The sequence below is a fragment of the Pseudomonas sp. genome (assembly GCF_050739935.1).
In the GTDB taxonomy this organism is placed as follows: Bacteria; Pseudomonadota; Gammaproteobacteria; order Pseudomonadales; family Pseudomonadaceae; genus Aquipseudomonas.
Map to the genome: position 1 here is coordinate 1 of NZ_JBOICF010000059.1, position 55,879 is coordinate 55,879.

Consider the following 55,879-nt stretch of genomic DNA (forward strand, 5'->3'; position numbering starts at 1 on the left):
CAGCTCACCTGTAACCGATACGAACCCGTTCGCCAGCAAGCCGGCTCCTGCAGCATCGTGTCGTACCTGACCTCTGCGACCGGCCTATATCGCAAACTTGATCCTGAACGCCGCGCCACCCAGGTCCGAATCGCCTAACGTCAGCTGCGCGCCGTAACTTTCGATGATGTCCTTGACCACCGCCAGCCCGATGCCCTGCCCCGGATTCTGCCGGTCCAGCCGCTCGCCGCGTTCGAGAATCCGCGCGCGCTGGCTGTGTGGCACTCCCGGCCCGTCGTCTTCTATAAGCAGTTCATCGCCCATCATCGACGGTCGCCAGCTCACACGGACCTCGCTCAGACACAGCCGATAGGCGTTCTCCAGCAAGTTGCCGAGCATTTCCAGCAATGCACCCTCTTCCATCTGCACCTGGCAATCGTCCGGCAAGTCCAATGTGACGCCCACCTGCTTGTCGCGGTACACCTTTTCCAGGGTATTGCACAGGCTCTCGACTACTGGTTTCAAGGCCACCTGATACCGCACCAGACCGCTCTTGCGCAGGCTGGCGCGCTGCAGTTGATAGCCGATCTGCTGACTCATGCGCTCGATCTGCGATTGCAGAATCCGCGCCTGTTCAAGATCCTCAGGGCGCTTGGCGATTTTCTCGCTGACGCCCTGCAACACCGCCAGCGGGGTTTTCAGGCTGTGGGCCAGATCGCCCAGCGAGTCGCGGTATCGAATGCGCTGCTCCCGTTCGCTGCTCAGCAGACGGTTGAGCGAGTCGGTCAGGCGCAGCAGTTCGCTGGGGTGTTTTTCGCTGAGGCTTTCCCGCGAGCCGGCTTCCACCTGATCCAGCTCCTGGCTCATGCCTCTGAGTGCGCGCAGGCCCCATGTCAGTCCGACCCAGAGCAGAATCAGCAACACCAGCAACGCGCCGCCGAAGCCCAGATAGAGCTTTTCCCGCAGCCCGGAAATGGTTTCCTGATACTCGCGCACCGGTTGCAGGGCGACGATGCTGTAGGCGGCGTTTCGCCCGCCGAGCAGTTTGATCTCGACGTCATAAACGAAAAATTCTTCGCCATTGGGCTGACGAATCTTGGCGAACTCGGCGCCGCGCCCGTCATAGCGCGGCTGATAGTCGATGGACTCGTCCTCCGTGGCCCGGGAACGCCACACCAGCTTGCCGGCGCGATTATAGATGTAACCGAGCAGGCGGCTGTCCGGCAGGCTGAACTGCTCACCAGGGAGCAGGGTCGGCATCAGCAGCCGATCCTCCTCGACCCGAGCTGCGGAAATCAGCGTCGTCACGTCCGACGCCAGGCGTTTTTCGATGGAGCTTTCCAGCGCCAGACTGAAGGCGCTTTGCAACGCCGGCAGCATCAACAGCATGAAGATGACCGCCAGAGTCGCGGCGGCCAACATCAGCCGAACCCGCAGCGATCGGATCATCGACAGCGCTCAGTGAACAGATAACCAAGGCCACGCACGGTATCGATCGGCTTGAAACCCACCGGGCCTTCGAGCTTGCGGCGCAGACGGCCGACCAGCACCTCGATCACGTTCGGATCGCGCTCGTCGTCATCCGGGTACAGCTGCTCCATCAAACGCTCTTTGGGCACCACTTGCTGATGGTGGCGCATGAGGTATTCCAGAATCCGGTATTCATAGGCGGTCAGCGCCAAAGGCTGCTCGTCCAGCGAGGCCTGTTTACGGTTGATGTCCAGCGTCAGGGGCCCGGCGACGATCATCGATTGGGTGAATCCGCTGGAGCGACGCAGCAGTGCGTTCATCCGGGCTTCCAGCTCTTCGAATTGAAACGGCTTGACCACGTAATCGTCGGCGCCGGCGGCCAGACCCTCAACCTTGTCCTGCCAGTTGCCGCGAGCGGTGAGGATCAGGATCGGAAATGCCTTGTTCTGCGCGCGTAGCTGACGAATCAGGTCAAGACCGCCAATGCCCGGCAGGCCCAGGTCGATCACCGCCAGATCATGGTTGAACTGCCCGGCCTGATACAGCGCCTCCTCGGCATTGCCCACCGCTTCCACGACGTGACCGCTTTCGGTCAGGCGGGTCTGCAAGTGATGACGCAACAAGGCTTCATCTTCGACAACCAGCAATTTCATGAAGCTCTCCCAGGCACAGACTTACCTCTTGTTGGTTGATCCTTGAACGCTGACGACTTACAACCGGTGGAGAACGGGCAAATAATTGTCAGAACCCTGGCTCAGACTCGATGACTGCACGGTATATGCGCGACTCATCGCGGGAGTCGCGTCGGACAGTCTAGTCGTGCTGGCCATCATTATCCCCGTGAGTTTTTTGCTGTTCCTGCTCAGGTCGATGCGTGACACGTCGGCATTGCCGTCAGCCGCTTGGGTCGCAGCACTGCCGCCAAGAAAAGCCAGGGCCAGAAAAAACTTGTTCAACGTCAGCATGTGCAGGTCCTCCGGCGCCAGTCGCCTTCGTAGTTGCTTCGTGGATACGACACCGAGAATACGCAGCAGGCGCTGAACCCCTCCTGAACGCGTTCTGAACCCCGGCTGAACATCTATGTACCGCACGGGGTCGGAACCTGTACGGCACAATCGTCTAGGCTCAAAGCCAGACGAGCCACCAGTCAGTCTCGGCCAGCCTCGGTCAGAAGGAGAAAAACATGCGTTTACTGATTGCTCTTACCCTCATGTGCCTGGCGGGCCTCGCTCAGGCGGAAGTGAAAACCCGAACCATCGATTACCAGAGCGCCGACGGCACCAAGCTGGTCGGTTATTACGCCTATGACGACGCGATCAAGGGTCCGCGTCCGGGTATCGTGGTGGTGCATGAGTGGTGGGGCCTTAACGACTACGCCAAGCGCCGCGCTCGCGATCTGGCGGTGCTGGGCTACAGCGCCATGGCCATCGACATGTATGGCGAAGGCAAGAACACCGAACACCCGAAAGACGCCATGGCTTTCATGCAGGCCGCGACAGCAGATGCAGCAGCCTCGGCCAAGCGCTTCGACGCCGGGATCGAGCAATTGAAGAAGCAACCTGAAACCAACCCGCAGAAAATCGCCGCCATCGGCTATTGCTTCGGCGGGGGTGTGGTGCTGGACGCCGCACGCCGGGGTGAACCGCTGGCCGCAGTGGTCAGCTTCCATGGCGCGCTGACCACCAAGACACCGGCTAAGGAAGGCGTGACCAAGGCGCCCATGCTGGTCGAACACGGTAATAACGACACCATGGTCACCCCGCAGAACGTCGCGGATTTCAAAAAGGAAATGGACGCAGCCAAGGTTGACTACAAATTCGTCGGTATCGACGGCGCCAAGCATGGCTTTACAAACCCCGACGCCGACAAGCTCAGCCACGGCGACCATGGCGGGCCGGACATCGGCTACAACGAAACGGCAGACATGAGTTCGTGGGCGGACATGAAGGCCTTCCTCAAGGAACAGTTTGCTAAGAATTCGACGTTGTAATCGAACCAGCGACAGATGCGGATTGCTGTAGAAGCCGGCTTGCTGCGGGCCGCGGTCGGACGAACGCGGTGTGTCAGTCACCACCCGTCATTGACCCACCGCGTTCGCTGCCGTCGTAACCTCCGACGTCTCCTACAAGTCTGCGGCGTGCCACGCATTTTGTGGCAAACGCGCAACTGTAGAAGCTGGCTTGCTGCGGGCCGCGGTCGGACGAACGCGGTGTGTCAGTCACCTCACCCGTCATTGACCCACCGCGTTCGCTGCCGTCGTAACCTCCGACGTCTCCTACAAGTCTGCGGCGTGCCACGCATTTGTGGCAGACGCACAATTGTAGGAGCCGGCTTGCTGGCGAACACGGTGTGTCAGGCAACTCAATCGTCATTGACCCACCGCCTTCGCTGCCGTCGTAACCTCCGACGTCCCCAAAAGTCTGCGGCGTGCCACGCACTTGTGGCAGACCCACAACTGTAGAAGCCAGCTTGCTGGCGAACGCGGTCTGTCAGGCAGCTCAATCGTTATTGACCCACCGCGTTCGCTGCCGTCGTAACCTCCGACGTCTCCTACAAGTCTGCGGCGTACCACGCATTTTGTGGCAAACGCGCAACTGTAGGAGTCGGCTTGCAGCAAGCTGGCTCCGACGATGGATCGGCGCTGTGACATGGGAACGCAGTTATGGCGCGCGGTCACCTCATTCCTGCAAAATGCCGCTCATGACCCAATCCCCAATTCTTCCACTCTGCTGCCCCAGCCTCAGCCCCCATTGGCCGTTGCCTCAGGCGCTGGCCAATACGGTATTGATCAGTGGCCAGTTCGATCCGCAAAAGCTTCTTGAGGGCGACTTTCAGCGCTGTCTCATCGAACCGCCCGCGAGCATCCAGCGTTCAGTCGCCAAGCGTCAGGCTGAATTCCTCGCCGGTCGGTTGTGTGCGCGGGAAGCGATGCGTCAACTCGATGGCCGTCAGCATGTGCCGCTGATCGGTGACGATCGTGCGCCGATCTGGCCGCTGGACCTGTGCGGCTCGATCACCCACAGCAGCGGCTGGGCCGCAGCCATCGTTGCCAGCAAGCAGCACTGGCAAGGGCTTGGAATGGACGTCGAACAGCTCATGAGCAGCGACCGGGCTTCAAAACTGGCCGGTGAAATCCTCACCCACGCTGAAATGCAACGCATGACGGCGGGGCCCGAGCATCAGGTGGCATCGTGTGTGACCTTGACGTTTTCGCTCAAGGAAGCCCTGTTCAAGGCGCTCTACCCCATCGTGCTCAAGCGCTTCTATTTCGATGATGCCGAATTGCTGGAGTGGTCGGAAAATGGCAGCGCACGACTGAAGCTGAAGACCGATCTGTCAGAGGAATGGCACAACGGCAAGGAGCTGGACGCGCAGTTCAGCATGGGGGAAGGGCAGTTGTTGAGTCTGGTGGCGATACCGACCTGACATCACAGTTGATACATTGGATTCTGCCTGGAGCGCTTAGAAGTTCTGCTTGCCGGGAGTCCAGCTTGCTGACGATCTGCTGCAAACCGTTGCACGCGGTCTGCCTGATGCAGCGAGGTGCCAGATGTGACTGCCGGTCTCCGGCAGAATCGCTGGCAAGCCAGATCCCGCGCCCGCGGGGCAGAATCAAGAGCAGTTCTGAACCAGTCCCAAAAACCGGATCAGGCTCTGTCCGTTAACGGACAATGCTCACACCGCCCTACCCACGCCACCTGATGACTCAAACAACAACTGCGCCGCTGCCTGACGGATTGCCCATCCGGCCCTTCTATATAAATGATGGCCTTGAACAGCGGATTGCGCCGCCCATCCGGCCGCAGGCGCTCGCGCAGCAGCCCGTAGCCAATCTGGGCTGACGCGCCATTGATTTGAGCCAGTTGCCGCAAACAGGTCTCCAGGTAATCCCCGGCACTGCTCCACAACACTCCCGGCGCGACGCTGCCATATGCGCTCAATTGCTCAATCACCTGCTGCAGGTTTTCCAGCAACGGCGCGAAGCGCTCGAACGGCTCGTCGGATGGCGACGCGACCAAACCCGCGCTCTCAAACTTCACGCCGTCGAGAAAACCGCGTTCATGCAGGGCAAACGCCAGCTGATCCAGTCGCAACGTCCAGCTCACGCCCTGCACCAGGCTCGCCACAATCACCGGGGGAATCAACTGCATCGCGTAGAACTTGAACCACTGCGAGACCAGCACCGGCAGCTTGTCGGGCATCAGTTCCGGGCCGTAGACCTGCAACAACAGCCGATCCAGTATTTTTTCACGCAGCAGCTCAGGCAAGGGGATGACGGGCCGAGCGTTATCCAGTACCAGCGTCCTGGCGAACCCGGCCAATGGGCCGTCAAACCATTCTCTATTCACACATCACCCTGCTGACGTGGCCAGGTCAGGCTGAAACACGCGCCGCCCAATGCCTCACTCCGCCCGATCGAAGCCCGCCCCGCATGCCAATGAACGATTCGTCGCACAATCGACAATCCCAGACCATGCCCGCCCGAGGCCCGCGTGCGGCTGTCGTCCAGGCGCATGAAGGGGGTAAAAATCCGCTCCCAGGCGCTTTCCGGCACGCCGGGGCCATCGTCCTCGACATCGATTCGGCAGCGCTCCTGACTCAGTTGAAAACCGACCCGCACCTCGGATTCGGCGTGGCGCATGGCGTTACTCACCAGATTCTGCAAGGCCCGATGCAGATAACGTGGCTCGGCCTCGACCCAAGCTTCGTCGTCATCCGAAGCGTCACTGCCGACGGTGCTGTTCTGCCCCCGGACAACACGCACGTTGGCCCGCAGTGGCGCCAGTTCGGCGATGACCTGATCGATCAGGGCGCCCAAATCGACGCGCTGAAAACTCAGCGTCGGCGCCCCCTGCTCCAGGCGCGCGTAGGTCAGCATTTCGTCCACCAGCTTGTCGAGGTCTTGAATGTCGTTATCCATGCCGACCATGTATTTGTGCCGCGCCTGCGGCGTGCTGGCGTCGCCGATCATCTCCAACCCGAAGCGCAGACGTGCGACGGGGGTGCGCAGTTCGTGGGACACCGCCCGCACCAGTTCGCGCTGAATGGTCAACGAACGCTGCAAATGCTCGGCCATCCCGTTGAACGCTGACGCCAGGCGCCCCACCGAATCCGCGCCGGTTTCGGGAACGCGGGTTTCCAGACTGCCTTGGGCGATCTGTGTGGCGGCCGCCTCCAGGCCACGCAGACGATGCTCCAGCCGACGCACCAGCAAGTAGACCACCAGACCGATCAGGCACAGCCCGACAAACGCGATCAGCACCAGCAACTCGGGTGGATAGGGATTCATCTGGTACAGCGGACCGATTTCCAGCACCCACGGGGTTTCACCGACGCCGGACAGCACGCGAATCGAATCGCCGCCCTTGCCCAGCGCCATCACCGTGTCGCCTTCGTCGATGCGCCGGCGCTGATCGTCATCGACATCGGCTTGTTCCAGCTTGATCAGGTGCATGTCGAAGCCGAAGCCCTTGCTCAAGCGCAGGCTTTCCAGGCGGATCGGCTGCTCATCCACCGGGAAACGCACCAGCTCATCGAGCAGCAAAAAAATCGTCGCCCGGGCCAGTTGTTCGCTGATCTGCTGCACTTCGCCCGTCAGCAACACTGCGCTGCCGGGCTTGCCGGAAACACTCGGTTCGACCTCACGAAATACCCGCGCGGCATGCGGCCCGGTCTGTTCGACCACCACCTGTCCGCGGCTCAGGCGATTACGTGCACCGCCATCCAGATGCGCTTGCTCAGCGGTTTCAAGCGCCAGCGGAATGCCCAGCAACCGCTCCCAGACCGCCAGCGCCCGCGTGCGCTCGATGCTGTCCATGGGTTTGAGGTTGTCGGCCATCAGGGTGAAAGTGCCGTGGGCCAGTTGCTCGCGGTATTGTCCGCTGCGTACGTTGTTGACCAAGTGCAGGGTCAGCACGCCGAGCAGCGCTACCAGCACCAGCACGCCGAGCATGCCGCCATAGATGCGCAGGAAAATTGAGTTCATAGGTTAATCGCCCCGGGAAAAGGCGTTCATGTCCCTGGCCGCTTCCGGCACGAACAGGTAACCCTTGTTGCGTACCGTCTTGATCAGGCGCGGGTGAATGGGATCGTCGCCGATTCTGGGGCGAATCTTCGAAATACGTACGTCAATGGAGCGATCCTGGCCGTCATAGCCGACGCCGCGCAGGGCGGTGAAAATCTCCTCGCGGGACAGAATCCGTCCAGCGTTGGTGACCAGCAGCCACAACAGGTCGAACTCGGCGCTGGTCAGCTCAATGCTCATATCATTGAGCCAGGCCTCGCGCAAAGCGTTGTCTACGGTCAGCGGGCCGAACACCAGCCGGCGTTGTTCCTGAACAGGTGCGTCGACGGTTTCGCTGCGTCGGAGCAACGCATGAATGCGCGCGAGCAATACGCGAGGGTGTACCGGCTTGCACACGTAATCATCGGCGCCCATGTCCAAACCCTGGATCTGGTCGCTGTCGTCGGTGCGTGCGGTGAGCATGAGGATCGGCCCGTCATAGTCATCACGGACCTTGCGGCAGATGCTCAGGCCGTCTTCGCCCGGCAGCATGAGGTCGAGAATCACCAGATCCGGCTGTTCATCGACAATCCGCTTCGCCGCCCGAGCGCCATCACCTTCCAGACTGACCTGCAGCCCATTGTTTTCAAGATAATCGCGAGTCAGCTCGGCCAGTCGAAAGTCATCCTCGACGATCAAGATTTGCCAGGGTTCTTGCTGCACGTTCCGTGTCTCCTGGGTTGTTCTTATTAATAGAAGGAATCCGCCATGGCGAGTTGCGACGAATCATAGGGCGCCGCAGCCCCCTGTGGGAGCGAATTCATTCGCGATACGGATTATCAGGCGGTCTTTTTTATCGGCTGTACGGGCCTCTTGCGAATGAATTCGTTCCCACACGAGCTGAGCGGCCGATTCGAGCGCGCAGCGTCATCAACATCCCAACATCCCAACATGACACACGACATGCAAACCACCCCGCCGCGTCCCTTGCCAACCCCGCATTTTGTGATAGGGTTCGCGCCCGCAAAAAACCGGGTCACTGTTTTTCCAGACTAAAAAAACAGTGACCGACGGCCCATCCCAGTAGCTATGCGGCCTACACGGGATTTCCCTGATTCGCACACAAATTACACACAGCTTTATCCACAGCTCATGCGTTGCAATTAGTGTCCGAAACGCATTATCTTGTACCCCGTCGCTGATCGACCCCCTACATGTAGGGTTTCGATTAAAAAACCAAACACAAGTGGCCGAGAGATTTCAAGCATTTTTCTCGTCCCCAACGGGCTGAATATTCCCGGTTTCACCGCCTGACCGCTCACACGCGAATGGCAGACACCCGAGCTTCATGATCTGCGCGTTACGGTACAAGTGTTGCAACATAAAAAACGCATATTGCACAAGCTTTTACAGGGTGACGAGCCACAGAGCCGCGCCCTTTTGGACTTCAAAGCCAGGGTCGGCGCTCCTTCAGCCTTCCCATCCGTTTTGAAGTCATTGGACTGACGTCTGTCGGTCAACTGTCTCAAGACGGAACGGTGGGTGCCTTACGGCAGCCCAAATAAACATAGAGAACGTGGAGACACCCATGCAAACAGACACAACTCGCGAGAATCCGCAGGCCCTTGCGCCGCAGACAGGTGCGACCCAGCAGGACCTGTCCGCGACCGCACCGGGTCAGCTGCGCGTGATCAAGCGCAACGGGACCGTAGTTCCTTACACCGATGACAAGATCACCGTCGCCATCACCAAGGCGTTCCTCGCAGTTGAAGGCGGTACCGCCGCCGCGTCGTCGCGTATCCACGACACCGTTGCCCGCCTGACCGAACAAGTCACCGCAACCTTCAAGCGACGCATGCCTTCGGGCGGCACCATCCACATCGAAGAAATCCAGGATCAGGTAGAACTGGCGCTGATGCGCGCTGGCGAGCAAAAAGTGGCTCGCGACTACGTGATCTATCGTAACGACCGCTCCAAAGAGCGCGCCGGTCGTGGTGGCGAAGCCCCGGTACAGGCTCACCCGTCGATCCGCATCACCACCAAGGACGGCAGCCTCGCGCCGCTGGACATGGGCCGCCTGAACACCATCATCACCGAAGCGTGCGAAGGTCTGGCCGAGGTTGACGCCAACCTGATCCAGAACGAAACCCTGAAAAACCTGTACGACGGCGTGGCGCTGACCGACGTCAACACCGCTCTGGTGATGACCGCGCGTACCCTCGTCGAGCGTGAGCCGAACTACTCGTTCGTGACCGCGCGCCTGCTGATGGACACCCTGCGTGCCGAAGGCCTGGGCTTCCTGGGCGTAGCCGAGAGCGCTACGCACCACGAAATGGTCGACCTGTACGCCAAGGCGCTGCCAGCCTACGTCGCCAAGGGTATCGAGTTCGAACTGCTGAACCCTGTTCTGGCTGAATTCGACCTGGAAAAACTGGGCAAGGCAATCAACCACGAGCGCGACCAGCAGTTCACCTACCTGGGCCTGCAGACCCTGTACGACCGTTACTTCATCCACAAGGATGGCGTGCGTTTCGAACTGCCGCAGATCTTCTTCATGCGTGTGGCCATGGGCCTGGCGATCGAAGAGAAAGCCCGTGAAGACCGCGCCATCGAGTTCTACAACCTGCTGTCGTCCTTCGACTACATGGCGTCCACTCCTACACTGTTCAACGCCGGTACCCTGCGTCCACAGCTGTCGAGCTGCTATCTGACCACCGTTCCAGATGACCTGTCGGGCATTTACCACGCCATCCACGACAACGCCATGCTGTCCAAATTCGCAGGCGGCCTGGGCAACGACTGGACCCCGGTTCGCGCGCTGGGCTCGTACATCAAGGGCACCAACGGCAAATCCCAGGGCGTCGTGCCTTTCCTGAAAGTGGTCAACGACACCGCTGTTGCAGTGAACCAGGGCGGCAAGCGCAAGGGCGCTGTCTGTGCCTACCTGGAAACCTGGCACATGGACATCGAAGAGTTCATCGAGCTGCGCAAGAACACCGGTGATGATCGTCGTCGCACCCACGACATGAACACCGCCAACTGGATCCCTGACCTGTTCATGAAGCGTGTCTTCGACGACGGCAAGTGGACCCTGTTCTCGCCGTCCGAAGTCCCGGACCTGCACGACCTGACCGGTAAAGCCTTCGAAGAGCGCTACGAGTACTACGAAGCGCTGACCGAGTACCCAGGCAAGGTTAAGCTGTTCAAGACCATCCAGGCCAAAGACCTGTGGCGCAAGATGCTGTCCATGCTCTTCGAAACCGGCCACCCATGGCTGACTTTCAAAGACCCGTGCAACCTGCGCAGCCCGCAGCAGCACGTGGGCGTGGTCCACAGCTCGAACCTGTGCACCGAGATCACCCTGAACACCAACAAGGATGAAATCGCTGTCTGCAACCTGGGCTCGATCAACCTGCCGAACCACATCGTCGACGGCAAGCTGGACACCGACAAGCTCAAGCGCACCATCGACGTCGCCGTTCGCATGCTCGATAACGTTATCGACATCAACTACTACTCGGTGCCGCAGGCGAAGAACTCCAACTTCCGCCACCGTCCGGTCGGTCTGGGCATCATGGGCTTCCAGGATGCGCTGTATCTGCAGCACATTCCTTACGGTTCCGACGCTGCCGTCGAATTCGCCGACCGCTCGATGGAAGCTGTCAGCTACTACGCGATCCAGGCTTCCTGCGATCTGGCGGATGAGCGCGGTGCTTACGAGACGTTCAAGGGTTCGTTGTGGTCCAAAGGCATTCTGCCGCTGGATTCGCAACAGATCCTGATCGAAGCCCGTGGCCAGAAGTACATCGACGTCGACCTGAACGAAACCCTGGACTGGGCGCCAGTGCGTGCTCGCGTGCAGAAAGGCATTCGTAACTCGAACATCATGGCCATCGCGCCGACCGCGACCATCGCCAACATCACCGGCGTATCGCAGTCGATCGAACCGACCTACCAGAACCTGTACGTGAAATCGAACCTTTCGGGCGAATTCACCGTGATCAACCCGTACCTTGTTCGCGACCTCAAGGCACGCGATCTGTGGGACTCGGTCATGATCAACGACCTCAAGTACTACGACGGTTCGGTACAGCAGATCGAACGCATCCCGCAGGAACTCAAAGACCTGTACGCGACAGCCTTTGAAGTCGACACCAAATGGATCGTTGACGCCGCAAGCCGTCGCCAGAAGTGGATCGACCAGGCTCAGTCGCTGAACCTGTACATTGCTGGCGCGTCGGGCAAGAAACTGGACGTGACCTACCGCATGGCGTGGTTCCGTGGCCTGAAAACCACCTACTACCTCCGCGCCCTGGCCGCAACCAGCACCGAGAAGTCGACCATCAACACCGGCAAGCTCAACGCCGTTTCCAGCGGCGGCCACGGCCCGGACGATTCGGCGATCACCGCCCCACGTCCAGCCGAAGCAGCTCCAGCCGGTCCAGCGCCAGTGCCTAAGGCGTGCGCCATTGACGAGCCGGATTGCGAAGCTTGCCAGTAAATAGCAATCGGCATTACGGCAACGTAATCCCTTGAATGAAGGCCCGCTGTCCGCTGTGGCAGCGGGCCTTTTTCAGCTAAACTCAACGCTCACCGCCTGGAGATTCCCGATGCCTACGCCCTCTCTGGATGACAAGAAAGCCTACTGCGCCAAAACGCGCCGTTCCAATTATGCCGCCAGCTTGCGCCTCGAAGGGTTCGAAAGCTCGCCGCTGGACGCCGAACGTCGCCTCCCTTCGCGGGAAGAACTGTTGAAAACCTACCGTCAAAAACAGGCCTGATGGTCGATAAATACGGCGTTGGACAAGACCCCTATTGCCCACCCGGCAGCACCGTCCTGCGCAACCGGCTCAACCTGACTGACGCCACCACTCTGGCTCAGGCTGAACGTGATCTCTCCGAAGTCGCCGCTCAAACCATCGACTTCACGCCCCCGCCTTACGACCTTTCCTACCTGCAAGCTATCCACCGCCAGTTGTTCAACGACCTTTACGACTGGGCCGGCGAACTGCGCACCGTGGACATCTCTAAAGACCAGACGCACTTCTGCGTCACGCACCGCATCGAGCCCGAAGCCAACAAGCTGTTCGTTGTACTGGCGCAGGCCAACTGGTTTCAGGATCTGGACCGCACCCGATTGATCAACGCCTGCGCCGAGCTGTTCGGCGATCTCAACGTCGTTCACCCCTTCCGCGAAGGCAACGGCCGCGCGCAACGCATCCTGTTCGAACACATCATCGTCAACGCCGGATACGAGATCAGTTGGTGGCCAGTCGAGGCTGATGAGTGGATACAGGCCAATATCGATGCGGTCGGATGTGACTATGCGGGGTTGGTCAGGGTGTTTGAGCGGTGTGTGGGCGAGGCAATCGGTAGCTGAACATTCGCTGGTTCAGTCCTCATGGGCGACGGAGCCAGATATGGGCCACTCGTCGATTACGTCACAATTTGGCGCTTCATTTCGACTGGGTAACCAATACTGGTTTTGGAGGGGTGTCCCCTGCACGCCTCTGGATACGCAACCTCGACGCATTATCAAAGCCTTGATCCAAATCAGCCCAGATGAATTCGTCGAAACTCGATCTCTCCCGTCGATTGCCGACGGGTAGGACACACTATATGATGTGTCTCGCTCCAAAATTAACACTAGATACGTGATTAGCCTCTAATATCAACGCGCTATTCCTCAAGCATGGCTTGGCGAAGAACGCAAAGGAAAATGAAGGCAATTCAACCTTCAGATTCCGTCAGGGACGAACCCGCGCCGGGCAAAATCTGTATAATCCCGCGCTCACCCAGGGTACTCAAATGACCGTTTGCACATTGCAAAGCTGGCACTCTGAAAACAGCCCCGTTAACCCGTATCGCCGGCCTGCCACAGGTGGCCTTCGCAGCACGTTCGCCGATCGATCCGAAACGACGATTCTCGTCTTCGTTGATCAATCACAGTAAGACCTAAGCTGCACCCAATCTATTCCCGATGCCAGCCTACGCGACATACACCGCTGGCAACGCCGACTTTAAAATCCAATCGACCGCCAAGGCGGTCCTCACGCAGGAGCCTCATCACCATGCTGAGCTGGGACGAATTCGACAAAGAAGACGCCGCTGAACCCGCCAAAGGCGCCAACGCAGGCCACGCTTCCGAAGCTGCCATGGACAAACTCGACAGCGCCGGTGGTGCTGCCGCTCTGGAAGCGCGCGCTGCTAACGCCAACGACTCCGCTGCCGTCGCGCGCGCCAAGGCTGCCCTGAACAAACTCGACATCGCTGAAGGTCTGGCCGAACTCGAAGGCTCCGCCGCTCGCGTCGCTGTTGACGAAAAGCGCATGATCAACTGCCGTGCCGACCTCAACCAACTCGTGCCCTTCAAGTACGACTGGGCCTGGCAGAAATACCTCGACGGCTGCGCAAACCACTGGATGCCGCAAGAAGTCAATATGACCGCCGACATCGCCCTCTGGAAAAACCCGGAAGGCCTGACCGACGACGAACGCCGCATCGTCATGCGCAACCTGGGCTTCTTCTCCACCGCCGACTCCCTGGTCGCCAACAACCTCGTACTGGCCGTGTATCGCCTTATCACCAACCCGGAGTGCCGCCAGTACATCCTGCGCCAGGCCTTCGAAGAAGCAATCCACACCCACGCCTACCAGTACTGCATCGAATCGCTGGCCATGGACGAAGGCGAGATCTTCAACATGTACCACGAGATCCCGTCGGTCGCGAAAAAAGCCGCCTGGGGCCTCAAATACACCCGGTCGATCTCAGATCCCAAGTTCGAAACCGGCACCCCTGAAACCGACAAAGAACTGCTGCGCAACCTGATCGCCTACTACTGCGTTCTTGAAGGCATCTTCTTCTACTGCGGCTTCACCCAGATCCTCTCCATGGGCCGCCGCAACAAAATGACCGGCGTCGCAGAACAGTTCCAATACATACTGCGCGACGAATCCATGCACCTGAACTTCGGCATCGACGTGATCAACCAGATCAAAATCGAAAACCCACATTTGTGGGATGCCGAGTTGAAGGAAGAGGCTTCGCAGATGATCCTGCAAGGTACTCAACTGGAGATCGAATACGCCCGCGACACCATGCCTCGCGGGGTACTGGGCATGAACGCGGCGATGATGGAGGACTACCTGAAGTTCATCGCCAACCGTCGGTTGTCGCAAATTGGGTTGAAGGAAGAATATCCGGGGACGACGAATCCGTTTCCCTGGATGAGCGAGATTATGGACTTGAAGAAGGAGAAGAACTTCTTTGAGACGCGGGTGATTGAGTATCAGACGGGTGGGGCTTTGAGCTGGGACTAATTGATTAAGGAATACAAAGGCGAATTAATCTTCGCCTTTTTTATGACAACTAAAAACCCAAAGTTAAAGTCTAAAAAGACTAAAAGCCTGTATAAATATTACGCCGGCTTTTCAGAAGAGTTTGTGGAGAGCGCTATTTCTCGGTCGCTACTACAATTCGAGCTAAATACCTCCTTATTGGTATTGGACCCGTGGAACGGGAGTGGCACAACGACCCATTTCTGTAGCAAAGTGGGGACATCATCCATCGGACTAGATCGAAACCCGTTATATGCCGCGAGTGGTGGCGCTGGATGATGGTCGAGAAAACGGGATTGAGCGTGGATCTCGGATGTCTTGGTGGCGGATGGCTGCTCAGGCTTTGCGATCGGGATGATGTCATGTAAGACCAATTCATACCGGCTTGTAGGACTTGTCCTGATTTTTTAGGAATCAGTGAGATGCCGGAAAACACTGGTGGCGTCGCGACTCCACGTCAAACCGAAATCCAGGATATGAAATGAGTCGTCCCTTTTTTGCTTTCGCTTGGGCTGCTTCACAGCGAATTTTACGATCCTTCCGAATCCGGCCCCAAGGCAGCAGAAGTCATTGGCGGCTACGTTGAAAAAAACATTAATAACCTCGACCCTGCCCAGCGCTGGAGCAATACCTGCGCTGTGCGGATGAGCTACATACTCAATGAAGCTGGGCTGATCATCCCGAAGATTCCGGGGCAAACCGTGTCTGGTGCCGATAAGCGCCAGTACTTCTTTCGTGTCAGAAATCTCATCACGTTCCTACAGCAGCGGTGGGGAAAACCTGAAGTTGTGGTGTATCCGCCGTCGGCGAATTTACAGGTAGAAAAGGCGTCATTCTTTTCGAGGTGTCTGGCTGGTCGGATGCTCAGGGGCACGCCACCTTATTCGATGGCAGGCGGTGCTACGATCAGTGTTATTTCAATTCGCCAGAAGCCACTTACAGAACTGATCAAGCCCATTTCTGGAGCTTGCCGTGAATAAGCGCTGGGCTTTCCTTTCTATCGCTTCAATCTCAATTGTCTTCCTATTTACAGGTTGCTCATTCGCTCAGGCTGGTAACTCTCCAGAAGCAGGTGCTCGTACCTATGCGCAAAACTATAAGGACATGGTTCTCGCGACTTGTATTGCCAACGCCTACAAAGGCGACACAGGTGCCGCTACCGATGCGGGAAGCAGTGTCAGTGCGCTGCGGGACTGGGCGTATTACGACCTGGAGAAAGCGCCGGACGATATCAGCGGTTTAGTGGATGAGTATCTGGCGCGGGACTATCACAACCCACTGGCTGATTCGGAAGGCAAAGGCGTCCGGTTCGATCTGTTGAAGTGCCTGGATTTGTACCACAGCGGCGAGCTGGACCGGCAGTTGAAGCGTTTGGTCATTAACCCCACGCATAGCTACCGACAGGACAATCCCCTTCCACCCAAACCCTAACGGTCGCTCTTCTACGCTGCGGCATCGTTCTGATCCGTAAAGCAGATGAAGGATTTGATATTGGCGGATATCACTTCGAATACTTCCTCAATGATCAGATGCCGCAATTGCTCGATGATAAACAAGCCATAGTCGTATCGCCACTCAAACGGCGGACCCGCTAAACCTACCAGTAGTAATCCTTGTACTTCTCGCAGTTGAAAAACAGCTCGAGGCCGATACACCACGCGACGACGAAGCCCCAGATGAAGAAGTCGTCTATGTGTGTGTCGAGGGTGAAGGTTGCTGTCGCGCCCAGGCTGATGAGGGCAAGGCCGGTCCATTTTCGAGGGTGTTTGTGGATGAGTTTGCGGTCGAGCAGGTAATAGGCGGCGCAGGTGAGAAATATGCCCAGGATGAGGAGCATAGGGGTTAGTCCTCGTTCTTGGTGTGGTAATCGCGCTCTGAAAAGAGGATCAAGCCGTTGATTGCGGTTATGAGCGCTATCAAAAACGCGTTGGCTGAAAGGTCTAGTTTGGATAGCGCCAGTGCGCCGAGGGCTGCCATTGAAAGTCCAAGCCACTTCCTCCAATTTCGAGACTTTAGCCTGTAGCTCAGCATGCAATGGAAGGTCATGCCAAGGCCGAAAATCATGGGGGTGGTCACTGAACACCACCTTTAGCTTTAAGTAACATAGAAACGGTTCTGCTCTGTGGCCCAATTCCACCACTCACGCGAGCTTGCACGGCGACAATAATGTCTTCAGCGTGTCTGCTCTCCAATGCAAACAGCGCTGCTAACCCTACGGCCGCTACAGCAAAGCCTGACAAGTACGGATGCATGTGCTGTGTAAGCTTCCTCGTCGCCGCAGTAGCACCTGCGCCCACCGAGGCGCTTTGCAGGTTGAAAAGATCAGCCTGGTTGCGCGTTAATGGTCTGGATACCTCGACAACCATCTCACACGGTCGCCTCTGGGCGAGCATGCGGTCATAAGTCTCGCTAATGAAATCCCGCACTCTCCAACATTCGCCGCCGACATCCGGGAAGTGCAGCGTTCGTAGAGCGAGTCGGTCTTCGGGCAGCACTGTGAAACGTACAACCGAGAAGTAAACGCCAAAATGGGCGTGGTAATGAGTTCTTTCCTGTTTCAAGAATGCGCTCTCGCCGTGGGGGAAGGGCGGAGTTTGCGGGAGCGGAGCGGGTTCAGGAATGCGGTTGAAGCGAAATGGACGGGACCTACCCAGGTCTCAGACAAGTCCTACGGGCTGCGCCCAGAATCAAGAGCGGAATGGCGCGAGAACCAGCGCCTGCGAAAGAGTGGTTAACGCCATCCACACACCGTCACCCCTTCGTACGCTGCCGATACTCCTGAACCATCTCCTTCGACACATCCTCCTTGAAGCACAACGGCGAGTAGCCGCCTGCGCGATTGTAGGCGCTGCGTTTGCCGCAGCGGCTGCCGTTGCGGGCTGAGTTGTAGGGGCATGGGCAGTTGCCGGAGTAGTTGGCAATGGAGTCTTCGATGAGGATCTGGGCGATGGCGGCGTCGGTGAGGCGGGTTTCTTTTGCAGAAACGGTGAAGGCGCTGAGCAGTGCGAGGGCTGCGATGAAGCTGGTTCTTACCTTGGTCATGGCTGTTCCTTAGCGATGCGGATGGGTTTTCCGGGTCGCTTTTTACCATGACATCATTGAGCCATTACAGTGTTTTTTCTCTGTAGAATGTGAAGGCATTCCTACGCGTGTGGATGAGGGGTCTTACAGACGGTTCGTTGTTTTCTGAACTGAGGTTTGTAGAACGCTTATGATCGCTGCCGCCGGCAAGCCGGGCTGCTACAGGCGTGCGTGTTTGATGACTGAATTCTCTTCTACGGATGTGTGAAAACCACGGATATGGCCAAGAAATCTTCTCTGTTCGACGACCTGTTTTTTATCGCCCGCAAGCTGCCTTGGTGGCTGAGTCTTACCATTGCGCTGATCTCGGGCTTTGGTCTGCATTCGGTCGCGAATGGACCTGTGACTCTCTCCAGCGATCCTCATCAGCTTCAATCCGTTGTGCTGGGAAGCATGGCGCGAACGTTGGCGGGTATTGGCCAGTATCTGCTGCCGTTCATTTTTGGCTGCGGTACTGTCGCTTCGCTTTTTCGTCGATTCAGATCCCGCAATCTCCTGAAATCCGTCGCCACGCCAGGCGGGAACACGCTGCTGAGCATCAGTTGGCACGAGTTCGAATTGCTGGTGGGCGAGGCTTTGCGGCGACGGGGATACAAGGTGCAGGACAATGACGGCAGCGGGCCAGACGGCGGCATCGATCTGGTGGCGCGCAAGGATGGCGAGACGTATCTGGTGCAGTGCAAGCAATGGCGCTCGGTCCAGGTGGGAGTGCCGGTCGTGCGTGAGTTGTACGGGGCGATGGCGGCTGAAGGTGCTGTCGGTGGTTTCGTGGTCACCAGTGGGACGTTTACCAAACAGGCGCGGGACTTCGCTTCGGGCCGAAATCTGCAACTGGTGGATGGGAATGTGCTGAAGCAGTGGATTGCCGAGACGAAGAAACCTGGGCCACGCCCGACCGTTGAGGTGGTCGCCGAACGAATCGAGCCGATGGTGATTGAGCCGGAATTTGCAGCACCGGTTGTATCGGAGTCTGTCGCTAAACCGGAAACGCCGGAGGTGCCGATTGCGCCAAAACCTCCTGCCTGTCCGCATTGCCGTAAGACGATGGTGATGCGTGTGGCGCGGACCGGTGCCAACGCAGGGGGCAATTTCTGGGGTTGCGCGGATTATCCAAAGTGTCGGGGGATTCGAGCGATTTTTGCACCTTTGCGCCCATGAGGCACATGTCAGATCGGAGGGATCTGAGACGTAAAGGCTGCCGACGGCGCGGTCATGAGGCGTTCATTTAAGTCCGAACATGAGCGATTCTTTCCTCGGATCACTGCCGTTGCGGTCGGACGCGACCTTTCGCGCCAAATCGCAGGATAAGCCACGCTCCTACAGCGCCGGCCAGATTAAGAGCGGGATCCTCAGAGGGCCAATTCCCTGGGCGAGATGACCGGTCGCCAGCCCATCAACGCCCATCCCGTCCCTATACCTTCAGTGCATACCCTCCCCCCATATATCTATTGGACTGATATCCGCCCGCCGCTTTAGTGTTGCCACGTAAGCCTGTGGAAGAACGGCGCTGCTCTAGACGCCTGCGTTTTCCATTTTCAAAAGCGGAGAAACCATGCAAGCGAAAGAGCTCGTTGTCATCGGCGGTGGATTGGTCGGCGCGTCTATTGCCTATGGGGCAGCCAGAGCGGGAGCCACTGTTACATTGCTCGATCAGGGCGACATCGCACATCGCCCTTCCCGGGGCAATTTTGGTTTGGTGTGGGTTCAGAGCAAAGGCGAAAACCTGCCTCGATACGCACGCTGGAGCCGGGACGCCGTACAGTTTTGGCCTGCCTTGGCTACGGAACTGTTCGAACTGACCGGTGTTGATGTGGCGTATCGACAGGACGGCGGCTTTTGGATTGGTTTCAATGACGCAGAAATGCAAGCGCGTGAGGCAATGCTGACCCGCGTGAACAATGGGGTAGGTGGGATTCCCTTCACGATGCTCGATAATGCTGAACTCAAAGCGCGTCTTCCCGCCATCGGCAAATCAGTTGCAGGGGGCAGCTTTTGCCCCCTCGACGGCCATGCCAATCCGCTGTTGCTCTTGCGCGCCCTGCATGCAGGCCTGAAAGCGAAAGGTGCGCGAATAGTCTCGAGCGTAGATATCACGCATATCAATTACGACGAAAAGAATGCTGATTTTGTCATCAAGAGCAAGGACGGTGCGACCTGGCATGCCCCACGTGTTGTCATCGCCGCGGGGCTGGGCAGTAAGGCACTCGCCGAACAAGTCGGTCTCAATGCCCCGGTGATCCCTAACAGGGGACAGGTACTGATTACCGAGAGGCTCAAGCCCTTTCTGCCCTACCCCACCAATAAGGCCAGGCAGACGAACGAGGGAACGGTGCAACTGGGCTATTCGATAGAAGACGTCGGACTGGACGACACCACGACCGTCGATGCAATCCAATGGATCGCCAAACGCGCAATGGCGACCTTTCCGATTCTTTCAGGCGTACGGCTGGTTCGGGCATGGGGAGCCTTGCGCGTCCTGACCCCGGACGGTCTGCCGATTTATCAGGAGTCGGCCTCCTGCCCCGGCGCATTTGTCGCCACGAGCCATAGTGGAGTGTCGCTCGCAGGCGCACATGCCTATGTCATCGGCCCCTGGATGGCGGGATTGGGTAACGCTCCGGATGGCTTCGATGTATTTGCTGGCGAGCGCTTTCTGGACACAAAAAGGGCATTTTCGTATGGCCACTGAAACTGCATCGGCGGGCTCTCCGCTGTTTAGATTTGAAGGAATTCTTTCGAACCCTGTCACGCTCGAGGTCGATGGCCATCCAATAACCGCGCCCGCGGGCGTCAGCATTGCAGCAGCGCTGCTGCTCAATGGAGTCGGTCCGTTTCGTAATACGCCGGTGACGTCCGCACCACGCGCCGCCTACTGCATGATGGGTGTCTGTTTCGAATGCCTGGTCGAGGTGGATGGCAAGCCTGGCTGCCAGGCGTGTCAGATTCCGATACGGGAAGGAATGAGCGTCAGACGTCAACAAGGGGCGTCGGCCGTGCCGGCACCTGAAGAGGGAGAAGATCATGGCCGCTGATATCGTCGATGTCGCTATTGTCGGTGCGGGTCCTGCCGGGCTGGCAGCGGCGATCGAAGCCCGCCAGTCGGGTTTGAGCGTCACATTGCTCGATGAGCAAGCCGCGACAGGCGGACAGATCTACCGCGCGGTAGATGCCGCCAGCGCATTAAAACGTTCCGTGCTCGGTGAAGACTATGCCGCGGGCGCTCAATTGACCCGCCAGTTTGCCGACAGCGGCGCCCGGCATATTGCCGGCGCAGCGGTATGGAATGTCGGACGGGATCTTACGGTGAACTATCTGTGCGGCGGCGCTAATCAGAGTTTGCAAGCGCGCCACATCATTCTGGCCAGTGGCGCCATGGAGCGGCCATTTCCCATCTCAGGCTGGACACTACCCGGCGTCATGGGGGCCGGCGCGGCGCAGATTCTGTACAAGACTGCGGGTGCGTTGCCGAGCGAGCCTGTCGTGCTCGCAGGCTGCGGCCCCTTACTTTATCTGTTGGCAAGCCAGTATCTGCAAGCCGGTGTGAAATTGAAGGCAGTGATACACACCACCCAACGCCGCGATTATGTCAGGGCGTCAGCGCATCTTGCAGGCGCAATACGGGGATGGCGCGATTTGCGTAAAGGCATGCGCATGTTCAGTCAGCTAAGCAAGCAGCGTGTGCCGGTTTACGCAGGCGCTGAGGCGCTATCGATCCAGGGTACACATCACGCCGAAGCGATCTGCTTTACCCATAAGGGACAGTCGCATCGCATCGAATCGTCGTTGATTCTGCTGCATCAAGGCGTAGTGCCGAATACGCAGCTCAGTTGGTCGCTCAGAGCCAGGCACCGATGGGACAACGCGCAGTTATGCTGGGCACCGGAAACGGATGAATACGGACAAATCGAAAAAACCGGTATTTATATCGCCGGAGACAGTCGCGGGATCGTTGGGGCCAAGGCTTCAGCATCCCAAGGGCGCCTGGCGGCGATCGCAATCGCTGGCGCGCTTGACCGTCTGGCCCCCGGCGACAGGGATCGCCGCGAGCGGGCCGTGCGAAGCGAACTGGACAACCAGGTTCTTGTACGACCGTTTCTCGACGCACTTTATCGCCCACCCGCCGCGCACCGAATGCCGGCGGATGACTCGGTTATCGTTTGTCGCTGTGAAGAAGTGACTGCAGGCCAAATCAGAAAATATGCCGAACTTGGCTGCCAAGGCCCAAACCAGACCAAGGCATTTGGACGGTGTGGGATGGGTCCTTGCCAAGGCCGACTTTGCGGCCTGACCGTTACCGAACTTCTTGCGCAGGTGCGTGGTTTGCCCCCTGACGAAATCGGCTATTACCGAATCCGAGCGCCCATCAAGCCAATAACGATTGGTGAGTTGGCCGCAGATTGAGTTTTCCGATCCCGCAGGCCAAAAAAACTCTTGCGGCATAAACGATAACGTTAAATAAACGCTTTTATATATAAAGGGCTTCTTGATGAACGACATCACTCGTATTGCGACGGATAAACGTCGTAGCCGCGCTGTCATCTACAACAGCATCGTATTCGTAGGCGGACAAACCGCTGATGACCGTAGTCAGGACATTAGAGGTCAAACACTGCAAACCTTAGCCAAGGTAGAAAAATATCTCGCTGAGGCAGGCACTGATAAAAGTCGCCTGCTTACCGCCCAGATCTGGATCAAAGATATCAAGAATGACTTCGCCGGCATGAATGAAGTATGGGACGCATGGACGTCACCCGATGCCGCTCCCACACGTGCAACTGCTCAATGTGAAATGGCATCCCCCGACATCCTCGTCGAGATCCTGGTGACCGCAGCCGTTGGCACAACAGAAAACTAACTACCAGTTGGCTACGGCCGATGATCGCGAGCTGAAGTAACCGATAGCGCCCGACCTGCGCGCATCCAGAATCTGTCCATCTCTTTTGCCCAACTGCGTCCTGTCCTTTATAAGAAAAGGGACGTAAATTGGCCGACATGACGATTTTGGAGCCTCTTTAATGACGATGACCGTTTCGCAGGTCGAAGCCTTTCGTGCTGTAGTTCTCTGCGGCTCTACTACAGGCGCGGCACGTGTACTGCACACTTCGCAACCCAATGTCAGTCGGCTCGTATCTCAACTCGAAAAATCGATTGGCCTGAAGCTATTCGAAAGATCGCCTGGAAAATTGACACCCACTGAAGAAGGCTTGGCTTTCTTCAATGAAGTACAGCGCAGTTTCGTAGGATTGGAGCAATTAGACGAAACCGCCAATAAACTTCGACGTTTCGGCACCGGACTATTAAGAATAGCCGCGGTGTCCACGCTGGCATTGGGATTACTCCCACGCGCCATCAAGCGCTTCTCGAAAGATCATCCCGAAGTTGGCTTGTCCCTGCACATGGGGCATTCATCAGCGATTTCGCAATGGGTTGATTCGCACTTCTGTGACTTGGGAATTGTCTCTCATCTGCCGCCTCAAGGCTTCCCGTCGGAACCAGACATTCTATTTCGAGTGAACAGCGTATGCCTCATGCCGGAAAACCATCGTTTGGCCGCGAAAGATCGCATCTCGCCCGCAGACCTCGAAGGCGAAAGTTTTATCTCGTTGGCCAGCCATGAAGAAATGCGCAAATCCGTGGATCAGGTATTCGAGGAAGCCGGGGTCACACGAAAAATGAATATCGAAACCCCCTACAGCTCTATTATCAATTCGCTCGTCGCCCTCGACATGGGCGTCTGCATCATAAATCCTCTCGCCGTCCAGGATTACCGAAACGCCTCCATGGTGACTCGTCCTTTCGAGCCCTCAGTGGTGTGTGAAGGATTATTGATTCTTCCCAAAGGAAGGCCGACCAGTCGGCTGGTCGAAGCATTTTCAAAGATCTTGCGCGAGGTCGCACGCGAAGAGAGCGAGGCGCTACAGGAACATTAATGGGGAAAAATTGATTCCAGTAGCACTGAGGCATGGGTCGTCGGTGAAAGGAAAGTATAAAAGGCTAACTTTGTGCCAGCATGGAATAAACAAGCGGTATATCAGTTGGCTTTATCAGCAGATAAAGGCGTGTTGATTCAGCATGGGCTACAGAGAGATACGAAGTCTGTAGCCCACCTGGCCACTGACGTTTTACAAATTAGCGCCGTTGATTGGAAATTCTCGCTGCGCATCACTCGGATTCAAGCCCCATTTTTTCAATAAGGCGTCATATGCGCCATCTTTATGAAGCTTCAGTAATGCCTGCTGAACTGCGCTGGCGAGCTGCTTGCCTTTGTCGTCTACACCGAAGCCAATACCGTAAGGCGCTTGTGGACTGAAATAAATAACTTTGTATTTGGCGGGAAATTTGTTTGCGTTGTAGTTTCCAATGGGGGAATCAACCCAAGCGACCTCGCTCACACCTGTCGAGAGCGACAAAAGTGCCATGTTCGCGTCGGGGTATGTGGAAACTTCAATCGCTTTCTTGTCGTTTGCGACGCAGCGGTCGCTGATTACCGCGCTTTCCTTCGACGCGCCAGTTCCGCGCAAAACGGCTAACCGTAAACCGCAAAGGTCATCATTAGATGTAATGGAAAGTTTGCTTGCAGGCGCAGCAACAATCGTTTCGCCCATGTTGAGATAGTCAACAAAGGTAACAGTGTTATGGCGTGCAGGGTAATCCGAGAGCGACAGAATGACATCGAAGCGATTTGCGCTCATGCCCGGTATGAGCGCATCAAATGAGGTTTGTGCAAATTTTATCTGTAGACCCAGCACATTGGCCGCAGCGGTAAATAGATCTGGGGTGAAGCCTGCAATATTACCGTCATCGTTGACAAACTTGATAGGCACTACGTCTGGATTGACAGCTACAGTCAGTGTGCCTCGATCTTTATAGAATTGTGGTACTGCGGCGGCAAGCGCTGTATCCGCTTTGACGCCTTCGAGGCCGGTAACTTCTTCTGCATGGATGGCGTGGGTGAAGAATAGCGCTGCGGTGACGCTCGCCAAGGCCAGCCGGGTCGTACGAGCTTTGCTATCCGAACCGAATAAACGATGAAAATTCATTTGTCCTGCCTCGCTGAGTTAAGTGTTTGCAAGTATAGACGCAGTATATATTTAAAGACTTACCACCTACCGTAAGGCAACGCGGGACTGTCTAAGGTGCAAACGTATCTCTTAATATAATTATTATCATCGCGGCGCCGCCAACATCGTATCAGCTAGCGCGCAGAGAACTATGAGCAAATCCGTGTCGATGCCACAACAGACAATCTGCAGCTACGTCCTCATTCACAGTGACACCCTCAATTTTCCCCACAACAATGGTATGTGTGAAACCATCATGAACAGCAATCAGAGAGCAATCAAAGGCGACGACGGAGTCAATCAATGTTGGCGCACCTGTCGTGCCATCTCTCCACTGCCCAGGATCAAAGCGGTCTGTCCCGCTTGATGAAATGAAACGCTTGGCAACTGACGCCTGGTCAGCTGACAGCAAATTAACGGCGAAGCTTTTTGTCCGCAGAATGACGTCATGTGAAGATGCGTTCTTATTTATACATACCAGGATAGTGGCCGGATCAGCCGACAAACTGCAGACCGATGTCGCGATTAATCCAGACGGAATCCCGGACTCTTGCGTCGTTATAGCCGTCACGCCGCTGGCGAAGCAGGTCATCGCGTGACGGAAAAGGTCAGGATCTAGATCCCGTGTAATTGACATAATATTTACCCCGTTCGATGGGTGAAAAAACTTACTTGGAAAGCATCACTTCCCGAATGCCAAAGGACTGAGTCCCAAGTTTGCGCGTAAGGTGTTCGACTCATATTCGTTACGGAACAGTCCTCGCTTACGGAGCTCTGGGAGAATGAACTCGACGAAGTCATCCAGACCGCCCGGTAAAATGGCGGGGCACAAATTGAAGCCATCAGCTGCTTCTCCGGTGACCCACTGCTCCATATCGTCGACGATATCTTCTGCCGTGCCGATCAGTTGACGACTACCCGATGCCCTGCGTTTGTAGAGTTGCCGGATAGTCAGGTTATCGCGATGTGCGATGTCGATGAGATTTTTGCCGATACTGTTGACTGCGGGTACGTCCGGAACAGGTCCATCGACGTCATAGGCCGACAGATCGCCAATCGCACTATAGAGAGTGGACAGGCCACTGAGCGGATCAATGAGTTCCTGCAATTGATCGAATTTGTCCTGTGCTTGCTGCCGGGTTTTTGCAACATAGGTCGTCAGGCCCGGCATGATCAGCAACTGGTCGCGTGTACGACCATAGCTTGGCAAGCGCGACTTCAAGTCCGTGTAATATTCCTTGGCTGCCGAAATATCGAACGGCGCGCTATACACGACATCCGCACTTTTCGCTGCGATCACCCGACCTGTTTCATTTGAGCCCGCCTGGACGATGATGGGCCGACCCTGGGGCGTGCGAGCCGAGTTCAACGGCCCTCGAACTTTGAAATGCTTGCCTTTGTGATGGGGAATATGCAGTTTGGATTCGTCATAGAAAACGCCAGATGCCTTATCCCGGATAAAGGCGTCCTCTTCCCAGCTATCCCAGAGTTTTTTTACAACGTCGACGAACTCATCCGCTCGCTCGTAGCGCTCGTCATAGCCCAGATGTTCGTCTTTGCTGAAGTTCCAGGCCTCCTCCTGCGACCAGGAGGTAACCACGTTCCATCCTGCGCGCCCGCCACTGATATGGTCGATCGACGCATATTTACGAGCAATGTGAAATGGTTCGTTATAGGTGGTCGACGCCGTTGCAACCAGACCAATCTTCGAAGTGCATGCACCAATAGCCGCGAGCAGGGTCAGGGGTTCAAGTTCGACGTTCTTCGAATCATGAGACAACGCGCCCTTTGGATTATCCGCAGCGCGAATGCCGACGCCATCGGCAAAAAATATCATATCGAACTTTGCGGCCTCAGCCTTGCGAGCCGTTTCGAGATAATATTTGAAACTTATGCCTCCGTCGGCAGGAACATCAGGGTGCCGCCAGGCCGCCATATGGTACCCCAGGTACCGCATCGAAAGACCCAACTTCATCATTGTTTTCTTTTCCATAGCGCACACTCCGCCGAATTCGGTTTTTAAAAACCAAACGATAATCAACTTATAGGGCGAACCCGTTATATGGCTTTATTTCACGCCGGCACTGGCGATAAAACGCTTGCAGCGTTCAGAGCCACTTCCTTCAAAAATATGAGCAGGAGTGCCTTGGTCTACTATGCGACCGCCATCCATAAGAACTACTCTATTGGAAACCTTGCGCGCAAATTCCATCTCATGTGTCACGACCACCATCGTGGTCCCTGAAACGGCAAGTTCCTTTATCACCTCAAGCACTTCATTAACCAGTTCCGGATCGAGTGCGCTCGTGGGTTCGTCGAACAGCATGATTTCTGGCTCCATTGCCAAAGCCCGAGCGATTGCCACTCGTTGCTTCTGTCCGCCTGAAAGCTGCGAAGGATAATTATCCATTTTGTCGGCCAAGCCGACGCGAGCAAGCAAATACCGACCCCGTTCAATAACATCTTTACGGGCCGCCCGACCGACGATTAATGGGCCAGAAAGCACATTATCCAGAACTGTGTAATGCGGAAATAAATGGAAGCCCTGAAAAACCATGCCGAAATAGCGGCGCTGACGATCCAGTTCCTTGTTCGGTAAACGAATACGCCGCGTCCCGCGCATCTCTGTACCTAACTCTTCGCCTTTGAATGACATATTTCCTGAGTCAATCAGTTCGAGCATGTTGATACACCGCAGCAACGTGCTCTTGCCGGACCCTGATGGGCCGATAATGGCTACGACATCCCCTTTTTCCAGCGAGAAATCAACAGCATGAAGCGCCGTGAAACTGCCGAACTGCTTTGTAACTGCGCTCATCTGCAGCAATGGCGCCACGGCCAACTGCGACCGACTTCCTGGAATGTTTGAATACTTCACGTTAAGCACCTCGTCTAAAGCGACGTTCCAGAACACTCTGGCCGCACATGGCAAGGCTCGTGAGCACCAGGTACCAGATGCATGCCACTGTAAGAAGCGGGATCGTTTCGAAGTTATTGGAATAGATAAGCTGTACGGTGGTAAGCAGCTCCACATAACCGATGACCGAAACAAGCGATGTATTTTTGAACATGGTGATGAGTTCGTTGGCAAGCGGGGGAATGATGACCCGCACAGCTTGAGGCACGATGACATGCCACATCATGCGTAAATCACTCATTCCCATTGCTTTGCATGCTTCTCGCTGTCCTTTCTCCACGGATGAAAGTCCGCCACGAAAAATCTCGGCACTGTGTCCACCCAAGTACAGCGCCAGACCTATGACTGCGGCACTGAAGCGCGAAATGATCTGATTGGTATCGATGTCAAACAGCGTCATATCCAGAAACGGTATCGGGAGATAAATACGTGGTATGAGCGCCGATAGAAAGAATAGAAATAACAGCATCGCCAAGGTCGGAATGGCCCGGATGACCCATATATAGACATAGGCCATGCCGCGCAGAACCGGATTGGAGGCCATCCTGCAGGCCGCGATAACGATACCCAGACATAAGCCAAGCACACTGGCAAAAAGTGTCAGGATCAGCGTGTTCTTCAGTCCAAGAATTACCCGGCTGTTGAACAGATACGTAACCACCACATCCCACTGCCAGCGGGGGTTGTCGATGACCCACTCATAAAACAGGACGCCGGCAAGAACCAGGAGTGCGTACCAGATCCAGTCGGACCTTTTCGGCCGCGGATGAATCCGTGAATCAACGGTAAGCCCCCGCATCTCGGAATGTGGGACTGCAGCAGGCTGCTGATAGTCGGCTTGCTTATGCATATTCAGGTCTCCGTCGGTTAGTGCAGGAATCAGAGAATGCGCTGAACGAACTCGGTGACAGAGAAATTTGAGGCGTTGCTGGTGCACACCAGGCTTTCAACAATTTCATGTTTAGCATCCCAAATTGATTGGGCAGTCGCCAAGCGGCACAAAAAATATATGTCTCTTATTTTTATGTCTTTTTTATCGTTCAAGCCGGTAAAGGCTGGTTTTCATGGATGATAAAGAGTGAAGATGCGATAAAGAAATACTTTGTTTTGGCAAACCCATAACATTCAGGTATAGGAGCAAGGCATGAAAATTCGACAGCTGGAGGCGTTTCGCGCGGTCATGCTTCATCAGACGGTGACCATGGCTAGCGAGATGCTGCACATCTCGCAACCAGCGACGACACGCCTTCTCGCGGATCTGGAAAGTTCTCTACGGTTCAAGCTTTTCGATCGAGTCAAGGGACGCCTTTATCCCACGGTCGAGGCGGAAGCGCTCTTCAAAGAGGTACAGCGTTCTTTGATTGGAGTCGACCGCATCGCTCGTGCCGCAGAGGAGATCAGGGAGCTGCGACGGGGCACCCTTCAGATTGCCGCGGCTCCGGCGCTTGCGCTTTCGTTCCTGCCCCATGCGATCGCGGACTACTTGAGAGAGCGTCCGGAAGCCGAGATTTCCCTCGCCCTGCATTCCTCTCGCTCGGTTGTGGACATGGTGATCGGTCAACGCTGTGACGTGGGCTTCATTGTCCTTGCAACGAGTCGCACAAGTCCCAACGGACAGCGATTACTCTCGACATTGAACGTCTGCGCCTTGCCTGCAGGTCACCGGCTATGCGCGCTCGACGTTATTCGACCGAGCGACCTCGCGGGCGAGCGTTTCATTGCGCACCCGCGTAGCAGTGAACTGCGCTTGCAGATTGACGCGTTGTTTGCCGAGCACGGCATCGAGTTAAACGTCCATACCGAATGCCAGGTTTCACATTCCATATGCTCGTTTGTCGAAGCGGGAGCAGGAGTTTCTGTGACGGACGCCATTACCGCGTGGGGCTACAACGGGGCAGGTGTCGTCTTCAAGCGCTTTGAACCGTCGCTCCTGACTGATTTTGCGTTACTGACTCCGCCACAACGGGCCGCGCCGTTGTTGCTGGAGTCATTCGTCTCCCACGTACGCAAGTTTGCTCTGGCAGAGCTTGGATCTGATGTGATAACTCTTTGAGCCGCGCGAATCAGAAACTCGGCCGCACATAACATTTCCGCTAAATAATATTTACTCGAGTTTCATTTGATTCTGGGTCACTGACTTCTTACAGTGGCCTCACCTAATCGAACTTGCACACGCAAGAAGGTTTATTTCAAATGTTCTAGTCCATTGGTATTGCCAGCGTTCTTATTGTCTCTTCCTTATTGGCCGCACCTTTTGCGATGGCAGAAGAATCGTCAGCGTTCGTGGCTCGCAATGAAGCCATGCATGCGAACGTCGAACAGCACGAAGAGGCGCTTGCCGCCAAGGCCAGGGAGCACGACAAGACTCGGCAAGCCTCGACCTATAACCCGCAAGTGGAGAATGCCAAACGCACCTGACCTGTACGTAGCTTTAGCTCTGTCGTTTCTTTGTTGTGTTTCTGTTGTTGTAACTTTCCGCGTCGTTGCTCCCGACGTGGAGCCCCAAAAGCTCCAAACTTCAGCCGCTTTCCCTAGCGGCTTTTTTTTGCGTGAAAAGTTAAGTGTGAATACAGATTAATTACTCCGGTAACAACTGCATCCAGTTCCATGGCAGCACGACGCTGGGGTGGCGATTTCATTGACGCGATCGTTGGCAAGCCATGCAGCTACAAAGGTGCGTGCGTCCGAACGCTCTACCTCTGGCTATCTACACACCACGCCGCTCAGGCAGAATGCCAACCCTCTGTAGGAATCAGCCTTTGAAGGGGTAGGAATGCGCTTGTTCACCTTGAAAACCGCCTTGACTTGCACTGCGCTGGCCTTCGGGCTGGGCATCACAGGTGCACACGCTGCAACGGATGCCAAGCACCCCGTTAAGTCCTCCAAAACCGCTCACTCATCCAAATCTTCAAAGGCGGCGCCCGCCAAACCCACTGGACAGAAAGTCTCGATGCTCGGCGGCAAGTTCGTGTTCACCTTGCCCAAGGACTACGTCAAAGGGCCGATGGAGGAGATCGACGACAAGGCCAGAGCCGCTGGGGTGACAGGCTCGCTGTACATGAACAAGCCCGCCAAGCGCGTGGTGATCATCACCGAAACCCCGCTCCCGGACGGCAAGAACGTCCCGCCCAATGACACCGAAACGCTGGACAGCATCATCGCCGAAACCCTCGTCCAGCAGCAGTCCAGCTACAAGGACTTCAAGAAGCTCGGAGAGAAGAAGGTCGTCAGAAAAGGCCTCGGGTTGCGTCAGCTCGACGTCTCCGGCAGCGTCGACGGCGGCAAGGTGCTGAGCACCACGATAGCCGCCGCCTCCGGCACACGAACTGCGATGGTCAACGTGATTTCCCTTGCCAAGGACGCCAAGGCGCATGGGGCGGTAGTGAAAGGTGTGACGGGAAGCAAGTGATGGGTGCTGCTTTTTGCGCAGCGACTGCCGCCCCAAAAGCAGCAGTCTGGGAAGTAGCCCGCTCGATCTGTCGAAGTGGACTGGACGCATTTCAGCAGACAGATCCAGGAAAAAGCACCGGCACAGATACGATCCGCGACGACCGGTCCGGCTTATCAGCCTGATAGTGACAATGGCTGGTGCAGCAGCCGAACAGGAGCGTCGTAAGGGGCCGGGTTCACCTTCAGGACGTCGGATCTGCCGGGCGCTGCACCCGCTCGAGCAGATCGACAGGCGACATCGTCTCAAGCAACGTCACCACGTCATCGTCGAGCGTCAGGGGGCCGTAGAGTTGTTCTTCGCGATCCAGGTGGGCTTGCTGCGCGGCACGATAGCCGTCGGGATATATGCTTTTCTCGATCGGCAGCAAACGATCGTAATGCTCCAGCAAACCGCGGAAGACGATGCGCCTTTCCACGACGCCGCGGGTTGTTGCGATCAGTTTGATGAAGAGGTTCGCATCGCTCTGACGTATTGCCTCGTAAGCGGCGTATCGTTCCACGAGGGTGTAACCGGCGGATTCGTCGAATACCACGCAACACAGCGCTTCACGCCGACGACCCTTGAACGGATTGACGGCCACGCCCCGGCGATTGCTCTGCGTCAGAGCGAATGCCACCGCCCTCTCCGCCTCCTGCAGACGTTGGGGCGTTTTGAGCTTTCTGACACTATCGAGCACCGGCGCCTGTCGGCCCAATTGCTCGATTTCTTCGCCAACCATCGCGAACATGCCGCGCGGGCCGAACCATTGCTTGTGCAAGGTATACAGGTGTTCTTTGCTGAAAGCGGCCTGCTCATGTACCAGTTCGTGGAAGTGGATCATCGTCGGATGTTCGCCGTGATCGACGAGATTCAGAGGTTCTGTCGACAGCGGGCCGTGATCGCTTGAGTTGCATACAGTCATTGATGAGTTCCTTTTTGTTGTTGAATGTTTGTTCTGCGCGGGCTACACCTTCGCCATTCCCTGAACATACTGCTGGTTGACACCACACAACTGGAGCAACACCGAGAAACTACCTTGTAAGACATGACCCATAACCTCTCCCAGTGAATAACCCTGCGAATTTGTTTTTATTGTTCGCCATCGTTCCCCATACCCACGAAGGTACGCTCGGAGAAATAATTTCCGATGCCTGCTTTAATCACACGTTTAAGACAGTGCCATTATGCGCATACGCTTCAACGATACAACCCGTCAAATGTAGGGGGTTAATTGCGGTTTTCGCTTGCGTGTTACCACGACGTGTAATGCCATGAGTTGCGCTCGACTCTTCACCTCGTTCTTCTTCAACAGCGCCGACACGTGGTCGCGGGCCGTGTAATCACTGATGCCCAGCTGTTGGGCAATATCCTTGTTGGTGTAGCCCAACAGCACCAGTTTCAGCACTTCACTCTCACGCGGCGTGGTCCGGCTCGCTCGTTTTCGCTTATGCTCTCGTTCCTGCATCGTCTTGTAATGACCTCTATTGGTGGCCTTCCATGGCATTAAACTACCCATCGGCGGCGACAGGATTTTATTGAGCATAATTTTCAGTTTTCTACACTTCGACGGAGCGTCTATTAGCACGATTAATTTTAGTACCGGCAAAGGTAATTATTCCTACATACCGAAAAGATAATTCCCTTATTAAGTCTTACAAAGATAGGGCCTGACATGGTGCGGCACATGCATAAAGAGAAGCTTTGCACATGTGCCGGACATGGCAGTTATATAGTCAGCGACGATAAACGCAGCACTTTTTAAATACAATCAATGGTTACAATTGAGCTGTGCTGAATACTCGGAACCATGGAGACATAGGCGCACTCGCAGGATGACCTGCACTTGTGGAAGTGCAGGAAGCCGACGTTCAGGAAGGAAAAGGCTTACGAGATATCAAGACGATGCCTGATCGAACATTTCTGTGTTCTACGGATCACCAGATAACGATCGGTGGCAGTGGGCGTCGTTCCATGAGGCCCACTCAGTCAGCTTCCGCAGCGCACCGGCAGCACGTCATCGACCTGCATGCCCTTGCGCAGGCCGAAGAACATTGCGGTCAGCAGGCCCACGGCGCCCATGATTACGCAATAGCCGACGCACACCCACGGACTCCACGGCATCAGCGCGATCAGCGCCAACGGCGTGGTACTCGCCCACAGCGCGTAGCTGATGTTGTAGGTCAAGGAGATGCCCGACACCCGAATGTTCGCCGGGAACAATCCAACCATCACCGAGGGCACGACGCCGACGATGCCGCACGCCAACCCTGCCACCGCATAGGCCAGGCCCACCGGTAGCCATTGGACGACCAGACTGGCGTACAGCAGACCGACACCCACTGGCAGCAGCAGGCTGTAGAGCACGACTCCGCGCCAGGCACCGATGCGATCGACCAGCATGCCGGCGAGCACGCAGCCGATGTTGAGGAAGACGATGCCTACGCTGCTCAGGGCGAACGTGTCGCTGGGGCTCATGCCAAAGCGCTGTTGCATCACGGTCGGGGTGATCACCACCAGTGTCACGACCGCGGAGGTCAACACGCAGGTTAGCAAGGCGGCAGGTAGCAGCGATTGACGATGCTCACGCACGACCGCGCGCAGCGGCAGTTCGGTCGTGCCTTGGCGCTGTGTGCTGAGCGCCATGAACACCGGTGTCTCGCTTAGCCAGCGCCGCAACCAGACACCGATCACGCCGAACACGCCGCCCAGCAGAAAGGGAATGCGCCAGGCGAAATCGAGAATCTCCGCATGACTGAACACCTTGGCCAGCCACGTCGCGGTCAATGCACCAATCAGATAACCGAAGGTCAGCCCGGCCTGCAGCACCCCAAGCGCATAACCGCGATGGCCCTTGGGGGCATGCTCGGCGACGAACACCCAGGCGCTCGGCACTTCGCCGCCTACCGCAGCGCCTTGCAGAATGCGCAGGGCCAGCAGGATCAGCGGCGCCCAGTAACCGATGTCAGCGTAAGTCGGCATGACGCCGATCAGCAGACATGGCAAGGCCATCATCAGGATGCTCAGGCTGAATACCCGTTTGCGACCCAGTTTGTCGGCGAAATGGGCCATGAAGATGCCGCCCAAGGGCCGCGCCAGATACCCGGTCACGAAGATCCCGAAACTCTGCAGCAGTCGCAGCCACTCGGGCATTTCCGGCGGGAAGAACAGCTGGCTCAGGATGAGCGCGAAGAACACGAAGATGATGAAATCGTAGATTTCCAGCGCCCCGCCCAGTGCCGCCAGGCCCAGGGTCTTATAGTCGCCCCGGCTGATCGGATGTGGACGTGGTCGAAGAATGGCTGTCATGGAAGACCCCATTTGGCAGGTTAAAACGGCAGTTAAGTGCGACAAAGGCGCGCAGGATAACAAAGCTGAGGCAATCGGGGCGGCTGGCGGACAACCGGAGTTGTGTCACATCACAGGGCATACGCGCCGGGAGTAATGCCAAATTGCTCGTTGAAGGCGCTGATGAAGGTGCTGACGCTGTCGTAGCCCAGGCGCTGAGCCACACGATTAACGTTGTCGCCATGGGCCAGCAGCTCCAACGCACGCTTCATTCGCGCGACGATGCGCCATTGCATCAATGACATGCCGGTCTCGGCGCGAAAATGGCGGGTCAACCCACGGCGGGACATCCCCACACGACGCGCCCAATCGTCCAGGCTCAGCTTGTTGGCGGGATCGGCGACGATGGTCAGCGTCATGCCGACCAGATGCGGGCTGACGGGCATCGGCAAGAACAACGGATTGGCGGGGGAAATTTTCAGCTCGTCGAACAGCACGTCAAGCTGGCGATGCTGCGGGGCACTGAGTTCGGCGGCGCCGCTGTCCCAGGTACCGATGCGCTCGAGCAATGCGCTGGACAGCGCGCTCATGTCGAATACCGTTGGGGTGGTGGGAAACAGCGGGCACAAGTCCGGTCGCAGATGGATCATCATCCCCTTGGTGGCTTCATGCACCCGCGCGGCATGCGCCACACCCGGCGGAATCCAGCCGATGTGGCGGGACGGTACTACCCAACTGCCAGCATCCAGCTCGGCCGTGATCACTCCGTGCCTAACCGCCCATAACTGTCCTTCACGGTAGCGATGCAACGTATCATCGCTGCTCGCTTGTGAAGGCTGCGCGTTAATCAGCAGCGGTCGTCCATCCTCGATACGGCGTTGCAACGGGTACTGTGCTGGCATGGCCCGATTTCCCTGTTGAGTGACTTGCCGACGGTAGCAAGCCAGAGGGGCATAGGGCCAGGCCTATTCACCAGGCATCGGCAGGATTGAGCGTGCTCTGGACCACCGTTGCCAGCAGTTCGAGAATGCCAGGGACGCAGTGGCGGATGTACACCAGCATTCGTGAGCGAGCTCAATCCCACAGGTCCGCATGGCAAAATTCAGAGTCCGCAGTTTAAAAACTGACTGTCGCCGACAGCCGCGCGGTACGTGGCGCGCCGAGGAACAGGTAATCATCGCCCAGGTATTCGCCGACATCGCGCCAGTAGCGTTTATCGAACAGGTTGTCGACGGTCAGGCGGAACACAGTGTCATACCCCTCAAACCGGGTGCTGTAGCGACTCCCGGCGTTGAACACCGCGTAGTCATCGACCTTCACCGAACCCTCACGGTTGGCATATTTGCTCGAGCTGTATTGCATGCCGCCCAGCAGAGCGAGCCCCGCAATCGGCAAGCTGTAATCGGCCGACAGGCTAGCGCGGAATTTCGGCACGTTGATCGCCTGATGGTCTTCGTAGGCCGCGGTGCCACTGTCCTCTACCCGCGCCTTGATGACCGCGGCGCTGGCGGCGATCTGCAGTTGCGACGTCAGCCAGCCATTGGCGCTCAGCTCCAGCCCGGTGTTCTTCTGCTGGCCCTGTTGCACGAACGTCAGGCTGCCATCGTCGTCAGGTTTTGAATACTGATACGCCTGACGGGTCTGAAACACCGCCGCCGTGAAACTCATGCGCCGCCAGTCGTACTTGACCCCGGCTTCCAGCTGACGAGAAATCGTCGGCGCAAGAATTTCTCCAATGTTGGTATCGAACACCGATGCCGTGCCGCCCAAGGACAGGCCTTTGCTGTAGCTGGCGTACAGCGAAATGTCGTCGACGGGCTTGTAGATCAACGCCGCCTGGGGCAGGAAGATCGAGCGCTGGGTGTGGCGATTGTCGCTGCCGTCTTCGTTGTAGGCTTTTTCGTCAAGGCGCACCTGACGGCCGCCGAGCACGGTCTGCCAATGCTCGTCGAGGCTGATGCGGTCGGTGGCGAACAGGCCGTACTGACGACTGTCCAGGCGCCGCTCGGTATGGCCTGCGGGCAACTCGGAGGGCGCGAAGGCTTCTGGCGCCTGGTTGATGTTGCCGGAGCCGACGTATTCGCTGAAATAAGGCCGGGTGTCGACGGTGCGGCGAAACGCGCTGGTGCCGAAGGTCAGCTCGTGTTTGAGCCAGCCGGTGTTGAACAGGCCGGTCATTGCGGCTTCGACTTCATCGTTGCGCCGTGTGTCGTCGGGGCTGCGGAAGTCGTAGATGTCATAACCGCCGTCGCTGTTGAAATGCCCGGTCACCGGCGTGCTCGGGCAATCGCTCTGGTAATAGCAACCGTAGGCGAAGGCGCTGTAGTCATCGATCACCACGCGACTGCGCGAGGCACTGAGGCTGGCTTTCCAGTCGTCGCTGAGGCGGTATTCATAGCGACCGTTCATGTTCAGCGAGTCGATGCCAACCGGGTTGGACCAGTTCTGATAGCCGAGCAATTTGCGCGGCGAGGCATCGTGGGGCAATTCAGTGCCGCCGATCAGTTGATAGCCCGGCACCGAACGCTGCTCTTTGGTCTGGTATTCGACATCCAGCTGCAAGGTCGATTGATCGTTGATGTTCCAGTCGAGCGCCAGGGAGGCGAAATCCCGCTGGCCATCGGCGTGTTCGACGTAGGAACGGATGTCTTCATGGGCGACGTTGGCGCGCAGGCCAAACTGTTTTTCGCTGCCGAACCAACCGCCGACGTCAGTAGCGATGTAGCGCTCGCCATGTTCATTGGTCGAGACCGTCACCGAACGTACGTCATCGGGGCGTTTGGTCTTGTAATTGACCACACCGGCAGGCTCGGACACGCCGCTCTGCAGACCGGACAAGCCTTTGAGCAACTCGACCTGTTCCTTGTTTTCCAGCGCCACATTCTGCTCGCCAGTAATGCTGCGACCATTGATGCGATAGCTGTTGGCGGCGTTCAGGGAAAAACCGCGCACCACGAAGTTTTCGTAGTAGCCAATGGGCGCGTAGCTGTCGCCCACCGAGGCATCGTTGCGCAGCACATCGCTGAGCAGTTTGGCCTGCTGGTTCTTGAGCATCTGCTCGCTGAACACCGAAATCGACGCAGGCGTGTCGCGCAACGGGGTTTCGTCGAACCCCCCGACCGAAGCGCTTTCGGCTTGATAGAGCGAGGACTGTTCACCCGACACTTTCACCGCATCCAGCGTCAGCGGCTCGGCTTCCTGGGCGGCCAGCCACGGCGAGGCGAACGCGATGCTCAGCGGCAACAGGCGGCGTGTAAAGCCTGCTGCAGGTCGGTATGGGGTAGTCATCGAAAATGCAGCTCCAGGCGGGATTTCTTGTCGGCGCACCTTTTACGTTCCGCGCCGATTTTTTACAACCTCGATACGACCTCTATAAACGTATGAAAGCGCTCGAAAGTTAGTCGTCCGCTCATCTACACTCGGGCGTTCCCCCTGCCAGCCCTAATCAGGAAGCCTGTCATGACGCCATCGCTGCTCCTCGCCGTACTCGCCTCAGGCTTCATCTATGCCATTTCGCCCGGTCCCGGCGTACTGGCGGTGTTCGGTATCGGTGCCTCCAAAGGTCGGCGTGCGGGGGCAGCATTCCTCTGCGGGCATCTGCTGGGGGATGTGATCTGGTGCAGCACGGCGCTGGCGGCAATCATCGGGGCGAAGGTCATCGGCACCACGGCATTCGACGTACTGGGGATCATCAGCGGGCTGTTTCTGTTCTGGCTCGGCTGGCGGGCGATTCGCGCCAAACGCAGCAATGGCGATGAGCCGAAGGCACCGGGTCGCCATCCTTTCTGGCACGGCATCATGTTCGGCCTGACCAATCCCAAGGCCTATCCGGTGGCCGTCGCGACTTTCACCGCGCTGCTTTCCAGCCGCGCCGACATGCTCAACTGGTCGATGCTGCCGCTATTGATCCTGGTCAGCACCCTGGGCGGCATCGTGGCTTACGGCATCATCGTCGGCGTGGTCGGCGCCCGCCATGTGCGTGCGGTTTACCAGCGCCACGAGCTGACCATCACTCGCCTGTGCGGGGTGATGTTCATCGGCTTTGCGGTCAATGCGCTGGTGCATGCAGTGCCGGGATTGATGCCGCGCAGGCCTTGACTCTGCAATGCCTCGATTACACCTGACGCAAAACCTGTGGGAGCGAACTCATTTCGCGATCGATGTAGGCTAATAAAGACGTGTCGACTTAAGGCCCCCCTTGCGAATCAATTCGCTCCCATAGGTGTTCCGTGCACAACCCGAATTCAGCGACTTAACCGCGGCAATCGTGAGCAAGCGAGTTGGCTTGATGCACTACTCGATCCGGAAATGCGGCTACCGTTTTGGCGACCATCACATGTCGCCCCATGGGCTTTCATCGTCTTTTACAACGTTCGGATCGTGCCGTATGGCTCGTGTCATCGAAAAAGAGCGTTATGGATTACATTCAGAGCAATGCTCTACTCGGCCAACCCGACGCGCAGCAGCTTCCCGTCATCCTCATCGGTCAGCACATATAGATACCCATCCGGCCCCTGACGCACGTCACGAATGCGCGAGTTGAGATCGCCGAGCAGGCGTTCTTCATGCACCACCTTGTCGTCCTTGAGTTCCAGACGAATCAGCACCTGGGCCGCCAGCGCGCCGATGAAGATGTTGTGGTCCCATTGCTTGAACTTGTCGGAGTTGTAGAACGCCATGCCGCTGATGGCGGGGGATTTTTGCCAGACGTGGAAGGGGTTGGTCACGCCTTCGACGATCTTGCCTTTGGATTCGGAGATCGGCTGGCCGGTGTAGTCGATGCCAAAGGTGGAAATCGGCCAGCCGTAGTTGGCGCCGCGTTCGATGATGTTGATTTCGTCGCCGCCCATAGGGCCATGCTCGTTGGTCCACAAGGTGCCGGTCCAGGGATTGAGCGCCGCGCCTTGCTGGTTGCGGTGGCCGTAGCTCCAGATTTCCGGGCGCACGTTCTTCTGTCCGACGAAGGGATTGTCCTTGGGGATCGATCCGTCGGGGTACAGGCGCACGATCTTGCCTTGCAGTTTGTCCAGGTCCTGCGAGGTAGGCCGGTTGTTGTTTTCGCCCAGCGCGATGAACAGATAGCCCTCGCGGTCGAAGACGATCCGCGAGCCGAAGTGGTTGCCGACCGACAGTTTCGGCTGCTGCTGAAAGATCCGGGTAAAGCCTTCAAGTCTGGTCATGTCCTCGGAGAGCCGGCCGCGCCCGGCCGCGGTGCCGCCGGTCTTGCCGTCAGCCGCCGCTTCGGCGTAGGTCAGGTAGACCATGCGGTCCTTGGCAAAATCCGGCGACAGTTCGACGTCGAGCAAGCCGCCCTGCCCTCGCACCCAGACTTCAGGCACTCCGGAGATCGGCTTCGGCAGTTTGCCGTCGTGGCTGACTACGCGCAGGCTGCCCGTACGCTCGGTCACCAGCATGCCCTTGCCCTCGGGCAGAAACGCCACTGCCCACGGATGCTGCAAGCCGCCCACGACCTCATCCACCGTCAGCGTGCCCTCCTCACTCTTGTAGGTGGCAGCAGACGCTTGTAATGAAACGCCGAAGAATGCGCTTGCACACAGGGTGGCGATCAAGGTTTTGCGGATCATGCTTTTATGCAACATAGACGAATCCTTTTTGCTGGGGAGTTGGCCTGGCATGGAAAGCTGACTCTGGCTGTCGATAGGCGCGTGTAGCCGATTCAGTTGCTGCCACGCTCATTGCCGCTGGAAGGTCGCGAGGGTTGCTGACGTGTAGGGTAGCCATTGCCGATACCGCCGTTTTCAAGGGTCGGCGCGCGTTGTGGGGCTGGATTCAGGTTTGGCCCGCGCATGCTCGGGGAGATCGACTGCGTGCCTTGACGGCTATTGGGATTGGCGCGGCGGATGGCGCCGTTATCGGAATTGTTGTTGGTGCGGTTGGGAGAATTGGCCGAAGCCAGTTGCTGAGGGGTTTGCGCGGCGCTGTCGCCCGCTTGAGCGAGACCAATGCCCAACAGGCCGGTCAGGGAAAACACTGCAAGACGTCGCAGAAAACTGTTCATCATTTACCTCATGAAGATGGGCATGAATGAGTGGCGATTCGGGTGTTTGATAGCGACAGAACGCCTAGGTTCGCGTGATGGGGGTTGATGAACAATGTGCGGGACCGCTCACTTTGTTACAAGGATAGTCACGCTTGCTGGTCAACCGGATTGCAGCAGCTGAGCGAAGGATTGAACGCGCTCGGTCGATTGCTGCACAAATCTTCCAGACCTTGCGTCAGGTTGCCGATACGCTGAGCAATGATTGAAAGTGGCACGGCCCGTCCGCATGGTTTATCAGAAACCGTATCTCCTGTAGATACTCTGTTGGCGGTGGCGTTCTTCCAAGCGCAGCCTGACTCTGTAGGAGCCGGCTTGCTGGCGAAGGCGGTATATCGGTCAAATCTACAACAGTGCCTGACACAGCCGGTTCGCCAGCGAGCCGGCTCCTACAGGTACGCAGCGCTTGTATGAGCCTTGGTATCTTTCCTTGGTACCGAGACGACATACAAGCCGCGCCGCTACAGGTAAATGCCTGCCGCTATCGACACAACGTTGCCGCATCCTCATCAGGAGTCCCCATGCCCGAACACAACTGGATCGATCTCAAGCAGGACTCGGTGTCCGGCATCGAGACGATGCGCGCGCATTTTGAGGGACATGCGTACGATCCGCATTGGCACGACAGTTATCTGGTGGGCATCACCGAACAGGGGGTGCAGCAGTTCAACTGTCGCCGTCGGCAATACAACAGCACGCCGGGCAAAGTGTTTTTGCTCGAACCCGGTGACATCCACGATGGACACGCCCCGGAAGCCGGTGGCTTCACCTATCGCACGCTGTACCTGGACCCGCACTGGATGGAGCGCGAATTGCGCGCGCAGTTCGAAGAGGCCCCGGACCACGCCCAACTGAGCTTCGCCGCAACATTGGCCGATGACAGTCGGCTGGCCATCGCCACCGCCAATGCCTTCGAAGCCATGCACAGCGAGGAGCTACGCATCGTGCGTCAGACCGCGCTGGACAACCTGCTGTCAAGCGTGACCCGCCATCTGCACTGGCGCGCGCTGATCAATCCCGACCCCCGCCTGCCGCTGGTGGCGCAACGGGCGCGGGACTATCTGCATAGTCACCTGCACCAGGACATCGGTCTCGACGACTTGGCCAGGGTGACCGGTGTCGATCGCTTCCGCTTGAGCCGAGCGTTCAAGGCGGCCTTCGGATTGGCGCCCCACGCCTACCTGATTCAATTGCGCCTGACCCGCGCCCGTCGCCTGCTCGCCGGTGGCGAGCTGCCGGTCAGCGTCGCCGCCGCGCTGGGTTTTGCCGATCAGAGCCATTTGGGCCGCTGGTTCCAGCGCGCCTACCGCATGACGCCCGCCGACTACCGCAAGCGCTGCTCAAATCTTCCAGACTGACAGCCCCGCGCGCCACGATCATCGCTGCATGATCAATCGCCGCCGAGTTGTCCCATGCAAACCTTCCTGCCCTTCCTGCTGTTCGCCTTCGTCGCTTCCATCACCCCCGGTCCGACCAACATTCTGGTGTTGACCAACAGCTCGCGCTACGGCCTGCTGCGCACCCTGCCGATCGTATTGGGCGCCTGTGCGGGCGCGGCGTTGCTGGTCCTGGCGGTCGGCACTGGCCTGGGCGATGTGCTCGCGCGCCACCTGCACGTGCAAACGGTGATGGGGTGGATCGGCATCGCCTGGCTGACCTGGCTGGCGTGGCAGATCTTCAGCGCGCCTCCCGAGGCCATCGACCCTGAGCGGGCTGCCAGCGGGCCGCGAATGGGACTGTGGGGCGCGGCGGGGCTGCAGCTGGTCAACCCCAAGACCTGGATGATGGCGCTGGCTGTGGTCAGCGTGTTTGCCGGCACAGACGCCGATCGCATGTTGCGCGTGATGTGGTTGTCGCTGGCGTTCTTTCTGGTGTCGATTCCGTGCCTGAGCGCCTGGGCCTGGCTGGGCGTCAGCGCGGCGAAGTTCTGCCGTTCGGCGCAGAGCATGAAGCGGTTCAATCAGGCGATGGCGCTGTTGCTGGTGGTCTCGGCATGGTTGACGTTGGTGGTGTGAGATAACTCCGCACACCACCGAATTTGTGAAGTGAACTTGCTCACGAAGAGGCCTGTACATCCGAAGATATCTGGAGAACTGATAGCCAATGTTCGTGAGCACGTTCACTTCCATCGGATAATGTGCGAACACAAGCTGCAGGTGCGACAAGCCATGATTTAATGCCGGTTTCCAACGCCGATCCCGGACCCTGCCCATGGCCCTTTTTTATGACGCACGCGGCAATATCTACGCCGTCATTTCTCCTGATGCCCTGCGCTCGCTGGGGGTGAACGTGCCCAAGTCAGCCGCTGATGCGGCGCTGTCTCGTCGCAGCTGGGCACCTCAAGCCGTCGCGGTCGTCTGCGACTGGCCCGAAGGAGAACGCCCCGCGGGCAGCAAGGCACATCGCTCGGACGGTCTGCTGGTCGGGCCTTTTCAGGAAGCAGCGCCGTTCGATGTGCTGATCGTCAACACCGACAGTACCCTGGCCGAACGCAGTGGCAACGGGCTGACCATTTTTTCGCAGTCGCTCGCCGACACCGGTCTCACGCCAACGGACCAGGCCTTCACCCTGCATGTGCATCACGATCATGACGACTCCGCCAGCCCTTCCCCCACGGAAGTGGTCCCGGCAGTGATCGACGGCACATCGGGATTCTGGCTAGACATCGGCACACCGGGTTTCGGCCCTGCCGCGGTGGGCGCCAAGGGACCGGGCGTGGGCGAGGCGGTGATCAATGACGCACCGATCAACCGGGTCGAGCGCCTGGCCGAGCTGCATCCCGACTGGAAAACCAGCGTGTTCGTCAGAGTCGGCAACCCGCATTGCGTCACGCTGGTAACCGACGCGGCGTCCCTGCCGAGTTTCCAACAGCTGCATGAAGCCCCGCTCAACGAGGCATTGACCCGGATCGCCTTTGCCGCCGGCGAGTTTGGCGAAGGCGACCCATGCCCCGCCGGTGTCAACCTGCAATGGGCTGCCCGTGTCGCGCCAAACCGACTCATGGCACGGGTATTCGAACGCGGCGAAGGGCCGACCGCCTCCTCCGGCACCAGCGCCAGCGCCGTTGCAGCAGCCGCCTGGCTCAGCGGTTGGGTCGATGCCGGAACGGTGGAGGTAAGCATGCCGGGCGGCACGGCTCCGGTGCGTCTGATCGAGCATGAGGGTCAGCTGCGGCAGGTCCAGTTGTTCGGTCAGGCGCACATTCAGCGCTGACGCCTGCTGCCTTTGCCTAAGGCAGCACAGCGCTTTTTTGCGATCGACATCCCGATGCATGTTAAATTGCCACTATCTGGATTGCATCCGCCATGCGCTTGTCTATGCTTTGTACAATCTTCGCAGGCCCGTGAAACCAGATGGTGCGCAGCTTGCGTCAATCCTCGACCAAGGACGTCAGACGCCGAATATGGATATTCACGTTGATGCTGCAAACTCGGGACCGCTGATCGTTTCGATCGTCATCAACCGACCGATATCCAGCCGTTCAAGCCGTCACGAATCGTTCTACTCTGCCCTTTTCAGTCACTTCTTCCACTGTGTGTCGTCCTGTCATGCCATACCGCCGTGACTCAGGCACGTGCCTCTCAGGTCGACTTTCGTATCAGCCAATCATGGAAGACGGTCGCGTTGACCGGGTTTTCGCAATTATTGAGGTAGGTGGCACATGTTCAATTCATTCCGCAAAGCCGTCGAAGCCGAGTTGCTGGTAGCCACCGCCGCGCTGTGTCAGTCGAAGGCCAAGCTGGCGGCGATCAGTCATTCCATGGCGATGATCGAATTCACGCCTGAGGGGATCATTCTCGACGCCAATGAGAACTTCTGCCTGACCATGGGCTATCAGCCAGACGAGCTGGTAGGCAAGCATCACCGGATTTTCTGCGAAAAGGCTTTTAGCGCCAGTGATGCCTACGGCAAATTGTGGCGTGACCTGGCCCGCGGCGAACCGCTGTGCGGCACGTTCATGCGTGTGGACAAATCCGGTCGCGAGATATGGCTGGAAGCCAGTTACATGCCGGTGTATGACACCGATGGCAGGGTCCAGAGCGTGATCAAGGTCGCCGCAGACATTACCGAGCGCGCGCACAAGGATCATGAAAACCAGAGCATGATCTGCGCCATCAGCCGCTCCATGGCAATGATCGAGTTTTCGCCGGATGGCCGCGTCATCACGGCCAACGAAAACTTCCTCAATACCATGCATTACTCGCTTGCCGAGGTCGTGGGCCAGCACCACAGCATGTTCTGCACCCAAGGCGAGGTAGAGTCCCCGGCCTATAACGCGTTCTGGGCGTCGCTCAATCGCGGCGAATATCACTCCCACCGCTTCGAGCGCGTGAACAAACACGGGCAGACGGTCTACCTGGAAGCCACCTACAACCCGCTATTCGATGCCAAGGGCCGGCTGTACAAAGTGGTGAAATTCGCCAGCGACATCACCGAGCAGGTCACGGTGCAACGCAATGCCGCCACTACCGCGCATGACACTTCGGTGCGTACCGACGCCTGCGCGCAAAAGGGTTCGAGCGTGGTCCAGCAGACGGTCGAGGTGATCGAGCAGATCTCCCACGACCTCAACGAAGCGGCCCGCAGCATTGATGCGGTGAACAAACAGTCGGAAATCATCGCTACCATCGTTCAGACCATTCGCGGGATTGCCGATCAGACCAATCTACTGGCCCTTAACGCCGCGATCGAAGCGGCGCGCGCGGGGGAACACGGACGCGGGTTTGCGGTGGTGGCCGATGAGGTCCGGGGGCTGGCGGCGAGGACCAGCAAGGCGACCATCGAGATCGTCGACGTGGTGCGGCAAAACAACGAACTGGCCAAAAGTGCGGTGTCGAGCATGCAATCGAGTCTGAGTCGAACGGGTACCGGGGTGGAACTGGCCAATGAGGCCGGGGAAGTGATTCGGGAGATTCAGCAAGGCTCGCGGCATGTGGTGGATGCGATCAGCCAGTTCAATTCGACGTTGCGATTGGACTAAAGCGGCAGCTGGGCTTTCAGTGTAAGAACCGGCTTGCTGGCGAATACGGTGGGTCACACAACTCTTCTACAACTGACCCACCGCGGTCGCTGGCATCGTAACCTCCTACGTCTCCCAAGAGGTTGCGCCGTTGCATCGATCTGCGCCGACAGATCAATCCGTGACGGAACGCCGACTACTCGCCGATATCCTCATTCCACAGCTCAGGCTTGGCGGCAATGAACTGTTTCATCAACCCGATGCAGGTCGCGTTGTGCACCACATCCACCTGTACGCCCCGCGAGCGCAGCAGTGCTTCTTCCCCCATGAACGTCTCGTTCTCGCCAACGATCACCTTGCGAACCCCATACAGAAGGATCGCCCCGCTGCACATCGCGCAGGGTGACAGAGTGGTGTAGAGCGTCGCCTCCCGATAGACCTTGGCGGGTTGGCGGCCGGCGTTTTCGAAAGCGTCCATCTCGCCATGCTTGATCGCGCTGCCTTCCTGAACCCGGCGGTTATGGCCGCGACCAATGATCTTGCCGTCGTGGACGATCACCGAACCGATCGGTATACCGCCTTCATCCAGCCCCTTTTGCGCTTCGTCGATGGCCGCTTGCATGAATGGGTCCATGGTCTACTCCCCCCGTGTAAATCAAAAAGATTGCCGAGCCTCTAGCAGAAGGCCGGAAAGCTCAAGGCTTGGCTTTTTTCAGCGCGTTGTCCAGCGCGGTCGACACATAAACCTTGAGCAGCTCGCTGGAACGGCCTTTCATGTCCATGCCGACATCACGCTGCTTGGCGCGGAATTTGTTGGCAATGTCGGGTGGTGGGTTGCCGATGTCGAGTGCCGTCAGCTCTTCCGGCGTGAAGGACGCCGCATAGGCGGCGGCGAGATTGCGATCCCACTCCTGCTGGTATTGCGGCTGCAGATATTGCAACTCGTCCTGAACGATTTCCTGAGCCTTGGTGCGTCCCACCGTTTCGACGAGGGTGGTGAAGGTCACAGTGCGCGATGCCACTTGATAACCCAGCCAGCCGAGGCTCTCGCCCAGATGCCGGTCCTGAACGAACGCCAGCGCGTTGGGCGAGATTGAAGGGGCGGTCGCCGGTGCGGGCCCCGTTTCGCCCGCCAGCGCCAGACCCGGCACTTCCAGCAACACCCCAAACAACAGCCCGGCGACCGTATTCAGAATCGTCCACGCAGTCGATCTGCCAAATCCCATGTCCTCTCCCCGGCGACTTTTATATATGTGATCAACGCACTGACTGCTCGTGACGCTAGCAGCTGAGCAGCGCTTTGCCAGTGGTCAGGCTCGCGGCGAGGCGCCGTCAACCCTACGTTCAGCATTCAGACCGCGGAATCCGGGCAAGGTTGAGGGGGGATGTGCTGGCAGCGCAGCGGCGAGGTTCGCAGGTAGCAGGTAGCAGGTAGCAGGTAGCAGGTAGCAGAAAAGCATGGAATTGAGACGATCCTCTGTAGGAGCGAATTCATTCGCGAGAGTCCAGTACAGTCGACGCTAATACGTCGCCTGGAAGATCTTTCGCGAATGAATTCGCTCCCACAGATTTTTACCGCAGCGTTCGAAAGAGAATTACAACGCCGCAGTCACCTTCTTGGCGACATCAGCCGGCACCCACGGTGTCCAGATTTCCGGATGATCCTTGAGGAACGTCTTGGCTACGGCATCGGGCTCCAGACGCTTTTCGCTCATTTCGCCCAAGGTCTTGTTCAGTTGATCGATCGGCAGGTCGACCTTTTCAAAAAAATTCACTAGATCCGGATACTGCTTGCGAAACGGATCCGACACACCGATCGCCAGATGCGCGGCCAGCGAGCTGGAGCCGATCGGGTTCGGGTTGTTGGCATCGGCCAGGGTTTTCCACGCGGCCTCGTTGAATGGCGGTTCTTCAAGCTTGATCAGCTTGAAGCGACCCAACAATGGCGTCGGCGACCAGTAATAGAACAACACCGGCTTGCCACGACGGATCGACGAAGCCACTTCCGCGTCCAGCGCGGCGCCCGACCCGGTGCGGAAGTTCACGTAGCTGTCGTTGAGCTTGTAAGCCTTGAGCTTCTGCGTGTTGACGATTTCCGAGGTCCAGCCGGTCGGGCTATTGAGGAAGCGGCCTTTGTCAGGGGACTCCGGATCCTTGAACACGTCTTTGTATTTGGGCAGGTCGGACACCGACTTCAGGTCCGGCGCCAGCGGCTTGATGCCTTTCTCCGGATCACCCTTGATCACGAATTCCGGCACCCACCAGCCTTCGGTCGCGCCTTTGACGATATCGCCCACGCCATGAACCTTGCCCTCGGCTTCGGCCTTGACCCACGCCGGGCTGCGTCCGGCCCATTCTTCGCCGATCACCTGAATGTCGTTCTTGGCCAGCGCCGATTCAAGACTCACCGTACTGCCCGGCAATTTATCGGTCGGGTAGCCGTAGCCTTTCTCGACAATGGTACGCAGGATTTCAGTGATCAGGCTGCCGCTTTCCCAGGTGATATCACCAAAGTGGATGGGCGCGGTCTTGTCCGCGCTGTAAGCAGACTGAGTCATTACCGCCAGCGCCAGCAGCGAGCCGCCCAGCAGGTGTTTGATCGATGTCATTGTTATCTCTCGCAGTATTCGGCTCGGGAATGGAAAGGGCTCAGTAGGGTTTAGCACAGCACACGTTTCATTCCAGACAAGCGCGCAGGCAACAGGTTTCGGCTTTTTCCATGTAGTCGCTGACTGAACGAGAGGAAATGCCCAGGCGGGTGGCGATTTCGGGGTAGGTCAGACCGACGCTGCGCGAGAGCATGAAGGTCGTTTTGACCTTCGGTGGCAGGCGGTTGAGACGGCGATCGATGCGATCCAGGGTCTGCAGGGTGGCGGCCAGGTTTTCCGGGGACGGCGTGTGGGCGTCCTCTTCGAATATCAGACCGTCCAGATAATTCCGCTCCAGATCGCGGCGGCGCCAGCGTTGGTAGATCAGCCGTTGAGCGATGGTTGTCAGCAGTGCCCGAGGCTCACGAATCGGCACTACGTTGGGCGCGGCCAGCAGTTGCAGAAAGGTTTCGCAGGCAATGTCTTCGGCGCTTTCCGGCCCGTCCAGATGACGCTGCAAGCGGTCGCACAACCAACCGTAATGGCGCTGAAAAAGTTCGCTGAGGTATTGGCGATGGGACAGATCGACGCCAGACATAAGACTTCCCTTGGCTGAATTGTTGTTCTGCCCGGTGGATCGGGTAGAGCCATGCTAGCAAGGGTTTTTATGCATTAATAATATTTAAAGGTGATTTTTATAGACCATAAAAGAATAAATAAAGGCTTTCACGATGACTCTCTATAGCAGCGCGGCTTGCCGGCGACGACGTCTTTGAACCACCGCCGAAGGCATGTCGGGGCTGCTACAGGGTGTTCAGGCCCAGATCTTGAGCCTGGCGCTGATAATCCAGCAGAACCTGATAATCCGCTTCGCTCGCGGGCAACACTTCAGCAATCGCGAGCACTTGCACGACCTCCGGCAAATCCTTCAGCGCTCGATTCATCGTCTGACGTATTCGCTCACCATCCGCACCAACCCGAGTGATATAAGGCAGACACGGCCCATTGGCCGTACGGCCAACCACCTTCACGCCGACAACCTCTTCACTGTGATCCCGCGCCAGATAATCGAAGGTCACGCTGTCGATTGCCGCCAGATCCCCTCGCCCTTCCCTGAGCGCCGCCAGGCTATTGCGATGCCCGCCAGTCAGTGACACCTGCGCAAAGAACTGCCCGCCCCGCTGCAATGGTGCCAGCGCGTGGCGAAACAGATTCATCCCGGAATTCGAATCTTGGGAATTGAGCAAACCATGGCTGCCACGAAAATCCTCAAGCTGCTGACGAGGATCATCGGCCCGCGCCACCAACAGGCTGCAATGGTTGCCATGCGCGCTGTTGGGCAACTGGTAAACCGGGCGTCCGACCACTTGCACCTGGCCGCGCAACAGCGTCATCAGTGGATAGCCACAGGTCTGTGTCAGCAGCAATTGTGGGGAGAGCCACAGTCGTTTGAGGTCCAGCGCCTGCGCATCCAGACGCTCTGCGCCAAGCAGTTCGAGCACGCGGCCGAGCCACAGCTCCTGTGCCTGACGCACCCGCTCGGGCACGACATACATGAGTAATTCAGCGAAACCCTGAGCCATGTGCGGATACCGGACCTAGACGTAAGGATGTTGAGGACTGTCGATGGGGTTGAAACTATGACGACGAAACAGTTCAGCATATCCCGGTAACAGAAAACCACCGCTACGTGCCAGCCATTGTTCTCGACGGTCGCGATAGACCTTTGGAATGTGATACCAGGCCAGCCCCGGCAGGTCGTGATGTACCAAGTGCAGATTCAGATTAAGAAACAGCCAGCGCCAGGGCCACGACGCTTCGTTGATCACAGTGCGCTGATGTGAGTGCTCGGCCGGGCGATGTTCGTAGTAGGAGCGCACCATCGAAATCGCCAGGGCAGGCACGCTGATCAGCAGCACGTAATGCAGGCTCGACAATGCGCTGTATCGCTCGATGAAGAGGAACATCAGCAACAGGAAAAAACCGTGAGTGGCCCACATCGCCCAAGCCTTGCGCTCGCCGCGGAGCAGCCGCGCGGATTCACCGCTGATCAAACTGCCCAGCGCCAACGGTACGCCGAACACCAGACGCCCTGGCGGAGTTTTGTCGAGCCAGCGCAACAGGCGCATTACAGGGCCAGTCCGCTGCCAGTTCAACTGGCTGAGGTAGCGACTTTCCGGGTCCTGGCCAGGAGTGGTCAGGTCTTCATCGCGATGATGCTGCATGTGCGTATCACGATACAGGGTGTACGGATACCAGACCGCGAACGGCGCATAGCCCAGTGCCTTGTTCACCCATAGCCAGCGGGTGGGATGGCCGTGCAGCAGTTCGTGTTGCAGAGACATCCACAGGACAGTCAGCGGAATCATCAACGCGGTGGTCGGCCATATACCCAGTGTCGGGCTGAGCAGCAACAACGCAGGCCACGCGGCATACACACCGATCAGCAACAGCCACGTCGGCCATTCCGTGCGACCCATGAAAATTTCGCGCAGACGGGCGACGTCTTCACGCTGGGCGCTGTCGAGATAATTGGGCATTGCCGCTCCTGCACATGGCTGATACCCGGTTGTGCATTGGCGCCGCAAAATCTTGTAGATCGATTGGTTATCTGCACCAAACCAAATGTGTCATTCGCCTGCCAGCCTCGCATGCTAGCCTCGCCCATCACCTCCTGCCGTTAAAACGGGATGCACATGAAACCGACGCTCATAGCCTTCGCCCTTGCCGCTGTTTTCGGATCGACCGTGGCCATTGCCGCCACCCCTGCCTCCCCTTCCAACATCACCCACGAACAATACGCCACGGTCCTCAAAGGCGACTGGCGCGTGCCGCAGAACGCGGCGCGCGATCAATACCGACACCCCGAGCAAACGCTGCAGTTCTTTGGCGTGCGTAGCGATCAAACCGTCATCGAGATCACCCCCGGCAACGGCTGGTACAGCGAATTGCTGGCACCGCTGCTCAAGGACAAGGGGCATTACGTGGCGGCGATCGTCGATCCTTCGGTGAGTGATTACGCGAAAAAATCCGCCGACAGCCTCAAGCAGAAATACGCTGCCGACCCTGCGCACTACGGCAAAGTCGAGGTCATCGGGTATACACCCGATGCGCCTGTCTTCGGCAAGCCCGGCTCTGCCGACACGGTTCTGACCTTTCGCAACGTGCACAACTGGGTCGACGCGGGCAACGAAGCGGCGACGTTCAAAGCGTTCTTTGACGTGCTGAAGCCGGGCGGAACGCTGGGGGTGGTCGATCACCGAGCCAAGCCGGGGACCACGGCCAAGGACAACGAGAAAAACGGCTACCTGCCCACCGATTACGTGGTGAAACTGGCGCAGACGGCGGGCTTCGAGCTGGCGGGTGAAAGCGAAGTAAATGCGAATTCCAAGGACACCAAGGACTACCCCGACGGCGTCTGGACCCTACCGCCCGCGCTGGTGAAGGGCGAGCAGGACAAGGCGAAATATCTGGAGATTGGCGAATCGGACCGGATGACGTTGCGGTTTATCAAGCCGGCTGAATAACTCCACCAAGCATCAGCCAAACGTGGAACCCTGTAGAAGCTGCTGGCACCGCCGAACTTGTAGGAGCCGGCTTGCTGGCGAATGCGGTAGGTCAGTCACCGGTTCAGTCGCTGACACTCCGCATTCGCCAACAAGCCAGCCCCCTAACAGTTTGATCGCCTTCAATTCATGCTCAGCCTTCAATCATCCGCATTCGGGTCCATGTCCGGGAACAACACTTCGGTGAACCCGAAACGGGTGAAATCCTTGATGCGAGAAGGGTAAAGCCGCCCGATCAAGTGGTCGCACTCATGCTGCACCACACGCGCGTGAAAACCCCGAGCCACGCGCTGGATACGATTGCCGTCGGGGTCGAAGCCTTCGTAGCGGATGTGCTCATAACGCTCCACCACCCCACGCAAACCCGGCACTGACAGGCAGCCTTCCCAGCCTTCTTCCACAGTCGGTTCGAGCGGCGTGATCAGCGGGTTGAGCAGAATGGTCGGCGGCACGGCTTCGGCATCGGGATAGCGCTCGCTCCGCTCGAAACCGAAGATCACCAATTGCAGATCGACGCCGATCTGCGGCGCGGCCAGTCCCACGCCACCTACGCTACGCATGGTTTCGAACATGTCGTCGATCAGGGTTTTCAGCTCGTTGGAGCCGAACATCGATTCGGGCACGGGCGGCGCGATACGCAACAGACGCTCGTCACCCATTTTCAGGATTTCACGAATCATGGAAGAACCTTTGGCAAGGGCGGATGCGCCATACAGATGCGCATCCTGCCACAAGGCTTATCAGGGTTTGTCGGTTTTGAGCACTTGCAGCGGTTGCTCATAGTCATGGTCATGGTCATGACTGTGATCACGGCCCAGCCCCGAGACATGCTGCTTTTCATGAGCAGTCTCGGGATCAGCATTTTCACCACCGTCGCCTGGGACTTTCTCGCCCTTTTCCTTGCCTTCCTGGGACATGTGCTCGATCACCGCATTCATCTCCGCACCCAGCAGCAGCACCGAGGAGGAAATGTAGAAATACAGCAGCAGCACGATGATCGCGCCGATGCTGCCGTACATGGCGTCGTAATTGGCGAAGGTCTTCACGTAATACGCGAATCCCAGGGAAGCGAGAATCCAGACCACAACCGCCAGCACCGAGCCAGGCGAGATGAAGCGGAACTCCTGCTTAACGTCGGGCATGACGTAGTACATCATCGCGACCGAAACCATCAGCAGCAGGATGATCAGCGGCCAGCGCAGGATAGTCCACAGGGTGACGATGAAGTCCTCCATGCCGATCTGTCCAGCCAGCCAGTTCATGACTTGAGGCCCCGTCACCATGAGCGCCGCAGCCGCCAGCAACATCCCGGCAAAGCCAATGGTATACAGCACCGACAATGGCAGACGCTTCCACGCCGGGCGCTCTTCGACGACGTCATAAGCAGCGTTCATCGCACTCATCATCAGCCGCACACCCGCCGAAGCACTCCACAGGGCAATGACGATACCAACCGAGAGCAAACCGCCCTTGGACTCCTGCAACTGATCGATTACCGGGTTGACCTGATCCAGCGCTTGCGGAGGCAACACCAGTTCAGACTGCAGGCGCAGCCAACTGAAGAAATCGGGCAGATGCAAAAAGCCGATCAGGGCGATCAGGAACAGCAAAAACGGGAACAGCGAAAACAGCATCTGGTAAGCCAGTGCAGAGGCGTACGTCGACATCTCGTCATCGAGAAACTCTTTGACCGTTCTGACCAACACCGTCGTTACACGTAGCCGGCGCAAATCCGGGAATATCATGGCGTCTCCTTTCGCGACGTAGACGTATCTAACACACATTTACCTATACGAGCGGGCAAACGCTTTGAAATTCCGTATGCCCTTCACAGCGGGCGGCTTTTTACATCCAGTTAAGCACTTTTGCCACGTCCAATACGTTTCAACGTATCTTCGGCCGGACACGATAACGGCCATCAAGGGATGGCCGCTATGGAGTGTTCTTCACATCGCTTGAGGTTTCTACACCCTAAGCGCGCAGGCCGTCAGGCCTTGTCGACGCCTTTTTTCAGCGCGTCCTTGGTTTTGCCGACCGCTTGTTGCGTTTCACCTTTGACTTCCTGCGCCTTGCCTTCCGCGCGCAATTTGTCGTTATCAGTGGCCTTGCCGACGCCTTGCTTGACGTTACCGGCTGCTTCGTTGGCCATGCCTTTGACTTTATCGCCAGTGCTGCTCATCGTTGTTTCTCCTCGGTAAGAATCAGGTGTCGTAACCTCGACATAGGGGTTGACCGGACCCCGTTCTCGAGAGTTTCAAATATTTTCCGGGCGGCTTTTCGTAGCTGTAACCGCACTTTTCATCGCGCGCATCAGTTTTGACTTTATGTTTGCCCGGCAACCCAGGAGAATGCGCGGCCGAACCGGGCCGTGCCTATCGCGCAATGTCAGCGGATACATACCCAGGCTCACGAGACAGAGATCCACAGGAACGTTATGAAACTCGACAAGCAGCAGGCCATCGCGCGCCGCAATGAGCAACTGGGTGGCGCCGTACTGGGCACCAACAACACCCATTTCGCCGTACTGGATCCCAAGCGCAATATCTGGTGGTTCGATCTTCCGGTAGCCCGTCTTGCCGTCGGCCAGTACGAATGGCTGCACCTGCTGCTGCACACGCCGAGCACCGATGAGCTGATTCACCTCAAAGTCACCACCAGATTCCTGCGCGAGCACAAGGAAGGCGTGGTGATTCGCAACGAAGGCAAACGCAAGTCCACCGTCAGCCTGGAGCTGTCGGCGGACAAGGATTCGTATCTCAAGGACATGCGTCCGAATGGGGCGAATCTGAGTTTTGTGGGGTTCGTGCAGAGATAGCCGCCACAGCGTCTGCGGCAGCGCACTCGCCCGCGATCGCGATAGGGTTTGCCGGTCAGCAGCTACGGCCCAGACAAACCACCATCGCGGACAAGCGCGCGTCTACAAGGATTCTTCGCCTGCTACATGTGACGCAAACACACGTTGCTTCCGCTCAATCAGACGCGCATGCGGTTCGCATCAGACCAGTTCGATACGATCAGCGTGAATCACGATCTGGCCCTGCTTGTACAACGCGCCGATGGCCTTCTTGAAGTTGCCCTTGCTGACGCCGAACAAGTTGCTGATGACCGCCGGGTCGCTCTTGTCGCTGACCGGCAGCACGCCGTTGTTCTGGCGCAGTTTGTCGAGGATCTTGGCGTTTAGGCTGCTGGCCAGCTGTTCGCCTACCGGTTGCAGGCTCAGGCTGATGTTGCCGTCGTTGCGCACTTCCTTGATGAAGCCTTTTTCCTGTTTGCCCGAACGCAGGAACTTGAACACTTCGTTCTTGTGAATCAAGCCCCAATGCTTGTTGTTGATGATCGCCTTGAAGCCCATTGCGGTTTCTTCGGCAACCAACAGGTCCACTTCCTGGCCGACTGAATAGTTGGCAGGGACCTTGTCCAGGTAGCGGTCCAGGCGCGTGGTGGCGGTAATGCGGCGACTGTGCTTGTCGAGGTAGACATGCACCACGCAGTAGTCACCGGCCTTCAGCGGACGCTTTTCCTCGGAGTAAGGCAGCAGCAGATCCTTGGGCAGGCCCCAGTCCAAAAAGATACCGATGCTGTTGACCTCAACCACCTTCAGACTGGCAAACTCACCGACCTGAACTTTCGGTTTTTCAGTAGTGGCGATCAACTTGTCATCGCTGTCCAGATAAATAAAGACGTTCAACCAGTCTTCGTCTTCGCTGGGAATATCTTTTGGAATATATCGATTGGGCAGCAATATTTCGCCGTCCTGCGCACCGTCAAGATATAAACCGAAGTTAGTGTGTTTCACCACTTGCAAACTGTTGTAACGCCCGACTAAAGCCATGTCCAAATACCCTCATTGCGTGGGCGGCATTCTACCCGAGTTTGCGCCGCCCTTGCCGGGTCATGCATGGCGCTTTTGCAGAACCGCTTCGGAAGCCTTGAAATTCAGGGTTTTGGCGACGACACGCTGTCGGACGCGACCAAGACCCAGGCCATTCGTCAGGTCAGAGGGAGCGCTGCGAGCAGACACTACAGCTGAATTGCGGACGAAATCCCTTCAGGACTTGGCAATTAAAACAGGCATTTACCCGATATTTGGGCGAAATGCTTTGCGTCGCAAGGATTAATCGGTCTACGGTGCGCGCCGATAAT

General features: G+C 57.5%; 54 protein-coding genes and 4 pseudogenes. 26 read left to right on the forward strand and 32 right to left on the reverse strand.

The annotated features are described in order from the left end of the window. Nucleotides 1-84 precede the first annotated feature (84 nt). The 3 genes from ACRER8_RS10310 to ACRER8_RS10320 are packed head-to-tail and all read right to left on the reverse strand — an operon-like array spanning nucleotide 85 to nucleotide 2,414. Nucleotides 85-1,428 (reverse strand): ATP-binding protein, encoded by a 1,344-nt coding sequence (locus tag ACRER8_RS10310; RefSeq protein WP_431746231.1) that lies wholly within the window; start codon nucleotides 1,426-1,428, stop codon nucleotides 85-87. Then, a complete protein-coding gene (locus tag ACRER8_RS10315; RefSeq protein ID WP_431746232.1) occupies nucleotides 1,425-2,102 on the reverse strand; it encodes a response regulator in 678 nt (225 codons plus the stop codon). The genes ACRER8_RS10310 and ACRER8_RS10315 overlap by 4 nt, the downstream gene beginning before the upstream one ends. Before the next feature lie 57 nt (nucleotides 2,103-2,159). After that, nucleotides 2,160-2,414, reverse strand: a complete 255-nt coding sequence (locus tag ACRER8_RS10320; RefSeq protein ID WP_431746302.1) for a hypothetical protein — start codon at nucleotides 2,412-2,414, stop codon at nucleotides 2,160-2,162. Between the two features lie 218 nt (nucleotides 2,415-2,632). On the opposite strand from ACRER8_RS10320, the gene ACRER8_RS10325 reads away from it, so the two are divergent. Further along, entirely contained in the window at nucleotides 2,633-3,439 is an 807-nt protein-coding gene (locus tag ACRER8_RS10325; protein WP_431746233.1) for a dienelactone hydrolase family protein, read from the forward strand. Nucleotides 3,440-4,149: 710 nt separating this feature from the next. Next, on the forward strand, nucleotides 4,150-4,875 hold the full coding sequence (locus ACRER8_RS10330; RefSeq protein ID WP_431746234.1) for a 4'-phosphopantetheinyl transferase family protein: 726 nt from the start codon (nucleotides 4,150-4,152) through the stop codon (nucleotides 4,873-4,875). 221 nt (nucleotides 4,876-5,096) lie between these two features. Here the strand turns inward: ACRER8_RS10330 and fhuF are convergent, their stop codons facing one another. The 3 genes from fhuF to ACRER8_RS10345 are packed head-to-tail and all read right to left on the reverse strand — an operon-like array spanning nucleotide 5,097 to nucleotide 8,176. Further along, nucleotides 5,097-5,798 carry a siderophore-iron reductase FhuF gene (gene fhuF, locus ACRER8_RS10335; protein WP_431746235.1) on the reverse strand — a complete coding sequence of 234 codons (702 nt, stop codon included), beginning with the start codon at nucleotides 5,796-5,798 and terminating at the stop codon, nucleotides 5,097-5,099. Further along, on the reverse strand, nucleotides 5,795-7,435 hold the full coding sequence (locus tag ACRER8_RS10340; RefSeq protein ID WP_431746236.1) for an ATP-binding protein: 1,641 nt from the start codon (nucleotides 7,433-7,435) through the stop codon (nucleotides 5,795-5,797). Before ACRER8_RS10340 ends, fhuF begins: the two co-directional genes overlap by 4 nt. A 3-nt stretch (nucleotides 7,436-7,438) precedes the next feature. Continuing rightward, the gene (locus ACRER8_RS10345; RefSeq protein ID WP_431746237.1) at nucleotides 7,439-8,176 is read right to left on the reverse strand and encodes a response regulator; all 738 of its coding nucleotides are present in this window, start codon (nucleotides 8,174-8,176) and stop codon (nucleotides 7,439-7,441) included. Between the two features lie 865 nt (nucleotides 8,177-9,041). Here ACRER8_RS10345 and ACRER8_RS10350 point away from each other — a divergent pair. From ACRER8_RS10350 to ACRER8_RS10380, 7 genes and pseudogenes are all read left to right on the forward strand, one after another. Then, nucleotides 9,042-11,954, forward strand: a complete 2,913-nt coding sequence (locus ACRER8_RS10350; protein WP_431746238.1) for a ribonucleoside-diphosphate reductase subunit alpha — start codon at nucleotides 9,042-9,044, stop codon at nucleotides 11,952-11,954. A 109-nt stretch (nucleotides 11,955-12,063) separates the two neighbouring features. Beyond that, on the forward strand, nucleotides 12,064-12,234 hold the full coding sequence (locus ACRER8_RS10355) for a YhfG family protein (protein WP_431746239.1): 171 nt from the start codon (nucleotides 12,064-12,066) through the stop codon (nucleotides 12,232-12,234). Beyond that, nucleotides 12,234-12,833: a putative adenosine monophosphate-protein transferase Fic gene (locus ACRER8_RS10360; protein ID WP_431746240.1), complete on the forward strand. Its 600-nt coding sequence runs from the start codon at nucleotides 12,234-12,236 to the stop codon at nucleotides 12,831-12,833. The genes ACRER8_RS10355 and ACRER8_RS10360 overlap by 1 nt, the downstream gene beginning before the upstream one ends. A gap of 691 nt (nucleotides 12,834-13,524) precedes the next feature. Further along, entirely contained in the window at nucleotides 13,525-14,772 is a 1,248-nt protein-coding gene (locus tag ACRER8_RS10365; protein ID WP_431746241.1) for a ribonucleotide-diphosphate reductase subunit beta, read from the forward strand. A 42-nt stretch (nucleotides 14,773-14,814) separates the two neighbouring features. Further along, on the forward strand, nucleotides 14,815-15,069 hold the full coding sequence (locus tag ACRER8_RS10370) for a DNA methyltransferase (RefSeq protein WP_431746297.1): 255 nt from the start codon (nucleotides 14,815-14,817) through the stop codon (nucleotides 15,067-15,069). A 202-nt stretch (nucleotides 15,070-15,271) separates the two neighbouring features. Further along, a pseudogene (locus ACRER8_RS10375) lies at nucleotides 15,272-15,766 on the forward strand (type VI secretion system amidase effector protein Tae4). A 32-nt stretch (nucleotides 15,767-15,798) separates the two neighbouring features. Next, nucleotides 15,799-16,221 carry a type VI secretion system amidase immunity protein Tai4 gene (locus tag ACRER8_RS10380; RefSeq protein ID WP_431746298.1) on the forward strand — a complete coding sequence of 141 codons (423 nt, stop codon included), beginning with the start codon at nucleotides 15,799-15,801 and terminating at the stop codon, nucleotides 16,219-16,221. Nucleotides 16,222-16,387: 166 nt separating this feature from the next. Here the strand turns inward: ACRER8_RS10380 and ACRER8_RS10385 are convergent, their stop codons facing one another. From ACRER8_RS10385 to ACRER8_RS10400, 4 genes are all read right to left on the reverse strand, one after another. Continuing rightward, nucleotides 16,388-16,627, reverse strand: coding sequence for a hypothetical protein (locus tag ACRER8_RS10385; RefSeq protein ID WP_431746242.1), 240 nt, complete (start codon nucleotides 16,625-16,627; stop codon nucleotides 16,388-16,390). A gap of 5 nt (nucleotides 16,628-16,632) precedes the next feature. Continuing rightward, nucleotides 16,633-16,866 (reverse strand): hypothetical protein, encoded by a 234-nt coding sequence (locus ACRER8_RS10390; protein ID WP_431746243.1) that lies wholly within the window; start codon nucleotides 16,864-16,866, stop codon nucleotides 16,633-16,635. Continuing rightward, nucleotides 16,863-17,351, reverse strand: a complete 489-nt coding sequence (locus ACRER8_RS10395) for a hypothetical protein (RefSeq protein WP_431746244.1) — start codon at nucleotides 17,349-17,351, stop codon at nucleotides 16,863-16,865. Before ACRER8_RS10395 ends, ACRER8_RS10390 begins: the two co-directional genes overlap by 4 nt. 190 nt (nucleotides 17,352-17,541) lie before the next feature. Next, nucleotides 17,542-17,832: a hypothetical protein gene (locus ACRER8_RS10400; protein WP_431746245.1), complete on the reverse strand. Its 291-nt coding sequence runs from the start codon at nucleotides 17,830-17,832 to the stop codon at nucleotides 17,542-17,544. A gap of 258 nt (nucleotides 17,833-18,090) precedes the next feature. Here ACRER8_RS10400 and ACRER8_RS10405 point away from each other — a divergent pair, with 258 nt between their 5' ends. The 6 genes from ACRER8_RS10405 to ACRER8_RS10430 all read left to right on the forward strand — a co-directional run bounded on the left by ACRER8_RS10405 (nucleotide 18,091) and on the right by ACRER8_RS10430 (nucleotide 23,801). Further along, nucleotides 18,091-19,029 carry a restriction endonuclease gene (locus ACRER8_RS10405; RefSeq protein ID WP_431746246.1) on the forward strand — a complete coding sequence of 313 codons (939 nt, stop codon included), beginning with the start codon at nucleotides 18,091-18,093 and terminating at the stop codon, nucleotides 19,027-19,029. 394 nt (nucleotides 19,030-19,423) lie between these two features. Beyond that, nucleotides 19,424-20,560 carry an NAD(P)/FAD-dependent oxidoreductase gene (locus ACRER8_RS10410; protein WP_431746247.1) on the forward strand — a complete coding sequence of 379 codons (1,137 nt, stop codon included), beginning with the start codon at nucleotides 19,424-19,426 and terminating at the stop codon, nucleotides 20,558-20,560. Continuing rightward, nucleotides 20,550-20,903, forward strand: coding sequence for a (2Fe-2S)-binding protein (locus ACRER8_RS10415; protein ID WP_431746248.1), 354 nt, complete (start codon nucleotides 20,550-20,552; stop codon nucleotides 20,901-20,903). Before ACRER8_RS10410 ends, ACRER8_RS10415 begins: the two co-directional genes overlap by 11 nt. Then, nucleotides 20,893-22,272: an FAD-dependent oxidoreductase gene (locus ACRER8_RS10420; RefSeq protein WP_431746249.1), complete on the forward strand. Its 1,380-nt coding sequence runs from the start codon at nucleotides 20,893-20,895 to the stop codon at nucleotides 22,270-22,272. Before ACRER8_RS10415 ends, ACRER8_RS10420 begins: the two co-directional genes overlap by 11 nt. Before the next feature lie 85 nt (nucleotides 22,273-22,357). Next, a complete protein-coding gene (locus ACRER8_RS10425; protein ID WP_431746250.1) occupies nucleotides 22,358-22,726 on the forward strand; it encodes a RidA family protein in 369 nt (122 codons plus the stop codon). A 160-nt stretch (nucleotides 22,727-22,886) separates the two neighbouring features. Then, nucleotides 22,887-23,801: a LysR substrate-binding domain-containing protein gene (locus tag ACRER8_RS10430; RefSeq protein WP_431746251.1), complete on the forward strand. Its 915-nt coding sequence runs from the start codon at nucleotides 22,887-22,889 to the stop codon at nucleotides 23,799-23,801. 192 nt (nucleotides 23,802-23,993) lie between these two features. Here ACRER8_RS10430 and ACRER8_RS10435 read toward each other — a convergent pair whose 3' ends face one another. The 5 genes from ACRER8_RS10435 to ACRER8_RS10455 form a co-directional block, all read right to left on the reverse strand. Beyond that, on the reverse strand, nucleotides 23,994-24,911 hold the full coding sequence (locus ACRER8_RS10435; protein WP_431746252.1) for an ABC transporter substrate-binding protein: 918 nt from the start codon (nucleotides 24,909-24,911) through the stop codon (nucleotides 23,994-23,996). A 151-nt stretch (nucleotides 24,912-25,062) separates the two neighbouring features. Next, nucleotides 25,063-25,569, reverse strand: coding sequence for a flavin reductase family protein (locus ACRER8_RS10440; protein WP_431746253.1), 507 nt, complete (start codon nucleotides 25,567-25,569; stop codon nucleotides 25,063-25,065). 45 nt (nucleotides 25,570-25,614) lie between these two features. Further along, nucleotides 25,615-26,925 (reverse strand): LLM class flavin-dependent oxidoreductase, encoded by a 1,311-nt coding sequence (locus tag ACRER8_RS10445; protein ID WP_431746254.1) that lies wholly within the window; start codon nucleotides 26,923-26,925, stop codon nucleotides 25,615-25,617. A 75-nt stretch (nucleotides 26,926-27,000) separates the two neighbouring features. After that, on the reverse strand, nucleotides 27,001-27,750 hold the full coding sequence (locus tag ACRER8_RS10450; RefSeq protein ID WP_431746299.1) for an amino acid ABC transporter ATP-binding protein: 750 nt from the start codon (nucleotides 27,748-27,750) through the stop codon (nucleotides 27,001-27,003). 61 nt (nucleotides 27,751-27,811) lie between these two features. Continuing rightward, a complete protein-coding gene (locus ACRER8_RS10455) occupies nucleotides 27,812-28,699 on the reverse strand; it encodes an amino acid ABC transporter permease (protein ID WP_431746255.1) in 888 nt (295 codons plus the stop codon). A gap of 294 nt (nucleotides 28,700-28,993) precedes the next feature. Between ACRER8_RS10455 and ACRER8_RS10460 the strand changes: the two genes are divergently transcribed. From ACRER8_RS10460 to ACRER8_RS10470, 3 genes are all read left to right on the forward strand, one after another. Next, on the forward strand, nucleotides 28,994-29,902 hold the full coding sequence (locus ACRER8_RS10460) for a LysR substrate-binding domain-containing protein (RefSeq protein ID WP_431746256.1): 909 nt from the start codon (nucleotides 28,994-28,996) through the stop codon (nucleotides 29,900-29,902). A gap of 206 nt (nucleotides 29,903-30,108) precedes the next feature. Further along, entirely contained in the window at nucleotides 30,109-30,267 is a 159-nt protein-coding gene (locus ACRER8_RS10465) for a hypothetical protein (RefSeq protein ID WP_431746257.1), read from the forward strand. 355 nt (nucleotides 30,268-30,622) lie between these two features. Continuing rightward, a complete protein-coding gene (locus ACRER8_RS10470) occupies nucleotides 30,623-31,258 on the forward strand; it encodes a polyribonucleotide nucleotidyltransferase (RefSeq protein ID WP_431746258.1) in 636 nt (211 codons plus the stop codon). A gap of 223 nt (nucleotides 31,259-31,481) precedes the next feature. Here the strand turns inward: ACRER8_RS10470 and ACRER8_RS10475 are convergent, their stop codons facing one another. From ACRER8_RS10475 to ACRER8_RS10495, 5 genes and pseudogenes are all read right to left on the reverse strand, one after another. Continuing rightward, complete coding sequence (locus tag ACRER8_RS10475) at nucleotides 31,482-32,201, reverse strand: hypothetical protein (protein WP_431746259.1); 720 nt, start codon at nucleotides 32,199-32,201, stop codon at nucleotides 31,482-31,484. A 238-nt stretch (nucleotides 32,202-32,439) separates the two neighbouring features. After that, nucleotides 32,440-32,744 (reverse strand): annotated as a pseudogene (locus tag ACRER8_RS10480) (LuxR C-terminal-related transcriptional regulator). 521 nt (nucleotides 32,745-33,265) lie between these two features. Continuing rightward, complete coding sequence (locus tag ACRER8_RS10485) at nucleotides 33,266-34,585, reverse strand: MFS transporter (protein WP_431746260.1); 1,320 nt, start codon at nucleotides 34,583-34,585, stop codon at nucleotides 33,266-33,268. Between the two features lie 110 nt (nucleotides 34,586-34,695). After that, nucleotides 34,696-35,466 carry an AraC family transcriptional regulator gene (locus ACRER8_RS10490; protein WP_431746261.1) on the reverse strand — a complete coding sequence of 257 codons (771 nt, stop codon included), beginning with the start codon at nucleotides 35,464-35,466 and terminating at the stop codon, nucleotides 34,696-34,698. Nucleotides 35,467-35,680: 214 nt separating this feature from the next. Further along, nucleotides 35,681-37,852, reverse strand: a complete 2,172-nt coding sequence (locus ACRER8_RS10495; protein WP_431746262.1) for a TonB-dependent siderophore receptor — start codon at nucleotides 37,850-37,852, stop codon at nucleotides 35,681-35,683. Nucleotides 37,853-38,023: 171 nt separating this feature from the next. On the opposite strand from ACRER8_RS10495, the gene ACRER8_RS10500 reads away from it, so the two are divergent. Beyond that, nucleotides 38,024-38,662 (forward strand): LysE family translocator, encoded by a 639-nt coding sequence (locus ACRER8_RS10500; protein ID WP_431746263.1) that lies wholly within the window; start codon nucleotides 38,024-38,026, stop codon nucleotides 38,660-38,662. Nucleotides 38,663-39,003: 341 nt separating this feature from the next. Here ACRER8_RS10500 and ACRER8_RS10505 read toward each other — a convergent pair whose 3' ends face one another. Together ACRER8_RS10505 and ACRER8_RS10510 are read right to left on the reverse strand one after the other, a co-directional pair. Continuing rightward, nucleotides 39,004-40,149, reverse strand: coding sequence for a PQQ-dependent sugar dehydrogenase (locus ACRER8_RS10505; protein ID WP_431746300.1), 1,146 nt, complete (start codon nucleotides 40,147-40,149; stop codon nucleotides 39,004-39,006). Nucleotides 40,150-40,241: 92 nt separating this feature from the next. Continuing rightward, the gene (locus ACRER8_RS10510) at nucleotides 40,242-40,583 is read right to left on the reverse strand and encodes a hypothetical protein (RefSeq protein ID WP_431746264.1); all 342 of its coding nucleotides are present in this window, start codon (nucleotides 40,581-40,583) and stop codon (nucleotides 40,242-40,244) included. Nucleotides 40,584-41,143: 560 nt separating this feature from the next. Between ACRER8_RS10510 and ACRER8_RS10515 the strand changes: the two genes are divergently transcribed. From ACRER8_RS10515 to ACRER8_RS10535, 5 genes and pseudogenes are all read left to right on the forward strand, one after another. After that, the gene (locus ACRER8_RS10515; RefSeq protein WP_431746265.1) at nucleotides 41,144-41,980 is read left to right on the forward strand and encodes an AraC family ligand binding domain-containing protein; all 837 of its coding nucleotides are present in this window, start codon (nucleotides 41,144-41,146) and stop codon (nucleotides 41,978-41,980) included. Nucleotides 41,981-42,034: 54 nt separating this feature from the next. After that, complete coding sequence (locus tag ACRER8_RS10520; protein WP_431746266.1) at nucleotides 42,035-42,637, forward strand: LysE family translocator; 603 nt, start codon at nucleotides 42,035-42,037, stop codon at nucleotides 42,635-42,637. 196 nt (nucleotides 42,638-42,833) lie between these two features. Next, complete coding sequence (locus tag ACRER8_RS10525; RefSeq protein WP_431746267.1) at nucleotides 42,834-43,835, forward strand: diaminopimelate epimerase; 1,002 nt, start codon at nucleotides 42,834-42,836, stop codon at nucleotides 43,833-43,835. Nucleotides 43,836-44,283: 448 nt separating this feature from the next. After that, nucleotides 44,284-45,069 (forward strand): annotated as a pseudogene (locus ACRER8_RS10530) (PAS domain-containing protein); the annotation flags it as partial. Nucleotides 45,070-45,165: 96 nt separating this feature from the next. Continuing rightward, nucleotides 45,166-45,603 (forward strand): annotated as a pseudogene (locus ACRER8_RS10535) (methyl-accepting chemotaxis protein); the annotation flags it as partial. A 175-nt stretch (nucleotides 45,604-45,778) separates the two neighbouring features. Here ACRER8_RS10535 and ACRER8_RS10540 read toward each other — a convergent pair. The 6 genes from ACRER8_RS10540 to ACRER8_RS10565 all read right to left on the reverse strand — a co-directional run bounded on the left by ACRER8_RS10540 (nucleotide 45,779) and on the right by ACRER8_RS10565 (nucleotide 50,710). Further along, the gene (locus tag ACRER8_RS10540; protein WP_431746268.1) at nucleotides 45,779-46,216 is read right to left on the reverse strand and encodes a nucleoside deaminase; all 438 of its coding nucleotides are present in this window, start codon (nucleotides 46,214-46,216) and stop codon (nucleotides 45,779-45,781) included. A 61-nt stretch (nucleotides 46,217-46,277) separates the two neighbouring features. Then, a complete protein-coding gene (locus ACRER8_RS10545; RefSeq protein ID WP_431746269.1) occupies nucleotides 46,278-46,808 on the reverse strand; it encodes a hypothetical protein in 531 nt (176 codons plus the stop codon). A 369-nt stretch (nucleotides 46,809-47,177) separates the two neighbouring features. After that, nucleotides 47,178-48,191 (reverse strand): ABC transporter substrate-binding protein, encoded by a 1,014-nt coding sequence (locus ACRER8_RS10550; RefSeq protein WP_431746270.1) that lies wholly within the window; start codon nucleotides 48,189-48,191, stop codon nucleotides 47,178-47,180. 67 nt (nucleotides 48,192-48,258) lie between these two features. Beyond that, nucleotides 48,259-48,768 (reverse strand): sigma-70 family RNA polymerase sigma factor, encoded by a 510-nt coding sequence (locus ACRER8_RS10555; protein WP_431746271.1) that lies wholly within the window; start codon nucleotides 48,766-48,768, stop codon nucleotides 48,259-48,261. A 205-nt stretch (nucleotides 48,769-48,973) separates the two neighbouring features. Further along, entirely contained in the window at nucleotides 48,974-49,753 is a 780-nt protein-coding gene (locus tag ACRER8_RS10560; protein WP_431746272.1) for a phosphate/phosphite/phosphonate ABC transporter substrate-binding protein, read from the reverse strand. Nucleotides 49,754-49,768: 15 nt separating this feature from the next. Beyond that, entirely contained in the window at nucleotides 49,769-50,710 is a 942-nt protein-coding gene (locus ACRER8_RS10565; protein WP_431746273.1) for a fatty acid desaturase, read from the reverse strand. Nucleotides 50,711-50,866: 156 nt separating this feature from the next. On the opposite strand from ACRER8_RS10565, the gene ACRER8_RS10570 reads away from it, so the two are divergent. Beyond that, complete coding sequence (locus ACRER8_RS10570; protein WP_431746274.1) at nucleotides 50,867-51,697, forward strand: class I SAM-dependent methyltransferase; 831 nt, start codon at nucleotides 50,867-50,869, stop codon at nucleotides 51,695-51,697. A 179-nt stretch (nucleotides 51,698-51,876) separates the two neighbouring features. Here ACRER8_RS10570 and def read toward each other — a convergent pair whose 3' ends face one another. From def to ACRER8_RS10585, 3 genes are all read right to left on the reverse strand, one after another. Then, nucleotides 51,877-52,416: a peptide deformylase gene (gene def, locus ACRER8_RS10575; protein WP_431746275.1), complete on the reverse strand. Its 540-nt coding sequence runs from the start codon at nucleotides 52,414-52,416 to the stop codon at nucleotides 51,877-51,879. 60 nt (nucleotides 52,417-52,476) lie between these two features. Next, nucleotides 52,477-53,481: a YihY/virulence factor BrkB family protein gene (locus tag ACRER8_RS10580; RefSeq protein ID WP_431746276.1), complete on the reverse strand. Its 1,005-nt coding sequence runs from the start codon at nucleotides 53,479-53,481 to the stop codon at nucleotides 52,477-52,479. A gap of 242 nt (nucleotides 53,482-53,723) precedes the next feature. Continuing rightward, entirely contained in the window at nucleotides 53,724-53,915 is a 192-nt protein-coding gene (locus ACRER8_RS10585; protein WP_431746277.1) for a CsbD family protein, read from the reverse strand. A 255-nt stretch (nucleotides 53,916-54,170) separates the two neighbouring features. Here ACRER8_RS10585 and ACRER8_RS10590 point away from each other — a divergent pair, with 255 nt between their 5' ends. Next, entirely contained in the window at nucleotides 54,171-54,551 is a 381-nt protein-coding gene (locus tag ACRER8_RS10590) for a hypothetical protein (protein WP_431746278.1), read from the forward strand. A gap of 180 nt (nucleotides 54,552-54,731) precedes the next feature. Here the strand turns inward: ACRER8_RS10590 and ACRER8_RS10595 are convergent, their stop codons facing one another. Further along, nucleotides 54,732-55,568 (reverse strand): CvfB family protein, encoded by an 837-nt coding sequence (locus tag ACRER8_RS10595; protein WP_431746279.1) that lies wholly within the window; start codon nucleotides 55,566-55,568, stop codon nucleotides 54,732-54,734. Between the last annotated feature and the right edge of the window lie 311 nt (nucleotides 55,569-55,879).

Excerpts from the sequence above, each read along its gene's own strand:
- ACRER8_RS10310 (WP_431746231.1), bottom strand. The coding sequence starts at position 1,428 with ATGATCCGATCGCTGCGGGTTCGGCTGATGTTGGCCGCCGCGACTCTG.
- ACRER8_RS10315 (WP_431746232.1), bottom strand. The coding sequence starts at position 2,102 with ATGAAATTGCTGGTTGTCGAAGATGAAGCCTTGTTGCGTCATCACTTG.
- ACRER8_RS10320 (WP_431746302.1), bottom strand. The coding sequence starts at position 2,414 with ATGCTGACGTTGAACAAGTTTTTTCTGGCCCTGGCTTTTCTTGGCGGC.
- ACRER8_RS10325 (WP_431746233.1), top strand. The coding sequence starts at position 2,633 with ATGCGTTTACTGATTGCTCTTACCCTCATGTGCCTGGCGGGCCTCGCT.
- ACRER8_RS10330 (WP_431746234.1), top strand. The coding sequence starts at position 4,150 with ATGACCCAATCCCCAATTCTTCCACTCTGCTGCCCCAGCCTCAGCCCC.
- ACRER8_RS10340 (WP_431746236.1), bottom strand. The coding sequence starts at position 7,435 with ATGAACTCAATTTTCCTGCGCATCTATGGCGGCATGCTCGGCGTGCTG.
- ACRER8_RS10350 (WP_431746238.1), top strand. The coding sequence starts at position 9,042 with ATGCAAACAGACACAACTCGCGAGAATCCGCAGGCCCTTGCGCCGCAG.
- ACRER8_RS10355 (WP_431746239.1), top strand. The coding sequence starts at position 12,064 with ATGCCTACGCCCTCTCTGGATGACAAGAAAGCCTACTGCGCCAAAACG.
- ACRER8_RS10360 (WP_431746240.1), top strand. The coding sequence starts at position 12,234 with ATGGTCGATAAATACGGCGTTGGACAAGACCCCTATTGCCCACCCGGC.
- ACRER8_RS10365 (WP_431746241.1), top strand. The coding sequence starts at position 13,525 with ATGCTGAGCTGGGACGAATTCGACAAAGAAGACGCCGCTGAACCCGCC.
- ACRER8_RS10370 (WP_431746297.1), top strand. The coding sequence starts at position 14,815 with ATGACAACTAAAAACCCAAAGTTAAAGTCTAAAAAGACTAAAAGCCTG.
- ACRER8_RS10385 (WP_431746242.1), bottom strand. The coding sequence starts at position 16,627 with ATGCTCCTCATCCTGGGCATATTTCTCACCTGCGCCGCCTATTACCTG.
- ACRER8_RS10400 (WP_431746245.1), bottom strand. The coding sequence starts at position 17,832 with ATGACCAAGGTAAGAACCAGCTTCATCGCAGCCCTCGCACTGCTCAGC.
- ACRER8_RS10405 (WP_431746246.1), top strand. The coding sequence starts at position 18,091 with ATGGCCAAGAAATCTTCTCTGTTCGACGACCTGTTTTTTATCGCCCGC.
- ACRER8_RS10410 (WP_431746247.1), top strand. The coding sequence starts at position 19,424 with ATGCAAGCGAAAGAGCTCGTTGTCATCGGCGGTGGATTGGTCGGCGCG.
- ACRER8_RS10415 (WP_431746248.1), top strand. The coding sequence starts at position 20,550 with ATGGCCACTGAAACTGCATCGGCGGGCTCTCCGCTGTTTAGATTTGAA.
- ACRER8_RS10420 (WP_431746249.1), top strand. The coding sequence starts at position 20,893 with ATGGCCGCTGATATCGTCGATGTCGCTATTGTCGGTGCGGGTCCTGCC.
- ACRER8_RS10425 (WP_431746250.1), top strand. The coding sequence starts at position 22,358 with ATGAACGACATCACTCGTATTGCGACGGATAAACGTCGTAGCCGCGCT.
- ACRER8_RS10430 (WP_431746251.1), top strand. The coding sequence starts at position 22,887 with ATGACGATGACCGTTTCGCAGGTCGAAGCCTTTCGTGCTGTAGTTCTC.
- ACRER8_RS10435 (WP_431746252.1), bottom strand. The coding sequence starts at position 24,911 with ATGAATTTTCATCGTTTATTCGGTTCGGATAGCAAAGCTCGTACGACC.
- ACRER8_RS10440 (WP_431746253.1), bottom strand. The coding sequence starts at position 25,569 with ATGTCAATTACACGGGATCTAGATCCTGACCTTTTCCGTCACGCGATG.
- ACRER8_RS10445 (WP_431746254.1), bottom strand. The coding sequence starts at position 26,925 with ATGGAAAAGAAAACAATGATGAAGTTGGGTCTTTCGATGCGGTACCTG.
- ACRER8_RS10450 (WP_431746299.1), bottom strand. The coding sequence starts at position 27,750 with ATGAGCGCAGTTACAAAGCAGTTCGGCAGTTTCACGGCGCTTCATGCT.
- ACRER8_RS10455 (WP_431746255.1), bottom strand. The coding sequence starts at position 28,699 with ATGCATAAGCAAGCCGACTATCAGCAGCCTGCTGCAGTCCCACATTCC.
- ACRER8_RS10460 (WP_431746256.1), top strand. The coding sequence starts at position 28,994 with ATGAAAATTCGACAGCTGGAGGCGTTTCGCGCGGTCATGCTTCATCAG.
- ACRER8_RS10465 (WP_431746257.1), top strand. The coding sequence starts at position 30,109 with ATGGCAGAAGAATCGTCAGCGTTCGTGGCTCGCAATGAAGCCATGCAT.
- ACRER8_RS10470 (WP_431746258.1), top strand. The coding sequence starts at position 30,623 with ATGCGCTTGTTCACCTTGAAAACCGCCTTGACTTGCACTGCGCTGGCC.
- ACRER8_RS10475 (WP_431746259.1), bottom strand. The coding sequence starts at position 32,201 with ATGACTGTATGCAACTCAAGCGATCACGGCCCGCTGTCGACAGAACCT.
- ACRER8_RS10485 (WP_431746260.1), bottom strand. The coding sequence starts at position 34,585 with ATGACAGCCATTCTTCGACCACGTCCACATCCGATCAGCCGGGGCGAC.
- ACRER8_RS10490 (WP_431746261.1), bottom strand. The coding sequence starts at position 35,466 with ATGCCAGCACAGTACCCGTTGCAACGCCGTATCGAGGATGGACGACCG.
- ACRER8_RS10495 (WP_431746262.1), bottom strand. The coding sequence starts at position 37,852 with ATGACTACCCCATACCGACCTGCAGCAGGCTTTACACGCCGCCTGTTG.
- ACRER8_RS10500 (WP_431746263.1), top strand. The coding sequence starts at position 38,024 with ATGACGCCATCGCTGCTCCTCGCCGTACTCGCCTCAGGCTTCATCTAT.
- ACRER8_RS10505 (WP_431746300.1), bottom strand. The coding sequence starts at position 40,149 with ATGATCCGCAAAACCTTGATCGCCACCCTGTGTGCAAGCGCATTCTTC.
- ACRER8_RS10510 (WP_431746264.1), bottom strand. The coding sequence starts at position 40,583 with ATGAACAGTTTTCTGCGACGTCTTGCAGTGTTTTCCCTGACCGGCCTG.
- ACRER8_RS10515 (WP_431746265.1), top strand. The coding sequence starts at position 41,144 with ATGCCCGAACACAACTGGATCGATCTCAAGCAGGACTCGGTGTCCGGC.
- ACRER8_RS10520 (WP_431746266.1), top strand. The coding sequence starts at position 42,035 with ATGCAAACCTTCCTGCCCTTCCTGCTGTTCGCCTTCGTCGCTTCCATC.
- ACRER8_RS10525 (WP_431746267.1), top strand. The coding sequence starts at position 42,834 with ATGGCCCTTTTTTATGACGCACGCGGCAATATCTACGCCGTCATTTCT.
- ACRER8_RS10540 (WP_431746268.1), bottom strand. The coding sequence starts at position 46,216 with ATGGACCCATTCATGCAAGCGGCCATCGACGAAGCGCAAAAGGGGCTG.
- ACRER8_RS10545 (WP_431746269.1), bottom strand. The coding sequence starts at position 46,808 with ATGGGATTTGGCAGATCGACTGCGTGGACGATTCTGAATACGGTCGCC.
- ACRER8_RS10550 (WP_431746270.1), bottom strand. The coding sequence starts at position 48,191 with ATGACATCGATCAAACACCTGCTGGGCGGCTCGCTGCTGGCGCTGGCG.
- ACRER8_RS10555 (WP_431746271.1), bottom strand. The coding sequence starts at position 48,768 with ATGTCTGGCGTCGATCTGTCCCATCGCCAATACCTCAGCGAACTTTTT.
- ACRER8_RS10560 (WP_431746272.1), bottom strand. The coding sequence starts at position 49,753 with ATGGCTCAGGGTTTCGCTGAATTACTCATGTATGTCGTGCCCGAGCGG.
- ACRER8_RS10565 (WP_431746273.1), bottom strand. The coding sequence starts at position 50,710 with ATGCCCAATTATCTCGACAGCGCCCAGCGTGAAGACGTCGCCCGTCTG.
- ACRER8_RS10570 (WP_431746274.1), top strand. The coding sequence starts at position 50,867 with ATGAAACCGACGCTCATAGCCTTCGCCCTTGCCGCTGTTTTCGGATCG.
- def (WP_431746275.1), bottom strand. The coding sequence starts at position 52,416 with ATGATTCGTGAAATCCTGAAAATGGGTGACGAGCGTCTGTTGCGTATC.
- ACRER8_RS10580 (WP_431746276.1), bottom strand. The coding sequence starts at position 53,481 with ATGATATTCCCGGATTTGCGCCGGCTACGTGTAACGACGGTGTTGGTC.
- ACRER8_RS10585 (WP_431746277.1), bottom strand. The coding sequence starts at position 53,915 with ATGAGCAGCACTGGCGATAAAGTCAAAGGCATGGCCAACGAAGCAGCC.
- ACRER8_RS10590 (WP_431746278.1), top strand. The coding sequence starts at position 54,171 with ATGAAACTCGACAAGCAGCAGGCCATCGCGCGCCGCAATGAGCAACTG.
- ACRER8_RS10595 (WP_431746279.1), bottom strand. The coding sequence starts at position 55,568 with ATGGCTTTAGTCGGGCGTTACAACAGTTTGCAAGTGGTGAAACACACT.